At 68.8% G+C, this 55,193-nt stretch carries 55 protein-coding genes (1 of these 55 running past the window's edge); 25 read left to right on the forward strand and 30 right to left on the reverse strand.

The features are described from left to right. Positions 1-450: 450 nt before the first annotated feature. From CGZ93_RS17340 to CGZ93_RS17350, 3 genes are all read left to right on the forward strand, one after another. Positions 451-1,623, forward strand: a complete 1,173-nt coding sequence (locus CGZ93_RS17340) for an SAVED domain-containing protein (protein WP_094365413.1) — start codon at positions 451-453, stop codon at positions 1,621-1,623. Between the two features lie 179 nt (positions 1,624-1,802). Then, positions 1,803-2,189, forward strand: a complete 387-nt coding sequence (locus CGZ93_RS17345) for a sulfate permease (protein WP_094365414.1) — start codon at positions 1,803-1,805, stop codon at positions 2,187-2,189. A gap of 190 nt (positions 2,190-2,379) precedes the next feature. Further along, positions 2,380-4,944: an AAA family ATPase gene (locus CGZ93_RS17350; RefSeq protein WP_094365415.1), complete on the forward strand. Its 2,565-nt coding sequence runs from the start codon at positions 2,380-2,382 to the stop codon at positions 4,942-4,944. Between the two features lie 202 nt (positions 4,945-5,146). Here CGZ93_RS17350 and CGZ93_RS17355 read toward each other — a convergent pair whose 3' ends face one another. From CGZ93_RS17355 to CGZ93_RS17365, 3 genes are all read right to left on the reverse strand, one after another. Continuing rightward, positions 5,147-6,391, reverse strand: coding sequence for a type II toxin-antitoxin system HipA family toxin (locus tag CGZ93_RS17355; RefSeq protein ID WP_094365416.1), 1,245 nt, complete (start codon positions 6,389-6,391; stop codon positions 5,147-5,149). Beyond that, on the reverse strand, positions 6,378-6,719 hold the full coding sequence (locus CGZ93_RS17360) for a helix-turn-helix transcriptional regulator (RefSeq protein WP_094365417.1): 342 nt from the start codon (positions 6,717-6,719) through the stop codon (positions 6,378-6,380). Before CGZ93_RS17360 ends, CGZ93_RS17355 begins: the two co-directional genes overlap by 14 nt. Positions 6,720-6,906: 187 nt before the next feature. Further along, entirely contained in the window at positions 6,907-7,233 is a 327-nt protein-coding gene (locus tag CGZ93_RS17365; protein ID WP_094365418.1) for a helix-turn-helix domain-containing protein, read from the reverse strand. A gap of 148 nt (positions 7,234-7,381) precedes the next feature. Between CGZ93_RS17365 and CGZ93_RS17370 the strand changes: the two genes are divergently transcribed. Then, complete coding sequence (locus CGZ93_RS17370; protein WP_094365419.1) at positions 7,382-7,813, forward strand: FUSC family protein; 432 nt, start codon at positions 7,382-7,384, stop codon at positions 7,811-7,813. 12 nt (positions 7,814-7,825) lie between these two features. On the opposite strand, the gene CGZ93_RS17375 is transcribed toward CGZ93_RS17370, so the two are convergent. Together CGZ93_RS17375 and CGZ93_RS17380 are read right to left on the reverse strand one after the other, a co-directional pair. Continuing rightward, complete coding sequence (locus CGZ93_RS17375; RefSeq protein ID WP_094365420.1) at positions 7,826-8,206, reverse strand: DoxX family protein; 381 nt, start codon at positions 8,204-8,206, stop codon at positions 7,826-7,828. A gap of 33 nt (positions 8,207-8,239) precedes the next feature. Next, on the reverse strand, positions 8,240-8,977 hold the full coding sequence (locus CGZ93_RS17380) for an ion channel (RefSeq protein ID WP_094365421.1): 738 nt from the start codon (positions 8,975-8,977) through the stop codon (positions 8,240-8,242). A gap of 208 nt (positions 8,978-9,185) precedes the next feature. Between CGZ93_RS17380 and CGZ93_RS20200 the strand changes: the two genes are divergently transcribed. Beyond that, entirely contained in the window at positions 9,186-10,091 is a 906-nt protein-coding gene (locus tag CGZ93_RS20200) for an MFS transporter (protein WP_094365422.1), read from the forward strand. 15 nt (positions 10,092-10,106) lie between these two features. On the opposite strand, the gene CGZ93_RS19115 is transcribed toward CGZ93_RS20200, so the two are convergent. The 5 genes from CGZ93_RS19115 to CGZ93_RS17405 form a co-directional block, all read right to left on the reverse strand. Continuing rightward, on the reverse strand, positions 10,107-10,259 hold the full coding sequence (locus CGZ93_RS19115; RefSeq protein WP_176451828.1) for a hypothetical protein: 153 nt from the start codon (positions 10,257-10,259) through the stop codon (positions 10,107-10,109). A 22-nt stretch (positions 10,260-10,281) separates the two neighbouring features. Then, a complete protein-coding gene (locus tag CGZ93_RS17390; RefSeq protein WP_141211269.1) occupies positions 10,282-10,524 on the reverse strand; it encodes a hypothetical protein in 243 nt (80 codons plus the stop codon). 401 nt (positions 10,525-10,925) lie between these two features. Further along, on the reverse strand, positions 10,926-11,933 hold the full coding sequence (locus CGZ93_RS17395) for an acyl-CoA dehydrogenase family protein (protein ID WP_094365424.1): 1,008 nt from the start codon (positions 11,931-11,933) through the stop codon (positions 10,926-10,928). After that, positions 11,930-13,159 (reverse strand): acyl-CoA dehydrogenase family protein, encoded by a 1,230-nt coding sequence (locus tag CGZ93_RS17400; protein WP_094365425.1) that lies wholly within the window; start codon positions 13,157-13,159, stop codon positions 11,930-11,932. Before CGZ93_RS17400 ends, CGZ93_RS17395 begins: the two co-directional genes overlap by 4 nt. Continuing rightward, entirely contained in the window at positions 13,156-14,070 is a 915-nt protein-coding gene (locus tag CGZ93_RS17405; RefSeq protein ID WP_229117559.1) for an SDR family oxidoreductase, read from the reverse strand. The genes CGZ93_RS17400 and CGZ93_RS17405 overlap by 4 nt, the downstream gene beginning before the upstream one ends. A gap of 151 nt (positions 14,071-14,221) precedes the next feature. Here CGZ93_RS17405 and CGZ93_RS17410 point away from each other — a divergent pair, with 151 nt between their 5' ends. After that, the gene (locus tag CGZ93_RS17410) at positions 14,222-14,803 is read left to right on the forward strand and encodes a TetR/AcrR family transcriptional regulator (RefSeq protein ID WP_094365427.1); all 582 of its coding nucleotides are present in this window, start codon (positions 14,222-14,224) and stop codon (positions 14,801-14,803) included. Between the two features lie 18 nt (positions 14,804-14,821). Further along, positions 14,822-15,865: an LLM class flavin-dependent oxidoreductase gene (locus CGZ93_RS17415; protein WP_094365428.1), complete on the forward strand. Its 1,044-nt coding sequence runs from the start codon at positions 14,822-14,824 to the stop codon at positions 15,863-15,865. A gap of 7 nt (positions 15,866-15,872) precedes the next feature. On the opposite strand, the gene CGZ93_RS17420 is transcribed toward CGZ93_RS17415, so the two are convergent. From CGZ93_RS17420 to CGZ93_RS17460, 9 genes are all read right to left on the reverse strand, one after another. After that, positions 15,873-16,799, reverse strand: a complete 927-nt coding sequence (locus tag CGZ93_RS17420; protein WP_094365429.1) for an MBL fold metallo-hydrolase — start codon at positions 16,797-16,799, stop codon at positions 15,873-15,875. Further along, a complete protein-coding gene (locus CGZ93_RS17425) occupies positions 16,796-17,737 on the reverse strand; it encodes a fumarylacetoacetate hydrolase family protein (RefSeq protein ID WP_094365430.1) in 942 nt (313 codons plus the stop codon). Before CGZ93_RS17425 ends, CGZ93_RS17420 begins: the two co-directional genes overlap by 4 nt. Next, on the reverse strand, positions 17,737-18,750 hold the full coding sequence (locus CGZ93_RS17430) for an ABC transporter ATP-binding protein (RefSeq protein WP_094365431.1): 1,014 nt from the start codon (positions 18,748-18,750) through the stop codon (positions 17,737-17,739). Before CGZ93_RS17430 ends, CGZ93_RS17425 begins: the two co-directional genes overlap by 1 nt. Next, positions 18,747-19,724 (reverse strand): ABC transporter ATP-binding protein, encoded by a 978-nt coding sequence (locus tag CGZ93_RS17435; protein ID WP_094365432.1) that lies wholly within the window; start codon positions 19,722-19,724, stop codon positions 18,747-18,749. The genes CGZ93_RS17430 and CGZ93_RS17435 overlap by 4 nt, the downstream gene beginning before the upstream one ends. Next, positions 19,721-20,608 (reverse strand): ABC transporter permease, encoded by an 888-nt coding sequence (locus CGZ93_RS17440; RefSeq protein WP_094365433.1) that lies wholly within the window; start codon positions 20,606-20,608, stop codon positions 19,721-19,723. The genes CGZ93_RS17435 and CGZ93_RS17440 overlap by 4 nt, the downstream gene beginning before the upstream one ends. Continuing rightward, entirely contained in the window at positions 20,608-21,552 is a 945-nt protein-coding gene (locus tag CGZ93_RS17445) for an ABC transporter permease (RefSeq protein WP_094365434.1), read from the reverse strand. The genes CGZ93_RS17440 and CGZ93_RS17445 overlap by 1 nt, the downstream gene beginning before the upstream one ends. Positions 21,553-21,573: 21 nt before the next feature. Continuing rightward, entirely contained in the window at positions 21,574-23,103 is a 1,530-nt protein-coding gene (locus CGZ93_RS17450; protein ID WP_094365435.1) for an ABC transporter substrate-binding protein, read from the reverse strand. 101 nt (positions 23,104-23,204) lie between these two features. After that, positions 23,205-25,292: an acyl-CoA dehydrogenase gene (locus tag CGZ93_RS17455; RefSeq protein WP_094365436.1), complete on the reverse strand. Its 2,088-nt coding sequence runs from the start codon at positions 25,290-25,292 to the stop codon at positions 23,205-23,207. Next, the gene (locus CGZ93_RS17460; RefSeq protein WP_229117560.1) at positions 25,289-26,194 is read right to left on the reverse strand and encodes an SDR family NAD(P)-dependent oxidoreductase; all 906 of its coding nucleotides are present in this window, start codon (positions 26,192-26,194) and stop codon (positions 25,289-25,291) included. Before CGZ93_RS17460 ends, CGZ93_RS17455 begins: the two co-directional genes overlap by 4 nt. 88 nt (positions 26,195-26,282) lie before the next feature. Here CGZ93_RS17460 and CGZ93_RS17465 point away from each other — a divergent pair, with 88 nt between their 5' ends. Further along, positions 26,283-27,437 (forward strand): steroid 3-ketoacyl-CoA thiolase, encoded by a 1,155-nt coding sequence (locus tag CGZ93_RS17465; protein WP_094365437.1) that lies wholly within the window; start codon positions 26,283-26,285, stop codon positions 27,435-27,437. A 5-nt stretch (positions 27,438-27,442) separates the two neighbouring features. Here CGZ93_RS17465 and CGZ93_RS17470 read toward each other — a convergent pair whose 3' ends face one another. From CGZ93_RS17470 to CGZ93_RS17480, 3 genes are read right to left on the reverse strand one after another with little or no spacing between them, the layout of a single operon-like run. Beyond that, entirely contained in the window at positions 27,443-29,032 is a 1,590-nt protein-coding gene (locus CGZ93_RS17470; RefSeq protein WP_094365438.1) for a class I adenylate-forming enzyme family protein, read from the reverse strand. A gap of 3 nt (positions 29,033-29,035) precedes the next feature. Then, positions 29,036-30,490 (reverse strand): acyl-CoA carboxylase subunit beta, encoded by a 1,455-nt coding sequence (locus tag CGZ93_RS17475; protein WP_094365439.1) that lies wholly within the window; start codon positions 30,488-30,490, stop codon positions 29,036-29,038. Then, entirely contained in the window at positions 30,487-32,073 is a 1,587-nt protein-coding gene (locus CGZ93_RS17480; protein ID WP_094365440.1) for a class I adenylate-forming enzyme family protein, read from the reverse strand. The genes CGZ93_RS17475 and CGZ93_RS17480 overlap by 4 nt, the downstream gene beginning before the upstream one ends. Before the next feature lie 159 nt (positions 32,074-32,232). Between CGZ93_RS17480 and CGZ93_RS17485 the strand changes: the two genes are divergently transcribed. Genes CGZ93_RS17485 through CGZ93_RS17510 form a run of 6 tightly spaced genes read left to right on the forward strand, consistent with a single transcriptional unit; the run spans position 32,233 to position 38,779 of the window. Continuing rightward, a complete protein-coding gene (locus CGZ93_RS17485; RefSeq protein ID WP_094365441.1) occupies positions 32,233-33,885 on the forward strand; it encodes an AMP-binding protein in 1,653 nt (550 codons plus the stop codon). A 3-nt stretch (positions 33,886-33,888) separates the two neighbouring features. Then, entirely contained in the window at positions 33,889-35,109 is a 1,221-nt protein-coding gene (locus tag CGZ93_RS17490) for an acyl-CoA dehydrogenase family protein (RefSeq protein ID WP_094365442.1), read from the forward strand. Then, positions 35,106-36,071 (forward strand): bifunctional MaoC family dehydratase N-terminal/OB-fold nucleic acid binding domain-containing protein, encoded by a 966-nt coding sequence (locus CGZ93_RS17495; RefSeq protein ID WP_094365443.1) that lies wholly within the window; start codon positions 35,106-35,108, stop codon positions 36,069-36,071. Before CGZ93_RS17490 ends, CGZ93_RS17495 begins: the two co-directional genes overlap by 4 nt. Continuing rightward, positions 36,071-37,204, forward strand: a complete 1,134-nt coding sequence (locus CGZ93_RS17500; protein ID WP_094365444.1) for an acyl-CoA dehydrogenase family protein — start codon at positions 36,071-36,073, stop codon at positions 37,202-37,204. Before CGZ93_RS17495 ends, CGZ93_RS17500 begins: the two co-directional genes overlap by 1 nt. Beyond that, positions 37,191-37,598, forward strand: a complete 408-nt coding sequence (locus CGZ93_RS17505; RefSeq protein WP_094365445.1) for a hotdog family protein — start codon at positions 37,191-37,193, stop codon at positions 37,596-37,598. The genes CGZ93_RS17500 and CGZ93_RS17505 overlap by 14 nt, the downstream gene beginning before the upstream one ends. Beyond that, positions 37,595-38,779, forward strand: a complete 1,185-nt coding sequence (locus CGZ93_RS17510) for a lipid-transfer protein (protein WP_094365446.1) — start codon at positions 37,595-37,597, stop codon at positions 38,777-38,779. Before CGZ93_RS17505 ends, CGZ93_RS17510 begins: the two co-directional genes overlap by 4 nt. A 58-nt stretch (positions 38,780-38,837) precedes the next feature. On the opposite strand, the gene CGZ93_RS17515 is transcribed toward CGZ93_RS17510, so the two are convergent. Genes CGZ93_RS17515 through CGZ93_RS17545 form a run of 7 tightly spaced genes read right to left on the reverse strand, consistent with a single transcriptional unit; the run spans position 38,838 to position 43,894 of the window. Beyond that, the gene (locus CGZ93_RS17515; protein WP_094365447.1) at positions 38,838-39,590 is read right to left on the reverse strand and encodes an enoyl-CoA hydratase family protein; all 753 of its coding nucleotides are present in this window, start codon (positions 39,588-39,590) and stop codon (positions 38,838-38,840) included. Then, positions 39,587-39,988 carry a MaoC/PaaZ C-terminal domain-containing protein gene (locus CGZ93_RS17520; RefSeq protein ID WP_094365561.1) on the reverse strand — a complete coding sequence of 134 codons (402 nt, stop codon included), beginning with the start codon at positions 39,986-39,988 and terminating at the stop codon, positions 39,587-39,589. The genes CGZ93_RS17515 and CGZ93_RS17520 overlap by 4 nt, the downstream gene beginning before the upstream one ends. Further along, on the reverse strand, positions 39,988-40,443 hold the full coding sequence (locus CGZ93_RS17525) for an FAS1-like dehydratase domain-containing protein (protein WP_094365448.1): 456 nt from the start codon (positions 40,441-40,443) through the stop codon (positions 39,988-39,990). Before CGZ93_RS17525 ends, CGZ93_RS17520 begins: the two co-directional genes overlap by 1 nt. Before the next feature lie 24 nt (positions 40,444-40,467). Then, on the reverse strand, positions 40,468-41,238 hold the full coding sequence (locus CGZ93_RS17530) for an SDR family oxidoreductase (RefSeq protein ID WP_229117561.1): 771 nt from the start codon (positions 41,236-41,238) through the stop codon (positions 40,468-40,470). Next, a complete protein-coding gene (locus CGZ93_RS17535) occupies positions 41,231-42,331 on the reverse strand; it encodes an NAD(P)H-dependent flavin oxidoreductase (RefSeq protein ID WP_094365450.1) in 1,101 nt (366 codons plus the stop codon). The genes CGZ93_RS17530 and CGZ93_RS17535 overlap by 8 nt, the downstream gene beginning before the upstream one ends. Further along, positions 42,328-43,080 (reverse strand): CoA-transferase subunit beta, encoded by a 753-nt coding sequence (locus tag CGZ93_RS17540; RefSeq protein ID WP_094365562.1) that lies wholly within the window; start codon positions 43,078-43,080, stop codon positions 42,328-42,330. Before CGZ93_RS17540 ends, CGZ93_RS17535 begins: the two co-directional genes overlap by 4 nt. Beyond that, positions 43,073-43,894, reverse strand: a complete 822-nt coding sequence (locus tag CGZ93_RS17545; RefSeq protein ID WP_094365451.1) for a CoA transferase subunit A — start codon at positions 43,892-43,894, stop codon at positions 43,073-43,075. Before CGZ93_RS17545 ends, CGZ93_RS17540 begins: the two co-directional genes overlap by 8 nt. 228 nt (positions 43,895-44,122) lie before the next feature. Between CGZ93_RS17545 and CGZ93_RS17550 the strand changes: the two genes are divergently transcribed. The 7 genes from CGZ93_RS17550 to CGZ93_RS17580 all read left to right on the forward strand — a co-directional run bounded on the left by CGZ93_RS17550 (position 44,123) and on the right by CGZ93_RS17580 (position 51,509). Beyond that, positions 44,123-45,334: an ABC transporter substrate-binding protein gene (locus CGZ93_RS17550; RefSeq protein WP_094365452.1), complete on the forward strand. Its 1,212-nt coding sequence runs from the start codon at positions 44,123-44,125 to the stop codon at positions 45,332-45,334. A 93-nt stretch (positions 45,335-45,427) separates the two neighbouring features. After that, the gene (locus CGZ93_RS17555) at positions 45,428-46,303 is read left to right on the forward strand and encodes a branched-chain amino acid ABC transporter permease (protein ID WP_094365453.1); all 876 of its coding nucleotides are present in this window, start codon (positions 45,428-45,430) and stop codon (positions 46,301-46,303) included. After that, positions 46,300-47,310, forward strand: coding sequence for a branched-chain amino acid ABC transporter permease (locus CGZ93_RS17560; protein WP_094365454.1), 1,011 nt, complete (start codon positions 46,300-46,302; stop codon positions 47,308-47,310). The genes CGZ93_RS17555 and CGZ93_RS17560 overlap by 4 nt, the downstream gene beginning before the upstream one ends. After that, on the forward strand, positions 47,303-48,076 hold the full coding sequence (locus CGZ93_RS17565; RefSeq protein WP_094365455.1) for an ABC transporter ATP-binding protein: 774 nt from the start codon (positions 47,303-47,305) through the stop codon (positions 48,074-48,076). Before CGZ93_RS17560 ends, CGZ93_RS17565 begins: the two co-directional genes overlap by 8 nt. Further along, positions 48,069-48,824 (forward strand): ABC transporter ATP-binding protein, encoded by a 756-nt coding sequence (locus tag CGZ93_RS17570; RefSeq protein WP_094365456.1) that lies wholly within the window; start codon positions 48,069-48,071, stop codon positions 48,822-48,824. The genes CGZ93_RS17565 and CGZ93_RS17570 overlap by 8 nt, the downstream gene beginning before the upstream one ends. Then, positions 48,817-50,457 (forward strand): class I adenylate-forming enzyme family protein, encoded by a 1,641-nt coding sequence (locus CGZ93_RS17575; RefSeq protein WP_094365457.1) that lies wholly within the window; start codon positions 48,817-48,819, stop codon positions 50,455-50,457. Before CGZ93_RS17570 ends, CGZ93_RS17575 begins: the two co-directional genes overlap by 8 nt. Next, positions 50,454-51,509, forward strand: a complete 1,056-nt coding sequence (locus CGZ93_RS17580) for an MBL fold metallo-hydrolase (RefSeq protein ID WP_094365458.1) — start codon at positions 50,454-50,456, stop codon at positions 51,507-51,509. Before CGZ93_RS17575 ends, CGZ93_RS17580 begins: the two co-directional genes overlap by 4 nt. On the opposite strand, the gene CGZ93_RS17585 is transcribed toward CGZ93_RS17580, so the two are convergent. Further along, positions 51,495-52,385, reverse strand: coding sequence for an SDR family NAD(P)-dependent oxidoreductase (locus CGZ93_RS17585; RefSeq protein ID WP_176451829.1), 891 nt, complete (start codon positions 52,383-52,385; stop codon positions 51,495-51,497). The two genes, CGZ93_RS17580 and CGZ93_RS17585, sit on opposite strands and share 15 nt — an antisense overlap. An 86-nt stretch (positions 52,386-52,471) precedes the next feature. Between CGZ93_RS17585 and CGZ93_RS17590 the strand changes: the two genes are divergently transcribed. The 4 genes in view from CGZ93_RS17590 to CGZ93_RS17605 are tightly spaced (at most 10 nt apart) and all read left to right on the forward strand, a layout consistent with a single transcriptional unit that may run on beyond the window. Next, on the forward strand, positions 52,472-53,209 hold the full coding sequence (locus CGZ93_RS17590) for an SDR family NAD(P)-dependent oxidoreductase (RefSeq protein WP_094365460.1): 738 nt from the start codon (positions 52,472-52,474) through the stop codon (positions 53,207-53,209). Between the two features lie 9 nt (positions 53,210-53,218). Beyond that, positions 53,219-53,956, forward strand: a complete 738-nt coding sequence (locus CGZ93_RS17595) for an SDR family NAD(P)-dependent oxidoreductase (protein ID WP_094365461.1) — start codon at positions 53,219-53,221, stop codon at positions 53,954-53,956. A 10-nt stretch (positions 53,957-53,966) separates the two neighbouring features. Next, positions 53,967-54,713 carry an enoyl-CoA hydratase/isomerase family protein gene (locus CGZ93_RS17600; protein ID WP_094365563.1) on the forward strand — a complete coding sequence of 249 codons (747 nt, stop codon included), beginning with the start codon at positions 53,967-53,969 and terminating at the stop codon, positions 54,711-54,713. After that, positions 54,710-55,193: the 5' end (the start) of an FAS1-like dehydratase domain-containing protein gene (locus CGZ93_RS17605; RefSeq protein ID WP_176451830.1), read on the forward strand. Its footprint extends 500 nt past the window's final position; only the first 484 of its 984 coding nucleotides appear in the window; its start codon is at positions 54,710-54,712; its stop codon lies beyond the right edge, outside the window. Before CGZ93_RS17600 ends, CGZ93_RS17605 begins: the two co-directional genes overlap by 4 nt.

A 55,193-nucleotide genomic window follows, 5' to 3' on the forward strand; every position in this document is an offset into this window, starting at 1 on the left:
CAATCGGGCACTACCGTGGGACATGAGAACCTCCGGGTTGGCGTGGGCCTTCGACAAGCCACATCCCATTCGGAGGTTCTCGTTCGTTCAACCAGGCTCGCCGCTACCAACGTCCTGGCCGGGTACAACTAGAGCCGTTTTACGAGCTGTGGGGAGCAGAGGCCGACACTGACGAGATCATCCCTACACGAGGATGCTCTACACCGACTTTTCACGGTTCGGCTGCCGACTTGAGTGGTCTTGCGGCGAGTCTGACCAGCTTGCTCGGCTCGCACCTTGGTTCGAGCGAACCTCTGTCCGGAACACACTTAATCTCGCTGCCGCATGGTGAGGCCGGGCCACTGCGGGCATTTATAGCTGCGGGTGGCGACGGTTCGCCGGCCGCAGTACCGAATGCATCAGATGGCGGATCTAAAGGGTCGAAAAAGGACGAGATCACAGGAGAGGCAAATGGCCCCCTCTGACGCACGGGACACTGCCGTCAAGCGCGGGCACATCAAGGAGTCAGTGCGCAACGCGTTGTGGGCGCGCACTGCTGGCCGTTGTACGATTTGTAACCGTCGCCTGCTTGGGGATCAGCGAACATATATGCATTCAGTTCTGTTGGCGGAACTGGCGCACAATATCGGAGCCACCGGCGGAGACGGATCGCCTCGGAGTAAAGATGCGGAGAATGTCGATGACACTGAGGCCGAGGAGAACTTGTTGCTTTTGTGTCATGACTGCCACAAGATCATTGACAACCCCGACCACATCGACTTCTTTCCACCCGAGAAACTGCGCCAAATCAAGGAGTCCTTCGAGAGGCGCGTCGAGATGGTCACAGAGAACGGCGGCCTCACTCGTACCGCCGCGCTCCGAGTTGGTTGCTTGATTCGCGGTTCACTCGCGATGGCCTCCCAACGGGAGATCGCCGAAACCCTCCTGGCAGTCAACTATCTCGGTCTCGTCGAGACACAGCGCAGTGGCGACTTCACCTGCCGGATCAACGGGTCTGCTGGTGGCCTCGGCTTCTGGGATGCTGCCCAGCAATCGATCAACGACACAATCGCCCAGGTCCGCCAAGCGGTCGATAGTGGCGACGTTGAGCACATCTCGGTCTTCGCCATCGCACCGGTGCCTCTTCTCATCTATCTGGGATGGCATCTCGACGACAAGACGCCGACACGGCTCTTCCAGAAGCACCGCGATCAGTTCATCGGTTGGTCCTGGAGCGACCAAGGCGATCCGGTCGAGTTCGACATCGTTGCCTCCGAACAGGACACCTCGGCCGAGGACGTCGCGCTTGTTTGCGCGCTGACGAGCGAGGTAGATCGCGCAGCTCTTCCGCCCGCCGTCGATGGCACACCGATCATTGAAGTAAGGCCGGCCGGAGTCTCGCCTGGGCCGAATCTGCTTTCGCATGAGCAGTCCCTAGCGAACTTTGCCGAGCAGTGGCGAGCCGCACTAGCGATGGCTGAAGCAAGTTTCCCTAGCGCGAAGCGATGGCACCTCATCGCCTCGGCGCCGGTCACCGCCTCGATAGAGGCCGGGCGTGCCCTCGTGCGGGACATTCATCCGCCCGTCATGCTCTACGAGCGCACCGATGCTGCCTACGAAGCGGTGCTCATCACCAACAAGTAGGAGCTTGAGGTCTTCCTGCCTTGCGCGCCGCCGCGGGGTTCCGCATGTCCCGGCTCCCGCGTACAGTGGATGCCGAGGCAGGTTCTCCTCGATTGCGGGTCCTTCGGGACAGCCCAGCGCGGGCGCTCATACACGTACTGCCTCCTCGACGGAGAGACACGTGTGACGAGAGGCCCGCCATGATCAGCCTCATCTGGACGCTCAGCGCCCACACCCGCTACTACCTGCGCCGCTACATGCCGACCAATCGGCTGCTCGACGCGATGCGCCGCCGACCCAACCTGGGGTGGGGCATCCCCGCGATGCTCCTCGCCGTGCCCTACCTGCTGATCGCGAGCATCTGCACCAACGCCCTCGCCGACGGTGCCCCAGGCTGGTTGCATCTAGCCGTGTTGTGGGCGGTGTGGAACGCGATGAAGTTCATCATCATGGGACCGGTCAGCCTCATCCTCCTGCTCCGCGCCCGTATCCGAGAGGCTGGTGCACGTCGCCGGGATCGAACACGTGAGACCCTGGGCCGGATTCCGCGCCAGGAGGAACCGACTACCTACGTCGCGGCGCGGTAGCCCTCGCCGGGACAGGCCTCACTTGATCGGTGTGCGTAGTCACGCTCGCGGCGGTCCGGAGGACGGCTGCGAACCAGCACGCCCTATCGGTGCGTTGGTTGTCCCTTCACGCGCCTGCCGGTCGCTCTAGAATTGAACCTGAGTAGCACGGTCGCTCCCGACTTCGCACTCGCGGCGAGGGAGGATGACGGTGACAGACGCGACGCCACATCAACGGGTAGACTCGCGCGACCTGCTCAGCGAGTGGGCGAACACCTCCGACGAGTGGGTCCGCTACATCGTGAGGCACGTCCTCAACGGCGGCGGGCCGCTCGGAAGCGAGGAGCAATCCGGAGCGTACGTCCTGTTTCGTCAGGAGAAGGCCATCGATACCCGCGAACTCCCCACGGAGGAGCCGCTGGTCACCCTCGAACGCGAGGATGAGGCGATCGAGCCGCTGACCCTTACCTCGCTCTCCGATGTCGTTGGTGTCAACGCCTTGGTAGAGGGCGGAGTCATCGAACCGCATGCCGGCCTGACGATCTTGTTCGGAGAGAACGGCACGGGCAAGACGGGGTACTCCCGCATCTTCAAAGCCCTCGCGGCGAGCCGCACTGCCGATGTGATCCTCGGCGACATCGAAGCGGCATCGCCGCAGCCCCAATCAGCACTTGTCGGCTACACGCTCGGCACTGAGACGAAGACGTACACCTGGACCGGACAACAGGGCGTCGCGCCCTTCACCAGGATGTCCATCTTCGACAGCCCTTCTGTCAGCTTCCACGTCGATGACGACCTTGAGTACGTCTACGTGCCAGCAGCCCTGGCACTGTTCAATCACGTCATCGCAGGCATCAAGTCGGTACAAGCCCACATCGACCAGGCCGTCGAAGACCGACGATCTGGGTCCACAGGGATTCTGTCTCGCTTCCCACGCACTGCCGCGGTTTACCCGCTCATCGAGACACTGGGAGCGTCCACTGATCTGGAACACCTGAGGTCGCTCGCCGACGCCGATCCCGACGTCGAGACCCGTATCGGCGACCTGCGCCGCACGGTCGCCGCGCTAGAGGCGGACACCATCAGCACTGAGATCAAGCTGCAACAGCGAGTCGAACGCGTCTTGACGCAAGCTTCCAACGCGGCCACCGTGATGGCTGACTTCAACGTGGAGGCATACGGCCGCGAACGCGACACCCTCCACGGACTTGAAGAGGACTACCGCGCCTTCCGAGCCGCCCTGTTCGAGGCAGCCGACCTGCCGGCCGAGCCCGACGACACCTGGAGCACGTTCATCGAGGCCGGCGAGGCATACCAAGCACATATCATCGCGGTCGGAGCACACGACGCCGATCGGTGCCTGTACTGCCGGCAGCCTCTGAACGAAGCGGCGCGATCGCTGATCGGCAAGTACTCCGAGTACCTCGAAGACAAGATCACCACTGACATCGCCGCTTCAAAGGCGCGGCTCCACGCAATTACAGAACCGGTCACCTCGATCCAGGTCAACGACGTCTCTACCTTCGCCGACGAGTACGCAGATACGGAGGACAAGCCCCACTTCCACGTTGAACTCGACCGGACCCTGAGCACCATCGCGGAGCTGTCCGAGCAGCTTCTCGCCGCTTCCGCCGTGAACACAGCGCTGACCGAACACGCCGGCACAGATGCGATAGCGCTCGGCTCGGCGTTGGAGGCCGCCAAGCGGGCCCTCGGTGAACTGAGGACACAGGCAGCCACACGGGCTGACACCTTGGCCGAGAAGAAGAAGGAGCTTGTCGAGCTAGAAGCCGCAGCAGAACTGACGAAGTCGTGGACGCTCATCGAGTCACACGTACGCGACGCCAAGCAGGCTGACCGGCTCACGCTGCTCGCCAAGCCCATGCCTGGGCTCCTGCGCGCTGTAACCGGGCTGGCCAAGACCGCAAGTGACCAGATGATCAACGAGAGCTTCGATGCGCTTTTCAACGAAGAGTGCGCGGCACTTCGCGCGCCCGCGCTACACGTGGAGTTCGTGGGCCGCCAGGGGCGCGCACAACGCCGCAAGATCCTCAGCGGGAAACACAAACCGTCCAAGGTGCTCTCCGAAGGAGAGCAGAAGGTCCTCGCAATAGCGGACTTCCTCGCCGAAGCGCGCCTCGCCGGAATCACCGCGCCGGTCATTTTCGATGATCCTGTCTCAAGCCTCGACCATCGCCGCATCAACGAAGTCGCGCAGCGCGTCGCGTCGCTCGCTGACACGACACAGGTCATCGTCTTCACCCACGACATCTTCTTCGCCAGCACGCTGCTTACGCTCATGGAAGAAACCAAGCGCTGCTCCTACTTCCAGATCACCGATGAAGAGGGCAAAGGAAAGGTCACCCGAGCGACAGGACCCCGCTGGGACAGCTTGAACAACATCAAGAAGAACATCAACGAGACCATCCAGGCAGCAAAGTCACAGGACGGCGATGCGCGGGCGGCACTGGTCCGCACGGGTTACGACTGGGTGCGCGCGTGGTGTGAGGTCTTCACCGAGACGGAACTACTCCAGGGCGTCACGCAGCGCTATCAACCCAACGTGCGCATGACCAACTTGCCCAAGATCAAGTCCGAAGCGCTTCCCGCTGCGATCGATACCGTCAACCGCATCTTCGAGGAAGCATGTCGGTACATCGACGGCCACTCACAACCCCTGCCTAGCCTCGGGGTCAGCCCTACACTCGCCGGACTCGAAGCCCACTGGGCCGAGCTGACCGAAGCGCGAACCGCATACAACGCGGCGACCCCGTAGGCCGTCTCAGCGACACCCCACCGCAGTGGTCGTTGATGCCGTGATCCTTCTGGCCAACATCCTCCGTCGCATCCAACCAACGACGTAGCCCCATGCCTCGGCATCTTGAGCACCGGATCGGGCGGACGATCGTCACATGAGCGACACTGAGCTTGCGTCAGCAGTGTTCACACACGTTGGCCGTATGGCGACGGTTGGCTCGTCAGAGCGGTGCATCTTCATAGTCGAAGAAGGCTGCCCTCGGCAGAATCTGCCTCTCGCGAAGGCTCTTCTTATCTGCGACACTCAAGCGCGCGACCTCCGCAGCGTCATTCCAGTTGTCGCTGATGGCCGACACGAGATGGCCAACGATGTCCCGAGCTTGTGCAGTGCTGAGCCCGTAGGTCTCCGACTCGCGTACCAGAGCCGCAAAGTTTGACACCTTCGCGCCGTGGTCGCCTCGCCCGAAAGCCATCGCCTGCTCGAATGTGTCTCCGGACCTTTGCCCGGGCGCGAGGTCGTAGGCAGGGGTCAGCTCCAAGTGCCTCCCGTCCCAGAATGCGGCGTGATTCCGGGCGTGGTCATCGTTGTTGCTGATTGCGATGTTCATCGCGATGCGTTGAAAAAGCTCAGGCCCGGGCTGAGCCGCATCCTTCGCGTACAGACGAAGCACATCGAGGATCTGCGGATAGGACACGTACCGCGCGTACATCTCGTCGGTCTGCGCCATCGTCAGACCGGATACCACGTGGCGTCGTCCTCCTGTGGCATCTCGGTCGAACCGCCGGACAAGAAGAACCTCTTTACCAAGAGACGACACGACCTTGCTCTCAGGAACGTTGATACCTGCCCTGCGCGCAAGCTCAAGCATCGCGCCTTCGGCGTTCACCACTGAGAACACGCGATCGTCTGATGACGCGAACTTCGCGAGCCACTGACTCCCATCGTCACTGGTGAGGGTCGCCTTCGGCCGTGCGCCTCCCAGGCTTGTACCATGTATCAGCGCGGCGTCGAGGCCTGCCGATAGTTCTCCGCCCTCGTCGAGGATGATGGCTGCCTTGTGCAGCTCATCGAGGGTCGCCGAGTCATCCCGCGGAACGTAGGTCTCGCGACTGGTTTGGAAGTCCAGTGCTCCGAAGCGATTCGAGCTGGAACTCAGCATGTAGTCGATTTCGCTGAGGGAGTTCGGTGTGGCACCTCGTCGGCGTTCGATGACACCCCGCCCCCACCTGTCGGGACTCCCGTCCCTGAGGACGCCCGCGATGGTCAATCCATCTGCCGGCTCCTGGATGCCGGGGCGCAGCGGAAGCTCCGGCGCGAACAGACTGATGGCATCCGGCCTCGATCGGTACCTCAGCGCGTAGATGAAAGTGAAGAGCGGCCCAGCCTGGTCCACCCTCCCGGCCAGGACGGGCTCGGTCTGGCCTGGCAGCCACGTCCAGACATAGAGCTCCTCAGAAGTCGTCATCGATGGTTCCTGCCTTCGACCGGCGAACACGGCTTGGGAGCAGAGCGAGCATCTCCTCGCCGCGTCGACGACGGATTGCGATCTCGGAGCGGTCTTCGATACCGAAGAGGGGGACGCCGACGAGGTCGGCCAGATCCATCATCGTGCCGACGGCGGTGCCACGGTGGCCGGCCTCTGCGGAGAGCACGGTCTGCTCCGAGACGTTCGCGCGGGCCGCGAGATCCTTAGCCGTCCAGGCGCGGTCGAGCCGACCGCGCCTGATGAGCTGTCCCCACACGCTGAGGGCGTCCTGCACGTGCGGTCGCAACGGGACAGTGCGCTTCGCCATCACTGACCTCCTTAAAACATATCCAGACGCCTCTAGAGATGTTTTATCATAGCAGTGACGTCGGCTCGTGAAGTGTCTCCGCGGTGCGGACCCGGTCTGCCGGGCGCCCCTCCGACCTGAGGCCGAGGCCCCCAGGGCGCCTTCACGCACGCGTCAAGCGCTCATGCAGGAGAAGGCCTGGCGCACATCAGGTCGCCGCTTGAACACGACGACCACTCGGGCGGATCGCGACCCCCTCGGCCGCAAGCGCACGGCGCACCGTCTGCTGGCTGACACCAAAGCGCAACCCCACCTCCATGAGCGTCAAGCCTTCGGAGTACAACTCGCCCGCTTCGGCGAGGTGCTGTTCATCCAGGCCTCGCGTGCGGATCGGGACTGACCGGCGGACAAGGTGGGCGGCCGCCGTGCGACGGTGCACGCCGAACCGTTCACCCAGTTCCACCAGTGTCGCGCCCGCCTCGTAGAGGGCCGCTAGCTCGTCCACCTGCGTCGGGCTCAGAAGGGTTTGAGTCATCCCAACTGCGCGCACCATCCGCCCTCGCAAGTCCACCACGGACGGCTCCAGCGGCCTCCGATCCCGTCGGTAGACTCCCCGCGACCTGCGAGAAGCCACCGTTTTCAAGGCCGAGCAAGGGTTCTCGAACTCTCTACGGAGGTCCACCATGCATCCATTTGGTCGAAGTTCCAACCCTGCCCCCCGTGATCGGTGGGCAGGGTTGGTGGTCCTGGTGCTGTCCTACCCCGGCGCGCCGGGGACGCTGCTGATCCGCGCGCTCTCCCGCATCCTGGGCACGTTGGTCGGACTGCTGCTCTTCATCCCCTTTGCGGGAAGACACCTGGGCCCGGTCGTCTTCGTCAGCGCACTCTGTGTGCTGTTGTGGTTCGTGGCGCGCTGGACCAGTCGGAACTACCTCATTGGCTCGGTGCTGATCACGCTGCTGACGTTGTTCATGTCCCTACCGCTGATGCCTGACCAGACGCCGCTGCAGCTGGCCTGTGACCGCGGCGTCGACACCGTCATCGCGGGCGTGATCGCCGTGGCGACGCTGTGGGCGTTGCGAGGCCGCTCTGCCCGCTCGCGGCGTTATCGGTGAGTCACGGCCGGTTCAGTGGCGACCCAGATTCCCGGCGCGCAGCGCGCCGACGATCAGCGGGAGCTGCCAGGGGAGCCGGGCCCACATGATCGCCCGGTACCACCCGGGGGCGCGTCGGTCCTCGGCCTGACGGACCATCTCGACGTTGGCCGGGAAGACGATGGCGTACAGGCCAGCACTGGCCAACCCGGCGATCGGTCGGGTGTTGCGGAACAGCAGGCCAACTCCCGTCGCGAGTTCCACCACCCCGGACGCGTGGGTCCAGAACCGCTTGTCCCCGGGCACCCAGTCGGGGATCACCTTGTCGAACTCGTCGGGCTTGATGAAGTGCAGGGCGCCGAGGGTGAGGTTGATGCCGGCGAGCAACCGGGGTCCGGGAATCACAGTAGCCATTGACCCAGTCTGCCCGACCCGGCCTGAGCGGCATCAGCTCCGATCGTCGGTACGCCGCAGCTGCGATCCCAGCTCGGCCAGCTCGCGGCGGAGCTCGCGTACCTCGTCGCGCAGGTCGCTCACCCGCTCCCGGGTGATCCGCTCCCGCTCCTCGTCGTCGGCGTCATCGGTCTGGTCGACCAGCCAGGACGCCAGCGTTGCGGTGATCGCGCCGACCAGCGCCATCCCGTTTATCATCAGACCGACCGCCACCACCCGGCCCGGCCAGGTCACCGTCCAGGTGGACTCCCCCATCCCGATCACCGTGCTCAGCGCCCACCACAGCGCCAGCGGGAAGCTGGTGATCCCGGTCTCGGGGGCGCCGCGTTCCAGGTCGAGCGCGCTCAGCGCACCGATGTAGGTGATCACCCCCGCGGCCAGAATCGCGTACACCAGGAAGCGTCCGCGCAGGATGTTGCCCGCGGCCCGCTGGAGGATCGAGACCAGGCTGACCAGCCGCAACAGCTGCAGCGGGCGCAGGGCCGGCAGCACCAGGAACGCGAACTCGTGCAGGTGGGTGAGGAACCAGCGCAGCTTCCGCGGCGCCAGCCGCAGGTTCATCACGAAGTCCACCGCGAACGCCAACCAGCACAGCCACAACGCCACCTGGCTGGCCGTGCGCGCCGGGCCCTGCAGGTTGGCCAGCACCTGCAGCGAATAGACCGCGATGAAGACGAGCGCAACGACAACCAACGGCCACTGGGCGAGCTGTCGCCACCTCTGCTGAGTCACGGGGGATCAGTCTAGGCGCTGCACCGTGGCGGTTACTGATCCGGACCCCGGCACGAGCTCCGGACGGAACGCCGGGATTTCGTAGCGTTTCTCCGTAGCCGACCCGAGGGGGACCCGTGACCACCCAGACAGCCTCACGCACGATCCTGGTCCAGGATCTGATCGATGCCGCCCCGATGACGGGCCGCCGTTGGGCGGTGATCGGGTTGTGTTCCTGATCGGCCTGGGCATGGGCGGGGCCACGCCGTCCCTGCTGGCGCTGACTGCTGAATACAGCCCCAACAACCGGCGTGGCACGTACATGACGCTGGTGCTGCTCGGCCTGCCCGGTGGTGCGCTGATCGGTGGCCTGGTGGCGGCCGCCTGGCTGCCGCTGGTCGGCTGGCGGGGAATCTTCCTGATCGGTGGCCTGCTGCCGGTGCTGCTGATTGTTGCGGCGTTCGAACTGCTTCCCGAGTCGCCAGGATTCCTTGCCAGCAAGGACCGAACCGGTGAGCAGACGGCGGCCCGCCGGGTGCTGCGGCGCGCCGCCGGGATCGAGGTTACCGACGGCGTACGCCTTGGCGTCGAGTCAAGTGAGGCGAACAACGGATCGGTGGCCAGCCTGTTCTCCCCGCGCTATCGGCTGGTGACCGTCGCCGTCTGGGCGGTGTACCTGTTCAACTGGATCGCCTGGTTCCTGCTGCTGCAGTGGATGCCGACCGCCATCGGACTCGGCTTCGCCGGATCCTCATGGGGGTTGGTTTTCGTACTGCTGGCCCCTGACCGGTTTCGGTTTCGGCGGACAGCAGCTGGTGCTCAACTACCTGATCGCAAACGCCTACCCGACCCAACTGCGGGCCACCGCGACCGGGTGGAGCATCGGGATCGGTCGGCTGGGTTCGATCATCGGTTCCGCCCTCGGCGGCTGGCTGCTGGCCAGCTTCGCCCCGCGTGGCTACTTCATCGCCCTGGCGGTGCCGCTGGTGGTCGCCGCGCTGGCCACCCTGCTGGTGCAGGCTCGGCGTACCGAACCGACGACCGGCGCAAACTGATCCAGACCTTCGCGCTCAGAAGCCGCGCTTCTTGTGCTCGGCGACGATCCGGATGTAGGGGGTCGCCCCGGGTTCCGTGAGGGTGGCGCCGATCCCTAGAGCTCGAGGATCCCCGGGCGGTTCCTTCCACCCACCCGTACGCTCGGCCATCGCTCGTCGCGGACCAGGGGGCGTACGCCGTCGGCGGTGACCAGGCAGATGTCCTCCACGTTGCCGCCATCGCCCGAGGGGTTCAAGGCGACCACCATGCCGGGCACCAGCTCGGTTGGATCATCCTTCCAGGCCGGGAACTCCCGCGGCTTCCAGCCGCTCAGCCGCCCTGGTGATGGCGTCGCCACTCATCGGGGCGAACCGGTTCCGGGCGTACTCCTCAGCGCCTGCGGTGACCACGTGGCCGAGCCGGGCACCGGGGACCGAGGCGTCCACGAACTCCCGCTCCACCTCAAGCAGCGCCGGATGCCGCGGCGCCGCCGGGTGCCGGCCGAACGACACCATCCGACTCACCGACGCCACCAGGGCATCCCGGCGCGCAGCACACCAGCAGGAACCTCTCGGTGCGCACCCGCCGAGTTACGGTGGTGACCATGACGTCATGGTCTTAACATCTAGTCGGCTCAAGCCGTTCGGGGTGGCCACCCACCTCGGCCCCGGCCTCGATCCGCCCGATTCCATGAGCATTGACCGGTGTGGCCCGGAAACCCGCTGCTTCTCGTCGGCACCCCACAACTGGAGGAGGATCAGGCGGTTGCGACCCGGGGCCGGGCCAGATGCCATGCACAGCGGGTCCCCTCCACCCCTCTCGCTCAGCCCCGCCCACCCGGACCTCCCACCTATATCACCCGACCCTCCGGGCAACCCGCGCATGGGGTACGCGGGACAGTTGACCCATAAGCGGGAGCAGCACGGGAAGCGGATCAGGCCAATCCCGCTGACACCCGCAGTCGGTCCCGCAGTTCGGCCTGCGTACGACACAGCAGCTGAGTCGACTTGGCCCGCTTGAGATAGAGCTGGATGTCGTGCTCCCAGGTGATCCCGATGCCACCGTGCAACTGAATGGCCTCGGCCGCCACCTCGAACAGTGTGTCCGCGGCGACCAGCCGGGCCAGGGTGGCGGCCGTCTGCAACTCGGACGCGTTTCCTTCCGACACCAGCACGACGGCGCGCTCCGCCGTGGCGTACGCCCCCCGGATCGCCACCACGAGATCGGCGCACCGGTGCTTGAGTGCCTGGAACGATCCGAGCGGTCGACCGAATTGCTCGCGTACGCTCAGGTGGGCGACTGTCAGTTCCAGGGCACGGACGGCGGCACCGGCCGCCTCAACCGCCTGCGCGACCAGTCGTACCGAATCCAGCCGCTGCGCCAGTTCCGCATCACCGAGGCGGTGCGTCCCGCCCCCACTCAGGTCAATCTCGGCCAACTGGCGGGTGGGGTCGAGGGCCGCCGTCGGCCGCGCCCGGACGTCCTCGATCAGCATCACCTCGTCCGCGTTCACCGCCAGGACCAGATCCACCGCGTCCCCGTGCGGCACGAAGCGCAACCGGTCGGACCCCGGTTCCTGGCGGGCGAGCGCACAGGTCGCTCCCTCGCCCAGCCGGGACAGCACCTCCTCCGCATCGGCATCGCCCAGCACCAGACCTGCCACCAGGGTGTCCCCGACCGGGCCCGGGACCAGACGGCGGCCCAGTTCGTGCCACACCACCGCACACTCGGTCGCCCCCAGTTCCAATCCACCCGCGGATTCCGGGAGGGCCAGGGCGGTGAACCCGAGTTCGGCGAGCTCACCGGTCAGCTTCTGGTCGAACCCCATGGTCGAGTCGATCGCCCGGCGTACGGCGCCTGGGTCGGCCCGCTTGTCCAACAGCGACACCAGCGTGCTGCGGATGTCGGCGCATTCCCCGCTGTCGTTCAGATCGATGATCATCGCGGCTCCCTCGGCAGGCCGAGCAGCCGCTCGGCGAGGATGTTGCGCTGGATCTCGTCCGAGCCGCCATAGATGGTGTCGGCCCGGGTGAACAGGAAGAGCCGTTGCGCGTCGGTCAACCGCACGTCATGATCTTCCTGCTCGGTGTCCGGCGATGCGTCAGGGGGTGCGCCCTGTTCGGCGAGCAGTGCCGATTCTCCCTGGACGTCGACGGCCAGTTCACCGAGGTCGCGGTGCCAACCGGACCACTGCAGCTTGGAAACCGACGCCTCCAGGCCGGGTGCCTGGTCACGGGACAGCTCACCCACCGCGGTCGCCCGCATCACTTGGAGCCCGACCCAGGCGTCGAGCAGCCGCTCACGCAGCCGGGAGTCCTCGATCCGTCGGGTGCTGCGGGCGGTGTCGATCACCTCCTCGAGCTCCCGGGCGAAACCGATCTGCTGCCCCAGGGTGGCCACCCCGCGCTCGAACCCGAGCGTGCCCATCGCGACGCGCCAGCCGTCACCCTCCTCGCCGACCCGGTCCTTGACCGACGCCTCGGCGTCGTCGAAGAAGACCTCGTTGAACTCGCTGGTGCCGGTCAGCTGACGGATCGGCCGCACGTCGACGCCGGGCTGCTGCATCGGGACCAACAGGTAGCTCAATCCCTTGTGTCGTTTGGATTCCGGATCGGTCCGCGCCACCAGGAAGCACCAATGCGCCAAGTGGGCCAGCGAGGTCCAGATCTTCTGGCCGGTGATCCGATAGCGATCGCCCTCGCGGCGGGCCCGTGTCTGCACCCCGGCCAGGTCCGATCCGGCTCCGGGCTCCGAATAGCCCTGACACCACAGTGTTTCCCCCGACAGTATGCCCGGAAGAAAGCGCTCCTGCTGCTCGGGGGTGCCGTAGGCGAGCAGGGTCGGACCGACGAGCTTCTCGGCCATGTGGTTGAGCCGTCCCGGCGCGTTGGCCCGGGCGTACTCCTCGTGGAAGATCACCTGCTGGGACGCCGTCGCCCCGCGTCCGCCGGACTGCACGGGCCAGCCGATCCCGACCCAACCCCCGGCCCCGAGTTCGCGTTCCCAGGCGAGCCGTTCGGTGACCAGTTCATGTTCGCTGCCCGGACCACCGACGCCGATCAGTCGGGAGTTGTCACCGGTCAGGTGCTCGGCCAGCCACTCGCGGATCTCGGTGCGGAACTCCTCATCGGTGCCGGACACCGGCCGCCCGGGGGTCAGGCCGCTCATCCGGCGCTGCCATAGACCGGTGTCGGGGGTTCGGCGGAGGCGACCAGGCGGCCAACGACCTCGTCCAGCTCGGCCGGCTCGAACCGACGACCCAGGTCGATCGCCTGCCCGTGCCGCCAGCCGTCGGCGATGGAGAGGCGCCCACCCTCGGCCTCGAACATCAGCCCGGTGACGGTGGCGCGCTCACTGGCCAACCAGGCCACCACCGGCGAGACGTTAGCGGGGTCCATCGCGTCGAATCCGGATTCGGGCCGGGCCATCATCTCCGCGAACACCTGCTCGGTCATCGGCGTGCGGGCCGACGGCGCGATCGAGTTCACCAGGACGCCGTACCGTCCCCACTCAGTGCCGGCCACGATCCCGAGTGCCGCGATTGCGGCCTTGGCGGCCGCATAGTTGCCCTGCCCCACGCTGCCCATCAGCCCTGCTCCCGACGACGTGTTCACCACCCGCGCGGCCCGCGGCCGGCCGGCCTTGGCCTCTGCGCGCCAGTAGTCGATGGCGTGCCGCATCGGCACGAAGTGCCCCTTGAGGTTGACCCGGAGCACGTCGTCCCATTCTCGTTCGGACATCGTGGCCAGCATCCGGTCCCGGTTGATGCCCGCGTTGTTCACCACGGCGTCAAGAGCGCCGAAGGTCTGCACCGCGGTCCGCACCAGTTCTGCCCCGAACTCCCAGTCGGAGACGTCACCTGGGCAAGCGACCGCCTCACCACCCGCGGCGCGGATCTGGGACACCGTCTCGGCGGCGCTGCCCCCCATGTCGTTGACCACGACCCGGCTGCCCTGGCGGGCGAGTTCCAAGGCGTGGGCACGGCCCAACCCCTGACCCGCTCCGGTCACCACGGTGACCCGACCCGCACAGATCGGCACCCCTGCGTCTCCCGCTGATTCCACGGCAACTGTGTTCACGGCAACAGGGAACCACAGCGACAGTTGACAAGCAAGCATTTGCTTGGGATCCTTTTCGGCACCGGCGCCGACTGCACTGGTACTGCGGCGAGGTGCCGACCAAGTGTTAGGTTGGCCGGACCCCAGCGAGATCCAGAAGGGTGGGGCAGGCATGAAGAAGGACCGACGCGGAGAGATCCTCGACATCGCGGCCGAGTTGTTCGCGGTTCGCGGAGTGGCGGGCACCACCGTGCGCGAGATCGCTGACCGGGTGGGGATTCTCTCGGGAAGTCTCTATCACCACTTCGATTCCAAGGACGCCATCGTCCAGGAGATCGTGCTCGACTACCTCGCCGACATTGAGCAGCGCTACCACGCCGCCGCCGCCGCCGCCGACGACTCGGCAACCGAGCTGGCGCTGCTCATCCAGGCCTCCCTCGAGGCCTCGGTGGCCCGCCCGCACGCCACCGAGCTGTACCAGAACAACCACGCCTACTTCGCCTCGCTGCCCAAGGCGTCCGAGATCCAGGCGGCCGCCGCCCGGGTGCAGAAGGTGTGGCTGGACACCATCAACGCCGGGGTCGCCGCCGGGGTGTTCCGCGACGACATCCCGCCGGCCGTGTTCTACCGGATGATCCGGGATGCGGTCTGGCTCTCCGTCCGCTGGTACAACCCCAAGGGCCGGTTCAGCACCCGTCAGATGGCCGATGCCTGCACCAAGTTGTTCCTCGAGGGATTCCTCAACCGGGCCTGAGGCCCTTCCGCTCCGATCATGGAGGTCTGCGTCACCCTGCCACCGCGATTGGAGCTTGCCGAGGTTCCGGCGTACGCCAGGTGGCTGGAGTCGCTGGGCGTACCCATCCTGCACGTCGCGGAAACCATCCACGACTCGTTCCTGGTCGCCCTGCTGGCCCTGCAGGCCACCACGCGCTCGATCGTCCGAACCTCCATGACGGTGGCGTTTCCGCGCAGTCCGATGGTGGTGGCGTACGCTGCCCGCGACCTCCTCGCCCTTGCTCCGGGCCGGTTCCAATTGGGGTTGGCAAGTCAGGTGCGGGGCAATGTGGTGGACCGCTTCTCGGCTGCCTGGGATCGGCCGGTGCCGCAGTTGGAGGACTATCTCGCGGCGGTGCGTGCGGCCTTCGCCGCCTTTGCCGGCGCCCCCCTGCAACATCACGGCACGCACTACCGGCTGACCCGGATGCAGCCCTATTTCCGACCCGATCCCGTCGAAACGCCACCGCTGTGGACCGGGGCGGTGGGTGCGAGGATGTGCCGTCTGGCCGGTCGCGCCGCCGACGGGTTGGTGGTGCACCCGACCGCCTCCCACCCGCTGCTGTTGCGCCAGCGGGTCTGGCCCGCGGTACGCCGCGGAGCCGAGGAGAGGACGGTGCCGGGCACCCGTCCGCGGATCATCGCCAACCCCTTCCTGGTCACGGGTTCCGGGGATCTGCATGATCGCGCCGAGGAGGTGCGCCGCGAGCTCGGCTTCCTGCTCAGCACCCCTGCGTATCGCGGTGTGCTGGACGTCCTCGACGAGGGCGAACGGGCCGATCAACTGGCCGCCGCCGCAGCGGATCGGGACTGGGATCGGGTGCACGGTCTGCTGGATCGCGAACTGCTTGCCCGGATCGTCCCGATCGCGCCTCTGGAGGAACTGCCGGGGCTGCTCGGCGAAGGCTACGGACGCCTGGTGGACGGACTGATCATGCCGCCGCCGGAACCAAGCGATGAGGCTCGATTCTCCACTCTGATGGACAATCTCGGCGCTCTGGACCTCTCCCCCGGCGACGATCCGGGCCAGCCGCTCGGCTGAACCCGATTCAGAGGCAGACTTCGATCCTGCGCCCACCCCGCAGCTGCACCATCTCGCGGATGATCGCACCGTAGTCCAGCGGTTCCCCGGCGGGCAGCCCGTCCGCCTCAGCGTACGCCCGGTGCAGGTTGCCGACGATCCGTTCAGTGTCGGTCCAGCCGGCGAAACGGCCCAGGTCGGCGGAACGGGCGGTCTCCAACGGGGAGAGGCCACGCCGGCGACCGTCGGCGGCAAGTCGCTGCAGCCAGCGAAGGTGTTCCAGGACATCCTCGATCAACTCGGGACCACCAACCGGTCCGTGCCCCGGGACCAGGACCGAAGCACCGAGGGGCCGCAATTGCTCGACGAGGCAGCGTTCCAACCCGGACAGGGATCCCATCAACACGAAGGGCGTCCCACCGGAGAAGATCAGGTCACCGGTGATCAGCACCCCCTCATCGGCCAAGTGCACGTAGCTGTCGTCGGCGGTGTGCGCGACCTCACCCACGCTGTTCACCTGGCAGGGGACCTCGCCTGCCCACACGGTGAGCTCGTCGGTGAAGCAGATCGTCGGCGGGGACAACTCGATCTCGCCGAAATCGAACGGGGTGTAGGACGGGCGACCCTCCGGCCCCGGTGGCTCGCCGGCGGCAAGAATCCCGCGCCGGGTGCGGTGCTGACCGACGATCGCCGCCTCGGGGAAGAGAAAGTTGCCGTAGCTGTGATCACCGTGATGGTGGGTGGTGATGATCGTGCGGACCTGGTGCCCGAACTTCTCCTCGATCGCGGCACGGTAGCGGCGCGTACGCGGGACACTGGCCAGGGTGTCCACCGCAACAAGCTGCGCTCCGTCGGCCACGATGGCGGCATTGTTGACGAACCAGCTCCCATCGGGTTGGATCCAAGCCCAGCAGTGCTCGGAAACCCTGTTCCAGTAGGGTTCGGCGGCAGTCATCGAAGCTCCGACGGCAGTCGGACCGGATCGGTGCCAGCGACGATGCGGTTCCGTGTCGCGCCCAGCACCCCGCCCTCCAGCTCGACCACGTCACCGGGCTGCAACCAGCGTTCGAAGCGTGGGCCGGTGTGCCGCTCCCCCAGCCGATCAAGCTCCAGCAGGCAACCGGTCGGCACCGTGCCGGTGGCGATCACGTCTCCGTGCTGGAGTTCCACCCCACGGGAGCAGTAGGCGATCACCTCACCCACGGTGAAGTCCTGATCCGCGAGATTGCCGCCCCCCATCACCACGCCGTTCAGGGAGACCGAGACCGGCAGGTCCCATCCCACCCGGGTACGCCGGTCGGCCAGTTCGTCGACTGTGAGCAGCCACGGGCCCAAGGTGGTGGCCCCGTCCTTGCCCTTGCCCGGACCGAGACCGGCGGGCATCATCTCCAGCTGCAGGTCGCGGGCACTCCAGTCGCAGAACAGCAGCACTCCTGCGACGTGATCGATCGCCCGCTCCGGATGCAGGTCCCGACCGGGACGCCCGATCACCACGGCGACCTCGAGCTCATAGTCGAACTGGCCGCACCCCGGCGACACCTGCACGTCCTCGCTCGCCCCCGTCACACTGGCCGGGGCCCCGAAATAGAACTGCGGCACCCGACCCCAGATCTCGGGCACCTCGCCGCCGAGCCGGGCCCGACAGTTGGCGATGTGCCCCAGGTGCCCGACGCAGTCCCGCAGCGACGGCGGCACCAGCGGGGCGAGGGGGCGAAGCTCGGACCAGGGCAGCGCGTGCTCCTCCGAATCGGCCAGCCGGTCCCCGGTCGCCGCCAACTCACCGGTGGCCAGGAGCTCGACCAGGGTCGTCGGGCCCTCCAACAGGTGCGCCCGATCCCCGATCAGCACGCCGGTTCGCGGACCGGCGTCGGTCGCGCAGCGAATCCACCGCATCAGGGGGTGCCTTCGAGAGGATGCACCAGGTGGCAGGCCACGGCTCCGCTGCCGTCACTCCGGGGCAGTGTCTGGGGCAGCCGCTGCGAACAGACCGGCATCGCATCTGGGCAGCGGGTCACAAAGGGGCACCCCGGCGGCGGGTTGGTGGGATCGGGCAAATCACCGCTGAGGCGTACCCGACGTCGTTGCGCCTGGCGCCGAGGGTTGGCCACGAGGGCCGCCGACAGCAGGGCGCGGGTGTAGGGGTGCTGCGGGTCCTCGAACAACTGGGCGGTGGGTGCCTGCTCCACGATGCGCCCGAGGTACATCACCGCGACCCGATCGGCGATGTGGCGCACCACCCCCAGATCGTGGGAGATGAACAGCAGGCTGATCTCGTGTTCGACCGAGAGCCGCTCCAGCAGCCTCAGCACCTGGTTCTGACTGGACACATCGAGCGCCGATACCGGCTCATCGGCCACCACGAGCTCGGGTCGGACCGCGATCGCCCGGGCGATGGCGATCCGCTGCCGCTGCCCACCGGAGAACTCGTGCGGATAGCGTTCGGCGTGCTCGGCCCGCAGGCCCACCTCCTCAAGCAATTGCGCGGCCCTGGCCTGCTGCTCCCTGCGGCCGATCCGGTCGTGAACCTGGAGCGGTTCGACGATCGACTCCCACACCTGCTGGGCGGGGTTGAGTGAGGAATAGGGATCCTGGAACACCATCTGCGCGCCGCGGCGGGCAAGGCGCAGGTCCCGCCCGCGCAGGGTCATTAGCTCTTGCCCGGCCAGGCGTACGCTCCCACTCGCCTGCGGGAGCAGCCGGAGCAGGGCTCGCGCCGTGGTCGACTTGCCCGATCCGGATTCGCCGACGATGGCCAGCGTCTCGCCACGGGCGATCTCGAGGTTCAGCTCACGCACCGCGTGCAGTCGTCGACCGCGCGACAGGCGGAAGGTGACCGAGAGATCCCGTACCTGCAACAGCGGTTCGCCCGACGGGCCGGGCCCCGCGGTGGTGGCCTGGGCAGTCATTCGCAACCCTCCAACAACAACTCGCCCAGCCGGGCGCAGCGGCTGGGGTGCTCGCTCGGCCCGCGCAACTGCACCGGTTCGGCGCACACCTCGGCGGCATAGCCGCAGCGCGGCTGGAACCGGCACCCGGCCGGCATCGCCCCGGGTGCCGGCGGGGTCCCGGGGATCACGTGCAGCTCGGTGCGGTCGGTGATGCTCGGCCGCGAGCGCATCAGCCCCTCGGTATAGGGGTGACGCGGGGACTCAAACAGCTCGAGGGTGCTGGCCCGCTCAACGACCTGCCCGGCGTACATCACCACGACTCGCTCGCAGATGTCGGCGACCACGCCCAGGTCGTGGGTGACGAACAGCACCGCCAGTCCCAGCTCGTCGGACAGCTCGCGGATCAGGTCGAGCACCTGCGCCTGGATAGTCACATCGAGCGCCGTCGTCGGCTCGTCGGCGATCAGCAGTTTCGGGTCACCGGCCAGCGCCATCGCCAGCATCACCCGCTGCCGCATCCCGCCGGAGAACTGGTGCGGATAGTCCCCGACCCGCTCCCGCGGGCGCGGAATCCCCACCAGATCAAGCAATTCGACTGCGCGGTCGCGGGCCTGCCGCCGCGGCACCCGCGCGTGGTTGCGGATCGCCTCGCCGATCTGGTCCCCGATGCTGAACGCCGGGTTCAGGCTGGTCATCGGCTCCTGGAAGACCATCCCGATGTCGCCGCCGCGCACCGCGCGGAGCTGATCCCCCGAGAGGGACAGCAGGTTCTGCCCGTCCAGTCTGATCTCGCCGGCGGCCACGCGGGTGGAGCGGCGGGGCAGCAGCTGCAGCACCGACTGACAGGTCACCGTCTTTCCCGACCCGGACTCGCCGACGAGACCGACCCGTTCCCCGCGATCCACGTCCAGGCTGACATCCTGGACCACCGGCACCCAGCCGTGAGCCGTCGCCACCTCGACCGTCAGCCGGTCGATCTCGAGCAGGCTCATCGGGCACCTCCGCCGCGTTCCTCACGACCGAGCGAGTCCCGCGTACCATCGCCCAGCAGGTTGCACACGAGCACGCTGAGGATGATCGTGACCGCGGGCAGCAGCACCGGCCAGGTGGTGTAGAACCACGACGCGCGGCCGTCGTTCAGCATCCGCCCCCAGCTGGGCGCCGGCGGGCGTACGCCGAGACCGAGGTAGCTGAGGGACGCCTCGGCAAGGATCGCGAACCCGGTGGCCAGCGAAATCTGCACGATGATGGGTGACAGCACATTGGGCAGCACGTGTCGACGCAGGATCTGAACCGTCGGGGTCCCGATGCTGTGGGCCGCCTCGATGTAGGTCGCCTCCCGGACCGACAGCACCGATGCCCGCACGATGCGGAAGAAGCGCGGGGCGAAGACGAGTCCGATGGCACCCATCGCGTTGCGCAGGTTGGGCCCCATCACACCCACGATCGCCATCGCCAGCAGCAGGGGTGGGAAGGTGAGCAGCGCGTCCGCCAGCCGGGAGAGGATCGAATCCAACCAGCCACCGACATAGCCGGAGAGCAGTCCGGTCGGTACGCCGAGCACGATTCCCACCCCCACGGCGATTCCCGCCGCCTGCACTGCCACCCTGGCACCGTGCAGCAGCTGGGACAGCAGATCCCGCCCGAGGTGGTCGGTACCCAGCAGGTGACCGGGGCTGAACGGGCCGAGGCGGCGCGCGTTGATGTCCTGCAGCAGCGGATCCGCGGGCGCGATCCACGGGCCGATGATGCCGATCACCAGCAGCAGGAGGACGCCCGCGGCCGCGACCACGTTGATCGGATGGGCGCGGAATCTGCGCCAGAAGCGCGACAGCGGCGATTCGTGGCGATGGGCCCGTTGTTCCTGAACCGCCATCACGACCTCCTGATCCGGGGGTCCAGCCATCCGTAGGAGAGGTCGACCAACAGGCTGCAGAGCAACGTGATGACCGCGGTGAACACCACCATGGCCTGGATGGTCGGGACGTCGCGACCGAGCACCGCATTCACCGCCAGGTCGCCGAGTCCCTTGATTCCGAACACCGACTCCACCACGGCCGAGCCCCCCAGCAGGTAACCCACCTGGAGCCCCATCAGGGTCACCACCGGCAGCATTGCGTTCTTCAACGCGTGCTTCCAGGTGACGACGTGCCGGTTAGACCCCTTCGCGACGGCGGTCCGGATGTAGTCCTGTTTGAACGCATCCTCCAGTCCGGCCCGCAGCTGTCGGGCGATCTCCGCACCCGAGATGACCGCCAGGGCCAGTCCGGGCAGCAGCAGATGCTGCAACCAGGGCAGGAAACCCTGAGCCAGCGGCGCATAACCGGTGGCGGGGAAGATCCGCATCCGCATGGCCAGGAAACCGACCAGCAGCAGGCCCAGCACGAAGTTCGGGGTGGCGAGCCCAAGAGTGGACAGCACCGTCGCCACCCGGTCGGGCAACCGCCCGGCGTACCGGCCGGCGATGATGCCCAACGGGACACCGATCAGCGCCGCCAGGGCGAGCGCCATCAGCGTCAGCGACAGGGTGACCGGCAGCCGCTCCACCAGCAACCTGGCGACCGGAACGTTGAAGGTGAAGCTGTTGCCGAGATCCCCGGTCAGCAGTCCCGACACGAACTGGCCGTACTGGACGTACCACGGCTGGTCCAGTCCCAGCTCGGCCGCGATCTGGGCCACCCGTTCGGGGGTGGCCTGATCCCCGGCGATGGTCGAGGCCGGGTCACCGGGGATCAGGAAGATCAGCGCGAACGCGGCGAGCGTGGTCAGCAAGAGCAACGGGATCAGCGCCAGCAGCCGCTTCCCGATCATCCACCACATGTCGCCCCGCTCCTCAGCACGTCAGCGAGTGACGCCGACGTCACGCCACTCGTCCCCCACCAGGAACGGCTCGTACCCCGCCACCTTGTTGGAGTAGACGCTGCCCAGGTTGTACTGGGCCAGCGGCACGATCAGCGCGTTCTCCATCACCAGCTTGGACGCCTTGCCGATCAGCGCGGTGCGCTGGGCGTTGTCGGTGGTGGAGTTGGCCTGGTCGATCGCCTCCCGCAGGCCCGCCGGCTCGCTCTTCGAGGGGTTGGTCGGGGACTCCTTGGCGAACCAGGCCTCGAGGGTCTGGGTCGGGTCGGGACGTCCCACGTGGGCGGTGACGATGGCGTCCGCCTCGCCGCGGAAGAAGGCCGGCGACACCTCGGTACCCGACAGCGGACGGAGGTTCATGGTGACGCCGATCTTCGCCAGCCGGGCCTTGATGATCTCGGCCTGGGTCATGTAGACGGGCTGGTTCAGCACGACCGCCTCGAAGGTGAACCCGTTCGGCACCCCGCCCTTGGCGAGCAGTTCCTTGGCCTTGTCGAGGTTGGGCTCGTACATCTCCTTCAGCGACGGGTCGTGACCGAAGTAGCCCTTCGGGAACATCTGGCTGCCGGCCTCACCCTGACCCTCGAGGGCGCCCTTCACGATCTCGTTACGGTCGATGGCATAGAAGATCGCCTGCCGCACCTCCAGCTTGCCGAACTCACTGCGCCTCTGGTTGAAGTTCATGATGTAGGTGTTCAGCGACGGCCGCACCTTCACCTGCAGCCCCTGCTGCTTGGCCGGTTCGATGATGTTGGTGGCCGTGATCCCGACGTCCAACTGGCTGGACTGGATCGCGTTGAGCCGGGTCTGCGGGTCGACCATGATGTCCCAGGTCATCTTCTTGACCTTCGGGGTGCCCTTCTTCCAGTAGCCCGCGTTGGCCTCGAGCTCGTATTTCGCGCCCGGCTGCTGGGAGACGAGCTTGAACGGACCGGCCCCGACCGGGGTGGTCTTCAGGCTCTCCGGGTTGGCCATCGCCTTGGGGCTGACCAGCATCCCCGGCAGGTCGGACAACACCAGCGGCAGCGCCCCACCGGGACGGTTCAGTTGCAGCTCCACGGTGCTCTCATCCGGTGTGTTGACCGCCGTCACCAACGCGAGCAGATTGGCGGTGATCGAGTCCTTTTCCTTGGCTCGTTCGAGATTCTTCTTCGCCGCCGCCGCGTTGACGGGCTCGCCGTCGGTGAAGGTGGCCCCGCTGCGCAGTTTCAGAGTGAGCTTCTTCGTGTCCTGGCTGAGCTGCCACGACTCGGCCAGACCGGGGATCGCCTTGCCCTCGGCGTCGCGACGCACCAGCGGCTCGTAGACGTTGTTGAGCAGGATCACATCGGAGGTGACCTTGGTCTTGTGCGGATCCCAGCTGCTCGTCCCGTAGGTGGTCGAGTAGCGCAGGGTGGCATTCGGGTCGATATCGGCCGGGTTGGCCGGACTGGACTGCCCCCCACCACCGCCACACGCGGTGACGGCGATCGCCAGCACTGCCGCCAGCCCGATGAGCTTGGTGCGAACCATTGGACACGCTCCTTGAAGTACGTCGTTGAACTTCCCTGCGAACCGGTGGGGCCGGCCGGTCGCGCACAGTGCGACGAACGTACGACACCCCACCCGAACAATCAAGTGCTTGCTTGGTTTTGGCTTCGATTCGTTGCCTTACCGACGGACGGTGTACGCCCGGGGCGCGGCAGCCCGAGCACCCGCTCGGCCAGCACGTTCAACAGCACCTGGGTGGTGCCGCCGGCAATGCTCAGGGCGCGCGAGGAGAGGAAACCGCGGATCTCGGCCTCCGCGGTGCACCCGCGTACGCCCCGGGCGTCCAGGCACGCCTCGCGCAGCTCCTGGTCCAGGCGTACGCCGATCAGTTTCTGCACCGTTGCCAACCCGGCCACGGGAGCATCCGACATCAGCGCACCGGCCAGGCGCCGTTCGCCGGCCGCCTTGACCAGACTGGCCGCCACTAGGCCACCGAGCCGGGCGACGGAGACCTCGCCCGGGTCGGCGAGCAATTCCTCCAATCGCTGCGACAGCGCGGGACGACTGCCCATCGCGATCCGCTCCCCGGCCAGGGTGGCGGTGGCGACGCGCCAGCCATCACCGGGACTGCCGACCACTCGCTCGTCGGGCACGGGGGCACCGTCCAGGAACACCTCGTTGAACAGCGCCTCTCCGGTCGCCTCGCGCAGCGGACGCACCTCGACACCCGGCCCCTGCATGTCGATCACCAGCACACTCAGCCCGCGGTGCCGCGCCGCCGTCGGGTCGGTGCGGACCAGGGCCAGCCCCCAGCGCGCCTCGCGGGCCAGGGAGGTCCACACCTTCTGCCCGCTGACCAGCCAGCCATCCTCGGTGCGTTCGGCGCGGGTGCGGACCGAGGCGAGGTCGGACCCGGCCCCCGGTTCACTGAACAACTGGCACCACGTCTCCTCACCCCGCAGGCCCGGTGGTATCAGCCGACGTTGCAGTTCCGGCGTCCCGTGCTCGGCCACCACGCCGAGGGTCCAACCGGCGATGACCAGGTCGGGCAGCTCGACTCCCCGTTCGGCCAACCGGGCCGCGACTGTGGCGGCCGTCACCGGGTCCGCCGACCGCCCCCAAGGAGCGGGCCACTCCGGGCGCAGCAGTCCCTCGCGCACCAGGGATTCGCGTTGCTCGGACGGCGCCACCTCGGCGACCCGGGTGACCGCCGCAGCAAGCTCATCGGGGAGGTGACCGACCACGGTCGGCGGCACTCGCCGCTCGCCCGCCCGGCTGCTGTCCGCGAGTTGTCGCACCAATCGCTCACCCGGGTCGAGCAGCAACTGCCACGCCTTGGTCCGACGCAGGGCCAGGTGGGCCGGGTGCTCAAAGGTGTAACCGATCCCGCCGAGCGCCTGGATCAGGTCCTTGGTCACCCGCACGGCGGCGGGCAGCCCGACCGCGGCCGCCGCGGCCACCGCCAATCGGGCCTGGTCTGCGCCGGCGGCCAACCCGTCCAACGCCTCGTACGCCGCAGAGGTCACCTCCTCGGTCGTCAGGTACATGCCCGCGACCAGGTGGGAAACCCCTTGGAAGGTGCCGATCGGGGCACCGAACTGTTCCCTGGTGCGGGCGTGCGCGGAGGCGGTGTCGGTGGCCCAGCGACACACCCCGGCCAGGTCGGCCAGGGCCAGGGTGATACCGAGCTGGCGTACCCGCTCGGGGTCGAGTGCCACGCGCTGGGCGGCATCGGTTCCTGGCGCCTCGCCCCAGTGTCCGGCCAACTCCAGCGCCGACACAGCCGCACCCGGGCCGGGGCACAGACCGGTCTGCGCCCCGTCGAGGACCAGCAGCAGGTCGGCACCGGCGACCCCGGGCGCACAGCCGCCCGCGCTCACCACGGCCCCGCGCACCGTGCCCTCGGCGAGCCCGGCCAGCTCCTCCACGCGGCCTGCGTCGAGCAGCGCCGCGATGCACCACAGGTGGGCCAGCCAGGCGGTCGGGGCCAACTGCTCGCCGAGCGCGGCGACCACCGCGGCGACGTCGACGAGGCCTCCCCCGGTGCCACCCTGCGGCTCGGGCACGCCCACCCCGAACACCCCGAGCCCGGCCAGCTCGCGCCAACGATCGGTTCCGGTCCCCGGGGATTGGATGGCCGCCACCTGCTCGGCGACCAAGTCACGGTCGCGGGCCCACTCAACCACCAGGGCCACGAGTTCGCGCTGGTCCGCGGTCCGGGCGAGGGTCATCCCCGCACCTCAAACGCGGCCTCGATGGCGTCCTTGGCCGAGAAGGTGGGGCGAGGCTCGGCGTACCAGTCCATCGCGGAGGCGACCGCGGAGACGTCCCAGCCACGCTCGGGGGCGGCGAAGGTGGCGGCGACCGGCGGCGGGGCCATCACCGCGATCCGTCCGGAGTGCACCACGAACACCTGGCCGGTGACCGCGTCACTGTCGGGCCGTGCCAACCAGGCCACCAGCGGGGTGACCTGCTCGGTCCCGAACGGGTCGGCATGCCCGGAGTCCGGTGCGGCGAACATGCCGTCGGTCATCGGCGTGCGGGCCCGGGGACAGATCGCGTTGGCCCGGACGCCGTAGCGCTCACACCCGCGGGCGGTGGACACGGTCAATCCGATGATGCCCGCCTTCGCGGCAACGTAGTTCGGCTGTCCGGCGGCCCCCATCAACCCGGCCTCGGAGGCGGTGTTGATGATGCGGGCCTGCGGCGTGCCGCCCTGCTTGGCCAGGTTGCGCCAGTGTTCGGTGGCCAACCGGGTGAGCACGAAGGTGCCTCGCAGGTGCACCCGGATCACCGAGTCCCATTCGGCCTCCGACATCGCGAACACCATCCGGTCACGCAGGATGCCGGCGTTGTTGACCAGCACGTCGAGTTGTCCGAGCCCGTCGCGGGCGGCCTCGAGCAGGCGTACGCCCGTCTCCCACTCCGCCACGTCCCCGGCCACGGCCAGCGCCCGGCCGCCGACGGCCTCGACCTGGGAAACCGTTTCCTGCAAGAGATCCTCGGACAGGTCGTTGACCACCACGGCCACCCCGTCGCGGGCGAGCTCGATCGCCTCCGCCCGTCCGAGACCGTCACCGGCCCCCGTGATGATCGCCACCCGATCCGACTCCGCCATCTCTGCCTCCGCCATCGAAATACCAACCAAGCGCTCGCTTGTTTGCCACTTGAAGATGTTCTACGGTGGTGCTGCTGTCAACCCCCCAACGCCGGGAGCATCGATGGAACCAGTGATCGTGGACGCCGCACGCACCCCTTTCGGTCGACGCCGCGGTTGGCTGTCGCACGTGCACCCGGCGGAGCTGCTCGGTCTCGCCCAGCGCGGACTGCTGGATCGCAACGAGCTGCCCGCCGATCGGGTCGAGCAACTGATCGGCGGGTGTGTCACCCAGGCCGGGGAACAGGCCGGGAACGTGACCCGGAACGCCTGGCTGCACGCCGGCCTGCCCTCGCCCGTGGGGTGCACCACCATCGACGCGCAGTGCTCCTCGGCCCAGCAGTCGATGCACCTGATCGCGGGCCTGATCCACGCGGACGCGATCGAGGTCGGCCTGGCCTGCGGGGTGGAGTCGATGAGCCGGCTGCCACTGCAGTCGAACATGCCGGGCCCGACCGGGCGGCCGAAGCCGGAGGGCTGGTCGATCGACCTGCCCAACCAGTTCGAGGGGGCGGACCGGATCGCCCGCGAGAAGGGCATCACCCGCGCCGCCCTGGACGAGTTCGGACTCCGTTCCCAGCGGCTCGCGGCCGAGGCGTGGCGAGCCGGGCACCTGACCCGCCAGGTGATCCCGGTCCAACCGGGTGAGTTCGGCACCCCGGTGGAGGGCACCCCCGAGCAGGTCTGCACCGATCAGGGGCTTCGCGACACGGACCTGGAACGATTGGCCGCCCTGGATCCGGTGCTGACCGACGGACTGCACACCGCCGGCACCTCCTCCCAGATCTCCGACGGAGCCTCCGCAGCGCTGCTCACCTCAAAAGCCGCGGCGCAGCGGCTCGGTCTGCGGCCGCGGGCACGGATTGTCAGCCAGGCGCTGGTCGGCGGTGATCCGCACTTCCACCTGGACGGACCGATCCAGGCGACCGAGCGGGTCCTCAAACGCTCCGGAATGAGCCTCTCCGACATCGACCTGGTCGAGGTGAACGAGGCCTTCGCCGCGGTGCCGCTGTCCCTGCAGCGCCACTTCGAGCTGCCGTTGGACAAGCTGAACACCCTGGGGGGTGCGATCGCGGTGGGACACCCGGTGGGCGCGACCGGGCTGCGGCTGGTGGCCACGGTCCTGGACGAGCTCGAGCGGCGGGACCTGCAGCGCGGGTTGGTGGCGATCTGCGCCGGGGGTGCGATGGCCTCGGCCACCATCCTGGAACGGATCTGAACCGCTCAACCGGCGGCGCCCGCGGCCCGCGATTCCTCCTCGGCGAGGGCGTTCGCGCGCTGCCGCAGCACCGACTTGGCCACCTTGCCCAGGGTCAGGCTGGGCAACTCGTCGGTGAGGTAGACCCGTCGCGGTCGCTTGAAATCAGCCAAGGTCGCGGTCACCGCCTCGTCCACCCGTCGGGTCATCTCCTCGGCGTCGGCCACGACAGCCGGGCACAGCACCGCGAAGAGCACAGGCACCTCGCCCAGCATCGGGTGTGGTTGCGCGACCACCGCGGCCTGCCAGATGAACTCCGGCAGCGCCTTCAGCACGGTCTCCTCGACCTGGCGGGCGGACACGTTCTCCCCACCACACTTGATCTGATCGGCGTTCCGGTCGCCGAACCACAGCCACCCCTGTTCCCCAACCCGGGCGGTGTCCCCGGTCCGCAGCCACCCGTCCTCGGTGAAGGAGACCTCGTCGTGCTCGCGGTCCAGATAGCGCAGCAACAGTTGTACGCCGCGTTCCCCACGGACATGGAGATCGCCGTTGACCCCCGGTGCGCTGGGTCGACCGGTCTCCGGGTCGACGATCGCCAACTCATACCCCGGTGACACCATGCCGATGCTGAGCTCGGGAGAGTCCAGTCCGAGATCGGAACGGGTGGCGTGGGTGACCGTCTCGGTCATCCCCCAGGTGCAGAAGGTGGTCACGCCGAAGCGCTGCTCGATCCCGTGCAGCCGCGCGCCGGTAGTCCACACCCGGTAGTGGTGTTCGGGGATCGGTTGGTCGCCGATCGCCTTGACGCAGAAGGGAATCATCTGGGCGAGGGTGCAGTGATGGCGCAGGGAAAGCTCCCAGAACCGGCTCGCGCTGAACCTGGGTTGGAGCACCATCGACGCCCCCGCCCACAGCACCGCCATCATGCACCAGGAGATCGCGTTGATGTGGAACAACGGCAGAAAGACCAGATAGCGATCGTCGGAGGTCATGGCCAGGTTCTGTGCCGAGCACTGCCCTCCCCAGAGCAGGTTCGCGTGGCTCAGCACCACCCCCTTGGGGCGTGAGGTCGTGCCCGAGGTGAATTGGACCACTGCCTCGCGCATCGGTTCGACCGGCAGCCGTGGCGCCCGTTCGGTCCCGACCGGGTCGCGGTCGGCGGGTGCCCAGTCCTCGAGCACCAGTTGCCAGCGGCCGCGCACGTGCTCGGTGCACAGATCGACGTGTTCGCGGTCGGTGATCACCCCACACACTTCGGCCCGGTCGGCCTGGTCGGCGACCTCCGGTCCGGTCAACCTGGTGTTCGTGGTGATCGAGGTCGCACCGATGAGCACGCACGCCCACCAGGCGACCAGATAGTGCGGTGAGTTGCCCGCGTGCACCAGCACCCGATCACCCGGGCGTACGCCCCGGTGGTCCAGCTCGGATGCGGCCGCCTCCGCGACGGCGGCGAATCGGGCGAGACTCCACTCCTGCTCCGCCCCCTCGTGGGGAGCCCAGATCAGGAAGGTGCGATCCCCATGGGTGGCTGCCCGCAGGCGCAGCAACCAGCCCAGATCCTTTCCGGTGAAGGGATTGACGCGTTCACGGTCGAGGTCGAGAGCAGGCAGCACGGGTCACTCCTCCGGTCGGGTGGTCCAGCGCCGGTTAGTCACCGGCAGGTCGCGGATCCCGGTGAGCAGCGCCGTGCGCAGCTCCGCGGGGTCGATCACGTCATCGAAACCGCCGCTGGCGGCCTGTCGCCAGGGCCCGGTGGCCTCACCGCTGGTGAGCTGCCGGGTGAGTTCGGCGTCGGCCCCAGAGGTCTGCGCCCCCAGCCTGGCCGGTATCCCGCCCAGCGTGGCGGTCGGGAGAGCCAGGTTGAGCCATTGCCCATCGCACGGGTTGACCGCCATCACCGAGCTGCCGAAGCCGTAGGCCTTGCGCAGGGTCACTTGGAGCTTGCCGGTGTCGAGGCGGCGCTGGGCGGCGTACATCCGGGCGGCGGCACGAAGGATGCCGGCCCGCTCGGAGGCGCTGCCGGCTAGCACCCCCGGGTTGTCGGTCAGGAAGAGCACCGGGAGTCCGAGCATCCGGCAGGTGTCGAGGAAGCGTGCGCCCTTGTCCGCGGCGGAGACGTCGATGGTGCCGGCCCTGACCTTCGGCTGATTCGCCACCAGCCCGATGGCGCGGCCGGCCAGTCGAGCGAGGCCGGTGACCAGGCTGGTGCCGAACTCGGGCTGCTGTTCGAACCAGCTGTCCCGGTCCACTAGTTCGTCGATCACCCGAATCACGTCATAGGGGCGCCGCGGATCGGTCGGGATCACCTCGGTCAGGTGGCAGGGGCGAGGACCGTCCGCGCCGGGCTGTACCGGCCAGAAGGCGTACCGGAGCCAGCGCCGCACCAGAGCGAACCCGGTCGACTCATCGCCGGCGCGCTGGTGCGCGACCCCGGAGACCCGACAGTGCACCTCGGCCCCGCCCAGCTCGAGCTTGTCCACGTCCTCCCCGGTGCTGGCACGGACCACCGGGGGCCCGGCGGTGAACAGGGCCGCCTCGGGGCCGGCCATCACCACCAGGTCGCTGAAGGGCGCGGCCAGGGCGCCGTGTCCCGCACTCGGGCCGGCCACCACGCTGATCAGCGGCACCGTGCCGACCAGGTCGGCGAGCAGTTGCAGGTCGTTGGGAGCCGGCCGATGCGGTTGCAGCAGGTTGGTGGCGCGGTGCCCGGCTCCGTCCAGGACCAGGATCAGGGGCGCGCCCGTGCGGCCGGCCAACTCGGCCAACCGGACCCGTTTGGAGGCGCCGGCGACTCCGATCGAACCGCCCTGATAGGTCCAGTCCTCCGCCCCGATGAGCACCGGTCGACGGTGCACCAGGGCCCGCCCGGCCACGAAACCGTCGGCATCGCCCTCCCCGGCGAGGAGGCCGATCTCGGCGAAGCTGTCGGGATCGACCAGGCCGGCGATCCGCTCACGCACGGTCATCCGGTCGGAGCGGCGCTGTGCGCGACGCTCCTCGATCTGGTCCGTGGCCCGATCCCTGCGGTCGGCGAGAGCCTTGCGCAGCGGTGCCCAGTCCGGCGCGGTCACACCCGCACCTGATTGCGGACCAGTTTGCCCGAGGGGGTCCGCGGCAGGGCCACTCCACCGAGCACCCAACGACTGGGGATCTTGAAGTAGGCCAGCCGGGGACGCAGGTGCTCGATCAGGTCGGCCGCGGTCAGCTCCGAGCCCGGCGCGAGCACCACATGGGCGGCCACCTCCTGCCCCAGGTCGGCGTGCGGAACACCCACCACGGCCGCCTCCAGCACCTGCGGATGGGCAACCAGGGCGGCCTCGATCTCTGCCGGATAGACGTTCTCCCCGCCCCGCAGGATCAGGTCGGTACGCCGGGCGCTCAGGTGCAGCAGTCCGTCGCGGAGGCTGCCGAGGTCTCCGGTGGCGAGCCAGCCGGCAGGATCGATCGCGGCCGCGGTGGCCTCCGGGTTGCGCCAGTAACCAGGCATCACCATGGCTCCGCGGATGTGCACCAGCCCCTCCTCCCCGGGCGGGAGCACCCGCCCCTCGGGGTCCCGCACCTCGAGCTGCACGGTCGGATAGACCCGCCCCGCGGTCGTCGGGTGGGCCCGCAGGTCGGCGTCCCCGCAGCCGGTGGCCAGGCCCGCACACTCGGTCAGTCCATAGCCGAAGGACAATCCGGCGTTCGGGAAGGCGACCCGCAACCGCTCCTGCAGCGCTGGGGGCATCGGCGCCCCACCCCCGGTCACCCGGGTGATCGAGGTCAGATCGAAGCGTCCCGGATCGGCCTCCACGAACTGGACCATCCGGGCGGCGGTGGTCGGCACCACCGACACCTTGGTGCAGCGCTCCGCCTCGATCGTCGCCAGCACGCGCTCCGCGTCGAAGCGACCGGTGACGAAGACCGAGGTGTCCCCGCGCACCGTGGGACAGAGCAGCGACCCGAAGAGCCCGGAGACGTGGAAGAACGGATAGCTGGAGCAGCCGATGTCCACCGGGGATGCCGGGTCGGCGAGTCGCTCCCGGACCAGGGCCATGGTCTGCAGCATCACCATGGCGATCGCGTTGCGATGGGTGTTCACCGCTCCCTTGGAGCGTCCAGTGGTTCCCGAGGTGTAGAGGATCACCACCGGGTCGTCCTCGGCGATCGGATCCTCCGGAAGCCCGGGATCTGGCCCGGCGGTGCTGAGCCGGTCGACCTCCTCCATCGCCAGCACCGGTACCTCGAATGGCCCGAGTCGCTTGGCCATCCGTTCGGAGACCACCAGCAGCCGTGGTTCCGCATCGCTGAGGTAGTGCGCGGTCTCCTCCGCGCTCCACCAGCTGTTCACACCGACCGCGATCGCGCCGAGGCAGGCGGTCGCCCAGAAGGTGAGCAGCCACTCCAGTCGGTTCTCCGCGCAGATCGCCACGCGCTCGCCGTGGCGTACGCCGTGTCCGTCCCGCAGGGCCGCGGCGAGACGGGCCACCCGCTCGCGCACCTGGCGGTAGTCGAGGCGGTGTTGATCGATGATCAGGTAGGGGACGTCGTCAAATCGGTCGGTCGCCGCGAGCATCTCCCGAAGCGTTCGCGGCCGGTGGGTGAACACCGGCAGGTCACGCCCGAGCACCCACTCGGTGTGCACCGCGAACGGATCGCTGGGCTGATCTGACATCGGTCACACTCCTTCGTGCTGGCCCGATGAGCGTACGCATCCACGTCGGCAGAAGGCAAGCAAGCGCTTGGTTAATTTTCGGACTCGGGGGCATTGCCCGTTGCGCGCCCTGTTGCTATCGTCCAAGCAAACGCTTGGTTGACTGGTCAAGGAGGAACGGTGCCGGCGACGTTCGCAGAATGCATCGCGGCCCGCCGCGACCACACCGGCGGTGGTCTGCGCTTCGAGGGCGCCCGGTGGACCTGGGCCGAGGTGGTCGCCGAGGCCGACCGGCGCCGGGGGCTGCTGCGGACGATGCCCAGACAGCCGAAGGAGCACGACACCGGGCAACTGCACCTGGGGTTGCTGCTCGAGAACACCCCGGAGTTCGTCTTCTGGCTGTTCGCGGCCGCCCTCGAGGGGGCGGTGGTGGTCGGTCTGAACACCACCCGGCGCGGTGCCGAACTCGCCGCCGACATCACCCACGCCGACTGTGACCTAGTGCTCGTCGAGCAGCGCACAGCGCCACTGCTGGAGGGTCTGTCGCTGCCGGTGCCGGTGCACGACGCCGCCGACCTGCAGCTGATCGACGACCGACCGATCACCGGCTTCCCGGCCGCGGTCGGCCCGGAAACCCTGCTGCTGCTGTTGTTCTCGTCCGGGTCGACGGGCCGCCCCAAGGCCGTGGCGTGCAGTCAGGGCCGTTTGGCGACCCTGGCGCGCACCCTGAGCGAGCGGGTCGAGTTGCATCCGGGCTCGGTCACCTATCTGTGCGCGCCGCTGTTCCACGGCAACGCGCTGATGCTCAACCTCGCTCCCGCCCTGTGGAAGGGTGCCACCGTGGTGCTGGCCCGCCGCTTCTCGGCGACCGCCTTCACCGAGGCGATCGCCGAGCACGGCATCACCTTCGTCAACTACGTGGGCCGGATCCTCGCCTACGTGCTGGCCCGCCCGGCCCTGCCCGGGGATGCCGACTCGACCCTCGAACTGGCCTACGGGACGGAGGCCTCGGCCGCGGACGTGAGTCGGTTCGGTGAGCGCTACGGGTGCCGGGTCCAGGAGGGGTACGGGCTCAGCGAGGGAGTGGTGCGGATCAACCGCGTCCCGGGCACCCCGGCCGACGCCCTCGGCCAACCGGTCTGCCCCTATCCGGTCCAGGTGCGCAACTCCGACACCGGTCTCGAGTGCCCACCCGCCGAACGCGACGAGCACGGGCGGGTGACGAACCCCGATCAGGCCATCGGTGAGATCGTGGCCGTGGGGGGCGCCGCGGCCTTCGAGGGCTACTACCGCAACCCGGGGGCGAGCGTCGAACGGATCCGCGGGGATGACTTCTGGACCGGCGACCTGGCGTACCGGGACGAGGACGGCTGGTTCTACTTCGCCGGCCGCGCCAACGACTGGTTGCGCATCGACGGGGAGAACCTGGCGGCCGGTCCGATCGAGCGGATCCTCGAACGCCACCCGGCGGTCGCCGTGGCGGCGGTCTATTCCGTACCGGATCCGCGCACCGGCGACCAGCTGATGTGCACCCTGCAGGCCGACTGTTTCGAGCCGCAGGAGTTCGCCGATTTCCTGTCCGCACAGGGAGATCTGGGAGCGAAATCGGTGCCTCGGTTCATCCGGGTCACCGACCGGATGCCCACCACCGGCAGCAACAAGACCAGCAAATCGCCCCTGCGGCGCAGCGCGTGGCGAACCCGCGACCGGGTGTGGTGGCGGCCCGGGCGCGAGCTCAGCTTCGCCCCCTTCGGCCCCGCCGAACGGGCCGAGTGGGAGCGCGAATTCGATGAGCACGGACGATCCGGTCTGCTGCCCGAGAGTGGGAAGTGAGCGATGTTCCTGGACTACACCGATGAACAGCGGGAGCTGCGCGCCGAGCTGCGCGACTACTTCACCCGGCTGCTGACCCCGGAGGTCCGGGAGGCCATCGGCGGTGCCAACGAGGACCGCCCGGCCGGCCGCGAGGTGATCCGCCAGCTGGGCGCCGACGGTTGGCTCGGACTGGGGTGGCCCACCGAGTGGGGCGGCCAGGGCCGCGGCCCCGTGGAGCAGTTCATCCTGTTCGACGAGGTCTACCGGGCGGGGGCGCCGTTCCCCTTCGTCACCGTGAACACCGTCGGCCCGACCCTGCTCGCCCACGGCACCGAGGAACAGAAGCGGCGCTATCTGCCTGGGATCGTGCGCGGCGAGACCCTGTTCGCGATCGGCTATTCCGAGCCCGAGGCGGGCACCGACCTGGCCTCGCTGCGCACCCGGGCCGTCCGTGATGGCGACGGCTGGAAGATCAACGGCAACAAGATCTTCACCAGCGGCGCGGGGCAGGCCGACCACATCTGGCTGGCCTGCCGGACCGATCCCGAGGCACCCAAGCATCGCGGCATCACGCTGTTCATCGTGCCCACCAGCGATCCCGGATTCACCAGCACCCCGATCCAGACCACCGGACTGGTCTGGACCAACGCGACCTACTACGACGACGTGCGCGCCACCGACGCCGACATCGTCGGCGGGCTCCACAACGGCTGGCGGGTGATGACCTCCCAGTTGGGCCACGAGCGGATCGGGCTGGCCGCCATGGGCGGGCGCACCGAGCAGTTGTATGCCGACGTGCTGGCCTGGGCGCGCACGGCGGAATCCGGATCGCTGCTGTCCAACGGATCCACCGGGCTCCGGCTGGCCGAGTGCCACGCCCGGTTGGCGGCGATGCGACTGTTGAATTGGCGTGCGCTGGCAGGAAACGGCGGCGATCCCGCCCCGGCGGATTCGTCCATGGCCAAGGTGTTCGGCACCGAGGTGCACGACGAGGTGTGTCATCAACTGATGTCCGTCGTCGGGCCGCGGGCCGCGGTTCGGGCGTACGGCACAGACCAGCAGGAACAGAGCCCGGTGGACGGCCGGGTGGAGGCACTGACCCGCGGCTCCTACATCAACACCTTCGGCGGAGGCACCAACGAGGTGCTGCGCGACATGATCGCCACCCAGGGCCTGGGTCTGCCCCGGGCACCCCGGCCCGGTCAGGTAGCACGATCCACCACCGGCAAGGAGAACCGATGAGTGACTTCGAAGCGCGGTTGCAGTCGTTCGTCGGACGCCCGGCCGGCCCGCCGCGGATCTCCCGCGACCCGGTCGAGCGTTCCATGATCCGGCATTTCGTCGAGGCGGTCGACGACCACAACCCGATCTACGTCGACGACGAGGCCGCCCGGGCCACGGGCCGGGCCGGCGTGGTGGCCCCACCGGCCATGTTGTCGACGTGGGTGATGCGCGGTTACCGCGCCCACCACCGCACCCCCGCGCCCACGGAGGTGTCCGCCTCACCGTTGGACGAGTTGCTGGAACTCCTGGGCGAGCGGGGGTTCACCGGTGTCGTCGCCACCGACTCCGAGCAGGTGTATCAACGCGAACTGGTCCCCGGGGACCGGATCCGCTCCGAACTGGTGATCTCGGCGGTGTCGGCGGAGAAGCAGACCGGGCTGGGTGCCGGGCACTTCATCACCACCACGCGCACCTACCGCGATGCCGAGGACGCGGTGGTGGCCACCGAGACCTTCCGCATCCTGCGCTTCGATCCCACCAGGGCCCGCGGCAAGGCGACCGATCGGCCCGCGGCGGCCGATCCCGCGGATCGCCCCCGCCCGTTCCTGCTGCGGGACAACGAGTTCTGGTTCGCCGCCGCCCGCGAGCGACGGTTGCTGATCCAGCGCTGCGCCGACTGCGCGACGCTGCGGCATCCACCCGGCCCGATGTGTCCGCAGTGCCACAGCTTCGACTGGGACACCGTCACCGCGGCGGGTACCGGCACCGTGCACAGTTTCGTGATCAGTCACCATCCGCGGGCGGCCGGCTTCGACTACCCGCTGCCGATCGTGCTGGTCGACCTGACCGAGGGCACCCGGCTCGTGGCGGATTATCGGGGACCGATCGAGGAGTTGGAGATCGGTCTGCCGGTGCGGGTCGGCTGGACCGAGCTGGACTCCGAGACGACCCTTCCCCACTTCGAGAAGGCGGAGGCGTGATGGACTTCGACCCTGGCGAGGAACGGCGCGAGACGATCGAGCTGGTGCACGGGTTGCTGCAGCGGGTCGATCCCGGGCAGGTGGAACGGGCCGAGGAGGCTGGTTTCGACGCGCCCCTGTGGTCCGAGCTGGGCGACGCCGGAGTGCTCGGCCTGTGCGCACCGGAGGAGTACGGCGGCACCGAACTGGGCTGGGAATGCCTCCTCGACGTGCTCGTCGAGCACGGTCGGCGTCCCTCCCCGGTGCCGCTGTGGGAGACCCTGGTGCTCGGCGCGCTGCCGCTTCAGTGGTACGCCCCCCAGGCGGCCCAGCAGTGGTTGCCGGAGGTGGTCGCCGGTCGATGCCTGCTCAGCGCCGGCTGGGCGGACCACGTGGCCGGACGCAGCGACTGCCGAGCCACGACCGGTGACGACGGGTGGGTGCTGAGCGGTCGCTGCTCCGCCGTGCCCGCCGGGGACCGCGCGGATGCGGTGCTGATCCCGGCCGACACCGACGCCGGGCCCGCCCTGTTCCTGGTGCCCACCGAACACCTGGAGCGTACCGAGCTGCGGCTGACCAATCGGGGCACCGCAGCCGATCTGGTGTTCACCGAGGCGGCCGCGACACTGGTCACCGACCGGGCCGAGGCGATCGAACGCTGCCTGCAGGTCGCCTGGTTGGGTCTGGCCGCGCTCCAGGTCGGGCTGTCCAGCGAATCCGTCCGGCTCACCGCCGCACACGTGAGCGAGCGACAGCAGTTCGGGGTGCCACTGGGCACCTTCCAGGCAGTGGCGCACCAGTTGGCCGATGCGGCGATCGCCACCGAGGCGATGCGGCTCACCCTCGGCGAGGCCTCGTGGCGTCTGAGCACCGATCGACCGGAAGCCGGCACGGTGCAGGTTGCTCGCTGGTGGGCCGCCGAGCACGGGCCGCGCGTCGCCCGCACCTGCCAGCACCTGCACGGCGGTCTGGGCGCGGACACCACCTCGACCATCAGCCGCTACTTCCTCTGGTCGCTCACCCTCGCCCACACGTTCGGTTCCGCCGATCAGCACGCCGCCCGGATCGCGGACGCGCTCCGAGCGGGCACCGCCCACGATCCCGCGCAGGTCGTGCCAGCCAACTCAGTGGAGGCCGAACATGTCACGATTTGAGCCGGGACAGGAATTCCCTCCCCTAGAGATCGAGGTGACCCGCACCGTGATCGTCGCCGGTGCGATGGCGACCCAGGACTTCGAGGATGTCCACCACGACCCCGATCTGGCGATCACCCGCGGCACGGCGGACACCTACCTCAGCATCAACACCACCAATGGATTCCTCTGCCGCTATGTCACCGACCAGCTCGGGCCGACCGCACGCGTGCACAGGCTGCGCACCCGGCTCGGCGTACCCCACCTGGCCGGGATGACGCTGACCCTCACCGGCCGGGTCGAGGACGTGACCGGCGAGCGGATCACGATCGCGGTGCAGGGCCGGAACCCCTCCGGCGTCCACGCCTCGGCCACCCTCGAGGTGGAACTGACCGATCCAGGAGCTGACCGATGAATCGATTCCCCAGCAGGGAAGCCGCCATCGTGGGCATCGGTGCCACCGAGTTCTCCAAGGACTCCGGGCGCAGCGAGCTGACCCTGGCGCTGGAGTGCATCCTGAGCGCGCTGCACGATGCCGGCCTGACGGCCTCCGACGTCGACGGGCTGTCCACCTTCACCATGGACACGAACTCCGAGGAGGTGATCGCACGCAACCTCGGACTGCCCGGGCTGAACTTCTTCAGCCGGATCCACTTCGGTGGAGGTGCGGCCGCCGCCCCGTTCCAGCAGGCGATCCTCGCGGTCACCAGCGGGGTGGCGGAGTGCGTGGTCGTCTACCGGGCCTTCAACGAACGCTCCGGGGTCCGCTTCGGTCAGGGTCCGCCGCCGGGCAAGGCCCGGGCGACCACCGAGAACGAATACCGCAGCTGGGTGAACCCGTACGGTCTGCTCACCCCGGCCCAGCACGTGGCGATGGCTGCCCGGCGCTATCTGCACGCCTCCGGCGCGACCAGTGAGGACTTCGGTCGGGTGGCGGTGCTGGCCCGCAAGCATGCCGCGACCAATCCGCGGGCGTGGTTCCACGGGCGTCCATTGACCCTGGCCGAGCACCAGGAGTCGCGGTGGATCGTCGAACCCCTGCACCTCTACGACTGCTGCCAGGAGACCGACGGTGGTCAGGCGCTGGTGGTGGTGAGCGCCGAGCGGGCCCGGGATCTGCCCAATCCGCCGGCCTACCTGGCGGCCGCGGCCCAGTCGATCGGCCCGGACCAGCACAACATGACCAGTTACTACCGCGAGGACCTGGCCCGGGTGCCGGAGTTGGCTCGTTGCGCCGAGCAGCTCTGGCGCCAATCCGGGCTCGGACCCGACGCCATGGACGCGGCCGTGCTCTACGACCACTTCACCCCCTATGTGCTGAACCAGTTGGAGGAGTACGGCTTCTGCGAGCCGGGAGAGGCCCGTCACTTCGTTGCCGATGGGCACCTGGAGGTCGACGGGAGACTCCCCACCAACACCCACGGCGGTCAGATCGGCGAGGGCTATCTGCACGGCGTCAACGGTGTCGCCGAGGGTGTACGCCTGATCCGCGGCAGTTCGGTGAACCAGCCCGCCAAACAGATCCGGCATGCACTGGTCACCGGCGGCGTCGGGGTGCCGACGAGCGCGCTGGTGCTCGCCGCCGATCCCGGCTGACCGGGTCGATCGGCTGACTGGGTGGGATCGGGTGGGTTGATCCGGGCCTCCGGCTCGGTCAGCCCTTTCCGAAGGTGTCGCGCACCTCGTCGGCCGCGCCGCTGAGGTTCAGCTCGAAGGTAAATCCCTGCTCGAAACGGTAGGACCGGTTCACGTCCCAGGGGTCGATCCCGTTCAGAGATTCCTTGGCCGCGCGGATCACGCGGGGGTCCTTGGCGGCGATCTTCGCGGCCAGCGCCAGCGCCTCCTCGCGGAGCCGCTCCGGCGGCACCACGGCCAGCACCGAGCCATGCCGATGCAGTTCCTCGGCGGTGACCGTGCGCGAGGTATAGACCATCGCCCGGGCCAGGTGCTGCGGCACCAGCCGGGAGAGGTGCGTGGCCGCCCCCAGTGCGCCGCGGTCGACCTCAGGCAGTCCGAAGGTGGCGGTCTCGTCGGCGATGATCACATCGGAGTTGCCGACCAGACCGATCCCCCCGCCCAGGCAGAAGCCATTTACCGCGCTGATCACCGGCACCGGGCACTCGTAGACGGCCTTGAAGGCCGCGTAGCAGCCGGCGTTGGCACCGAGCAGCTTCTCGAAGCCCTGCTGGCGTTGAATCTCCTTGATGTCCACACCGGCGTTGAAGCCGCGCCCCTCGGCGCGAAGCACAACCACCCGGGCGTCCGCGGCCGCCGCGGTAACCTGTTCGGCGACAGCGAACCAGTCGGCCACGGTGAGGGCGTTCACCGGCGGCGCGTTCGTGATCACCTCGGCGATCCCGTCGGTGTGCTCGGTGCGGACCGCCGCCTGCTCTGACGGCGTACTCATGCGGACACCTCCTCGGTGGCGAAGCGGGCCCAGGCCCGGACCGCCACCCCGCCGCCGATCCTGGTGCAGGTCAGGGCGACCTCGACCAGCTCGGTTCCATCCTCGGCCGAGGACTCGCCCAGCTCGGCGGTCAGCTCGAGCTCATCACCGGGCCAGATCTGTTCTGCGAAACGGATTCGGAAGGATCGGATGTTCTCCGGCCCGAGCCAGTCGGTGGCATAGCTGGCGAGCAGCCCGGCCGGCCACATGCCGACGGCGAACGGGCTGTCGAATCCGGCACGCCGGGCGAATTCGGTGTCGTGGTGGATCGGGTTCATGTCGCCCGAGGCGCCCTGGTAGCGCACGAAGTCGGTGACGGTGACCGGGCCGATACGGCGTGGTTCGGGGATCTGCATCATCACTGCTCCTTCGTGGACGCTGCCGGCGGGCGTCCGGTCTCGACTCCGGTGAGCCGCGATTCGGCGACCAGGTGCCCATCGTGGTCACGGAACTCGGTGACCATGACCGCGAAGGTCAGTTCACCGCCCCGCTTTCCCTGCTTGGTATAGATCTGATCGATCCGCGAGGTGGCGCTCAACCGGACCCCGGCACGGGGCGGCGGGCCGTGGAAGATGAACTCCTGCTCGGCGTGCAGGCCGCGTTGCTGGTCCATCTCGACAGCCTCCCAGACCCGATTCTGATCCCCGGCCCAGAAGATCTGCGTGGTCAGGAAGGTGGGCGGGATGGGCGGGTTCTCGGCCAGGTACGCCGGATGCTGCGACCCGGTGGCCGCCGCGAACTCGCGGATCTTGCCGCGCTCGATGTCCATCTCGAAGGTTTCGCCGGTGGTGCCGGCGGCGTTCGGGTTCACCATCTGTGACTCCTCCTCGGTGCGGGGTCAGGCCCGCTGGCTGGAGACCGACACCACTTCGCCGGTCAGGTAGGTGGAATAGTCCGAGGCGAGGAAGACCATCACGTTGGCGACCTCCCACGGTTCGGCGGCGCGGCCGAAGGCCTCCTGAGAACTCAACCGAGTCAGCAAATCGTCGCTGGTCACCTTGGCCAGGAAGGGATGCATGGCGATGCTGGGTGCCACCGCGTTCACCCTGATTCCGTGCTCTGCCACGTCGAGAGCGCTGCACCGGGTGAGTGCCATCACCCCGGCCTTGGCCGCGGCATAGTGGGCCTGCCCGCGCTGGGCCCGCCACCCGATCACCGATGAGTTGTTGACGATCACGCCCCGCCCGGCCGGGATCATGTGCCGCAGGACCGACCTCGTGGCGCGGAAGGTGCTGGTCAACGTCACGTCGAGGACCTGGTGCCACTGCTCGTCGGTCATCTCCTGGACCGGCACCTCCCCGCCAAGACCGGCGTTGTTGATCAGCACGTCGATCCGGCCCAGCTCGGCCACGGCGCCGTCCATCAGCCCGTCGATCTGCGCCTGATCGGTCACGTCACAGGCGATCGCCAGCGGCCGCTGACCAAGCTCCTGCTCCAACCGGTCGGCCGCCCCGGCGAGGCGGCGTTCGTGTCGGTCACTGATCACCAACCGGGCCCCCTCCTGCCCGCAGCGCAGCGCCGCCGCATATCCGATGCCGGTCCCGGCGGCCGCCGTCACCACCACGGTGCGGTCGGCCAGCAGGTCGTGCGACGGCGGCGCCTCAGTCACGATCCGTCCTCTGTTCCAAGCTGGTCAGGGTTTGCGCGGCCTCATCAGCGATTCGCTCCAGCAGCTCGGCCACACTGGGGAGGTCGTCGATCAGGCCGACCACCTGGCCGGTGGCCATCACCCCGGTCTCGGGATCACCATCCAGCAGCGCCGTCCGATAGAGCATCGGCGCGTTCGCGGCCATCACCACCTGACTCCACCCGAGCCCGTGATTGCGCCGCATGGCCAGCCCTTCGCGGACGATGTCGGGCCAGGGCGTACCGGACATCCGCTGAAAGGCCACGGCGTTGCGCGCCGCCCGGACCAATCGGGTGGCCGGATTGCTGCGTTCGAGCTGTGCCACCGGGCCGGTGTTGAGCACCCGCTGGGGCACTCCGTCCACCTCTCGGGTGACCACGGTGTCATTCACCGACTTGGTCAGATAGACATCCTTCACTCGTTGGGCGACCGGCGATTCCTTGGTGAGCAGGAATCGGGTACCCATCGCGATCCCCTCGGCACCGTAGGCCAGGGCGGCGACCAGGCCGCGTCCATCGAAGAAGCCACCGGCGGCGATCACTGGGATGTCGACGGCGTCGACGACTTGGGGCAGCAGCAGCGTGGTGGGCACGGCACCGGTGTGGCCACCGCCCTCTCCGCCCTGCACGATCAGCGCGTCGGCCCCCCAGGCGGCCACCTTCTCGGCGTGCCGGCGCGCACCGATGGAGGGCACCACGACCAGACCCAGCTCCTTGCAGCGCTCGATCAACGGTTGCCGGGGAGCCAGCGCGAAGGAAGCGACCTTGACTCCGGTCCGGGCCATCAGCTCGATGCGCTGTTCCACGTCGGGCTGGTCGGCCCGCACGTTCACCCCGAAGGGGGCATCGGTGCGGGCGCGCACGTCGTCGATCGCCCGGGCGAGCTCGTCGAAGGAGAGCAACCCGGAGGACAGGATGCCCAGGCCGCCGGCAGCCGAGGTGGCCGCAGTGAGCCCGGCGTCGGAGACGAACCCCATCCCGGTCTGCACCAAGGGGTGGCGTACGCCGAACAGGCGGGTCGCGCGGGTCTGCAGTACCGGGCTGGTCAGCCCGTGGGGGCCTGCCGTGCTGGTCATGCCGGCACCTCCTTGTCCCTGCTGGCGCGAGGGTCGATCTGTTGGCGGATCAACTGCAGTTCCTGCTCGGTGGGCAACCGGGTCTCGGGCACCTCCTCGGCACCGAGGTCGAAGCCGGTGGCCTCGCGCAGTTCCTCCATGGTGACACCCGGATGCCTCGACACCAGCCGCATCCGCCCCTGCTCGCCGCCGAAGTCGAAGACGGCCAGGTTGGTGACGACCCGTCGCAGGTCGTGGTGGCGGGCTGCCCCGCTGCCAGCCCGACGGGCGGCATCGTTGCCCACCCCGGCCACCATGTCGACCTGCTCCACGAAAACGCGCCGCGAGTGCTTGGGCACCCAGTAGCTGCACGGATGGTTGACCGTGTTGCCGGGCAGCCCACGGACGCCGATCAGCTGCACCTTGGGCCGACGATAGTCGCCGATCACGGCGGTGTTGGCGTTTCCGAAGGCGTCGATCTGGGTCGGGATCATCATCGCGTGCCGCTTGCCACCCCAGACGAGATCGAAGATCTGCCGGAACGGGGTCCATCCCTCCACGGTGCCCCCGGGGGAACCGAGCGGCTCCACCCCGGCGATCAGGTGTGCCTCACCGTCGCTCATCGCAAGGTCGGGGCTGAACGTGGCGCGGGCCAACCGGGCCCCGATCGCCGGCGCGATCCCGAAGGCGCTGACCAGGATCTCGCCGTCGTCACGGAACACCTCCGCGCACGCCACGGCACACACTTCGGCGCGGGTCGGGTCACTCATGGCCACCTCCGAGGTAGTCGCTGCTCCAACGGCTGAAGGAATCCTCGTCGACGGCGGAGTCGGCGTACGCCCGCACCGCACCCCGGTCGAGGTCGTAGTCGGGGACGCAGGAGGTGAACCCCGCCCCAGCGGGCGCCTCGACCACGCCGGTCACGTCGAGCCGGCGCACGACCAGGCTCGAGGACGGCTGACCCTGCGCCAACTCCTCGGTGGGCACGATCCGCTCGCAGCTGACGAACGCCTGGTCCGCGGCCCGGCAGTAGAGGTCGTCGAAGTAGGGGTCGGGGCCCAGGCACTGCCCGTTGCCCGCCGCGTCGGCCCGGTTCAGGTGCACGATCGCCGCGTCCAGGTGCAGGGCGGGCATCGCCACCAGTTCGTCACCGGAGCCGTAGGGGTCGGCGACGGTACGCAGGTGTGGGTTGTGGGTGAGCACGTCCGAACCGAGCCCGGCGCGGGTCGGCAGGAAGGGCAACCGCAGGGCCGCGGCGTACAACCCCCACTGCAGCATCCCTTCGTCGTACTCCTCCACCTCGACCGCACCCGCCTGACGGACGGCGCGGAAGTGCGGGTCGAGCGGAATGGCGTCCAACGAGACGAATCCGAACTTGAGCCGCCGGACCTTGCCCAGCCGGCACAGCAGGCCGACCTCGGGACCCCCGTAGGTGACCAGGGTGAGATCGGTGAGCGAGCTGCGCGCGATGGCGCGGACCAGCTCCATGGGCTTGCGACGCACCGCCCAGCCGCCGATTCCGATGGTCATCCCCGACCGCAATCGGGAGACCACCTCCTCGGCCGTCATCCGCTTGTCAGCCATCACGCTCCCTTTCAAGTCAACCAAGCGCTTGCTTGTCTACTCGTTCAGGGGCGCCGCCGTCAAGCCCCGGAGCCGTGCCGTGAACCCGTTCCGTCGACAGCTCTTCCGGCCGCGCGACCCACGTCGGACTCGACCCCGTAACATCCGCGAGCGGACCGTTGACGAGCGTCCCGCGAGGGCGTACCTTTCCAACCAAGCATTTGCTTGTTTTTCTAGGAGGCGGGGTCAATGAAGTCCATCCGAATCTTGAGCGTGGCCGCGGCGGCCGTGCTCGCGCTCAGCGCCTGCGGCGGAGCCGACAAGCCGACCGCCACTCGCACCACACCGGCATTGACCGGTGAGCCGATCATCTTCGGCGTCCAGCAGGACAGCCACGGGCCCGCTGCGGCGTACAGCCCGATCGCCGCCAAGACGATCAAGCACGCGGCCGATCAGATCAACGAGCAGGGCGGGTTGCTGGGCCGGCCGGTCAAGGTGATCGTCGAGGAGGACGAGTCCGACCCCACCAAGGCCCCCTCGGTTGCCCGGAAGCTGATCGACGGAGGTGCACACGTATTGTTCACCACCACCTCCTCGGCCGCCATCGTGCAGACCAAGGCGGTCGCCCAGCAGGCCAAGAAGCCCAACATGGCCGCTCTCGCGCTCACCCCGTCGCTGGTCAGCCCGCCCGATCACGACTACATGTACACGCTGGCCAATCCGCTGGCCGACTGGACCCAGGTCTATTGCGGGGCGTTCAAGGCCAAGGGCTACCAGAAGCTGGCAGTGCTCTCCGACGCCTCGGTCACCATCCAGGGCCTGCAGAAGGTGCTGATGCCCGAGTTCGCGAAGTGCATCAACGTCGTGGCCAACGAGTCCGCCCCGGTCGACACCGCGGACCTGAACGCTCAGGTGGCCAAGATCAAGGCCGCCGATCCGGATGTGGTGCTGGTCGACTCGGTGGGCGGCAACTTCGAGGTGCTGGCCCAGACCACCTTGTCGCAGCAGCTGCCGAAGGTGCAGCGGTTCTCGGTCGCCTCGATCGGCAACCAGCCCGACACCTGGAAGCTGGCCCAGCCGGGAGCCTTCAAGGGGATGGTGTTCATGGGTTCGTTGGACACGGCGAACAACGACCGGACCAAGCAGTTGCAGAAGTTCCTGGCCGAGCGCAATGGCGAGAAGTATCAGATGACCGCCTATGACGCGCAGGCCTGGGACTCGGTGCAGATGGTCAAGCGCGCCATCCAGAAGTCGAACTCCACCGACGGCGAGAAGATCAACCAGGCGCTGCAGAGCGGTGAACCATTGCCGTCCTCCTTCGGCGGAGCGAACTTCCAGCTCACCTTCACCAGCAGCAAGCACCTGGGATCGAACGGGCTGTGCGGGCTGGTGCTCACCGAGTTCGGCAGCAACAACAAGCCCGAAGGCCCCTGGGCCGGTTATCAGCCGCCCTGCAAGTGACCGCGTCCGGGCGGCGGCGCACCCCGCCGCCCGGGCGTACCGTCGACCCAACCGACCCGGACTGACCCCACCGACCCACGAAGGAGTGAGTGGATGACCGATCCACAGCTGTGGTTCTCCGCAATCGAGATCGGTTGCTTCTTCGGGCTGATGGCGCTGGCGTTCCTGCTGATCCTGGTCGGCTCGGGGTTCTTCAACTTCGCGCTGGGCCCGTTGGCCATGGTGGGGGGGCTCGGCACCTCGTGGCTCAGCCTGCAGTTGGAGCTGCCGTTGCCGGTCGCGGTGCTGATCTCGCTGGGGGTCGTGGTGCTCCTTTCCGCGGCCATGGAGGTGCTCGTGGTGCGGCCGATCCAGCAGCGATCAGGCAGCGGCGAGCTGCCGGCGCTGGTCGCCGTGGCCGCGTTGATCTTCGCCGTGCAGCAGGGTGCCGGACTCGTCTTCGGCCGCTCTCCCCTGCCGGGTCAGCGATTCAGCGATGCCGACCCGCTCGAGATCGGCGAGGCCATCCTCCCGGTGAGCGCCATCATCCTGGTCGTGACCACGTTCGTCCTCTTCGCGGCGGTCACCGCGTGGATGCGGTTCACCAGCACCGGTCGGCTGCTGCGGGCCGTCGGCGACAACAAGGACGCCGCCGCCGTTCTGGGCCTGCCGGTACGCCGGATCCGGCTGATCGCCTTCATCCTGGGCGGACTGATCGCCGGGGTCGCGGGCCTGCTCTATTCGAGCAAGTCCGGGGTCAGCTTCGGGATGGGCCTGTCCTGGACGCTGACCGGGTTCCTGGCCCTGGTGATTGGCGGCACCGGTCGGATGTGGGCACCGCTGGTGGGGGGGTTGATCCTCGGGGTGGTGCAGGTGTTCACCCCGTTCTATCTCTCCCTGATCGGGCCGCAGACAGTGATCCTGGTGCTGGGGTTGATCTTCTTCGCCTTCAAGCCCGAAGGACTGTTCACGAGGAAGGTTCGCGCATGAGCACCGCCACGACCAGCACGGCGGGTGGGCGCACCGGGTGGCGCCCCAACCGCGCCGCGGACATCTGGCCCCCACTGGTGGGCGCGGCCGTGATCGTGGCCCTGATGGTGTGGACCGGCGGCTCCAGCTATCGCCAGGATCTGATCCAGTTGGCCTGCACCTACGCGCTGATCGCCCTGGGGATGTACGTGCCGATCCTGGCCGGATCGCTGTCCATGGCCTATTCCGCCTTCGCCGCGATCGGTGGCTTCGCCGTGGCCTTGGTCTCGCGGCACACCGGAATCGGACTCTGGCTGGGATGGATCGCCGGTGCGGCCATCTCCGCGGTGATCGCGGTCATCCTGGCGTTGGCTACCCGCCGACTCTCCGGATTCTTTCTGGCCGCGGTGACGCTGCTGTTCGGTACCGCCTTCGAGTACTGGCTGGGTGTGGCCGAGCCGATCACCGGTGGGGCCATGGGCATCGGCGGGATCCGGGAACTCACCGCCTTCGGCACCCCGGTGCCCCGATCGGTCCAACTGCTGCTGGCGATGATCTTCGTCTGGGCACTGACGGTGCTGATCGACCGGCTCCGGCGCAGCTCCTGGGGAGTTGCGGTGCGGGCAATCGACCACCAGCCGCTCTCGGTCGAGGCCTCCGGCGTACGCACCGCCGATCTGACCACCGTGGCGCTGGCCTTCGGGGCCGCGGTTTCCAGCTTCGGCGGGGCCCTGTTCGCGTCCTTCGTGCGCGGCATCACCCCCGAGACGTTCACCTTGCACGTGGTCTTCCTGGCGCTGTTCATGCCGCTGCTCGGTGGCCGGGGCACCGCTTGGGGTGCGGTCCTCGGGGCGCTGTTGGTGGTGGAGATCACCGTGAACTTTGACGCGATCAAGGCCAGCGGCTCCCTGCTGCTCGCGCTGGCCGTGCTCGTGGTGATGCTGGTCGCCCCCTCCGGCATCCTCGGCTGGCTGAACGGCCTGCGGCTGCGGCTGACCGGCGGCCGGAAGGAGGCCCCGGATGAGTGAGTCCGAACCCCTGCTGGTGGGCCGCGGCCTGACCAAGCACTACGGCGGCGTGGTCGCCCTCAGCGAGGTCGACCTGCATGTGGACGCCGGGGAGATCCTGGGCCTGGTCGGCCCCAACGGTGCCGGCAAGACGACCCTGGTCGACCTGGTCACCGGTGCCCAACCCGCCACCGCGGGAAGTCTCACCCTGCAGGGCAGACCGCTGTCCGGTGGTGCCGCCCGCCGAGCCCGGGCCGGGCTCGCCCGAACCTTTCAGCACCCGCTGGTTCCCGACGAGCTGACGGTGGTCGAGGCGATCACCGCCGGGGTGTCGGCACGCCGGCTGCACACGCCGTGGTCGATGGTGCTCGAGTTGCTGCGCGGCATGGTGACAGGCCCGGACCGCGACTTCCAGCGCGCCGCGGCGCTTGCCGCGGAAACCGGAATCACCGGCCTGGACCGGCACTGCTCCGATCTCAGCCTCGGCGAACAGCGGCTGCTGGAGGTGGTCCGGGCGCTGGCCCAGGACCCGCAGGTGATGCTGCTCGACGAACCGTTCGCGGGGGCCGACCCGGGCGGGATCGCCGGCATCATCGACGCCATCCGGCAGGTGCAGCAGCGCGGCCACGGGGTGATCCTGGTCGATCACAACGTGGACCTGATCGCCGATCTGGCGGATCGGGTGATGCTGCTCAGCGAGGGCCGGGTCGTGTTCGACGGCAGCCCCGCCGCCTGCCTGTCGAGCGCGGAGATGAAGCGCGTCTATTTCGGGGGCGATGATGACTGAGGGCACGGGCGGACTGACCGTCTCCGGCCTGGGGGTCCGCTACGGGCGGGCGACGGCACTCGCCTCGGTGGATCTGGTGGCCCCCGCGGGCGCGGTGACCGCCGTCATCGGGCCGAACGGGGCCGGGAAGTCGAGTCTGGCGCTGGGTCTCTACGGGTCGATCCCGGCCAGTGGCACCGTGACCCTGGGGGGCCGGGAGTTGTCCGGACGCCCGGCCCTGGCCCGCGCCCGGGCCGGGATGGCGCTGGTCCCACAGGGCCGCCAGCTCTTCCCCAGGATGACCGTGCGGGAGAACATCGAGGTGATGGCGAGCCTGCTCAAGATCCCCCGGGCCGAGGTCGACAGCGCACTGGACCGCTTCCCCATCCTCCGCGAGCGCATCTCCTCCTATGCCGGCGTGCTGTCCGGCGGTGAACAGCAGATGCTGGTGGTCACCCGGGCGTTGATGGCTCGCCCGCGCGCCATCGTGCTCGACGAGATGATGACCGGCCTGGCACCGCGGATCGTTGCCGAGTTGCGCCAGACGGTAGCCGGACTGGCCGCCGATGGCGTGGCGGTCCTGGTCACCGACCCGTCCCTGGCCGGACTGCGTGCAGTGGTGGACCGCGGATACGTCCTGGTCCGCGGTCGCGTGGTCGCCGAGGCCGAGGACGCTGAGACCCTGGATCGGGCGTACCAACGGGCGATGGGCGTCATTGTCGATGAGATCGAGCACGGCATCGAGGAGGAGGATTCCCAGCATGGTTGAGGATCCACTAGCAGACCTGCCCGTGGTCGATCCCGCGACCGCTGCGGAATACCACCGAGCCGGCTGGTGGGGTGACCGGTCGCTGCCCGAACTGGTGGCCGACCGGGCCCGCAGCATTCCCGAGGAAACGGCGGTCGCGGGTGACGGCATCCGGTGGACCTGGGCCGACCTGGACCGGCAGACCGACGCGATGACAGTACGCCTGGCCGGCCTAGGACTTCCGGCCGGTGCCCGGGTCGCCGTGCTGCTGCCCGATGGCCCCACCGTGCACGCCGCGCTGCTCGGTTGCGCCCGCGCCGGGTTGGTCGCCGTCGGCATCGGGGCGCGCAGCGGCGACGCCGAGATCGCCCACCTGGCCAGGCACACCCGGGCACGGGCCCTGCTCACCCAGACCAGCCATCGCGGTCGCCGGGCCGAAGAGCTGTTATCCGCCCTGACCGAGCGGGGCGTACCGGCGCTGCCGCTGCTGCTGGCCGATCAGGTGACACCCTCGGACACCGTCTCGACCACCACCAATCCGCCGCGCGGGGTGGACGAGGTGTCCATCCTCAACTCCACCTCCGGAACCACCGGACTGCCGAAGTGCGTGACCCAGTTCGACAACCGCTGGCTGCACTTCTGTGATCTGGCGATCGCCGCGGGACGGCTCAACTCCCAGGATCGGGTGCTGGCGGCCGTGCCGACGCCCTACGGGTTCGGGTTGTGGACCTCGCACTACCTGGGTCCCCGACTGGGGGTGCCCACCCACCGGATGGCCCGATTCGACGCCACCGAGGCGCTCCGCCTGATCGAGCGCGAACGGATCACCGTGCTGGCCTGCGTGACCACCCAGTTCCGGATGATGCTGGCCAGTCCAGAGCTGGCGGCGGTGGACCTGAGCAGCCTGCGGGTGATGTTCACCGGTGGTGAGGCGATTCCGTTCGAGCGTGCCCGGGAGTTCGAGGAGCGCACCGGCTCGGCCCTGCTGCAGTTCTTCGGCTCCAACGAGACCGGTGCGCTGGCGTACTCGAGCGTCGACGACCCACCCGAGGTCCGACTGCGCACGGGCGGGCGGTTGATCCCGCACATGCGACCACGCCTCTATGACCCCGACACCGGGGAACAGACGACCGAGCAGGGGCAACCGGGATGCCGCGGTCCCCTCACCTCGCTGGGCTACTTCGCCGATCAGGCAGCGAATTCCGAGCTCTTCACCCGCGACGGCTGGATGCTGATGGGTGACCTGGTCGAGTTCGCCCCCGCCCCCGGTGGCGCGGACACGCTGCGCCTGATCGGGCGGACCAGCGACATCATCATCCGCGGCGGCAAGAACATCTCCGCGGCCGAGGTGGAGGCCAAGGTGGAGACCCATCCCGAGGTGGTGCTCGCCGCCGTGGTGCCGGTGCCCGACGACGTGTTCGGGGAGCGGGTCTGCGCCGTGCTCACCACCACCGGTCGAGAGCTCGGCGTCGACGACGTCGCCGCCCACCTCACCCGGCGTGGGGTCAGCCGCGAATGGTTCCCCGAGCGGGTGCTGGTGGTGGCTGAGTTGCCGCGCAACGCCGGCGGCAAGATCGCCAAGGGCGAGGTCCGCCGAATCGCCCGGGAGTTCTTTGCCGAGCAGCAATCCCCGGCCGCTGCGGACCCGCGATGAGCAACCGGGGCGGAGAGTCGGTCTCCGCACTGTTCCCGGTCCAGGGCGAGGCCTGGTCCCGCCGCGAGGCGCCCCCGGTAACGGAGGTGGCCGATCGGATCTGGGCCGCCCCGATCCCCGTGCCGGGGCAGGGAATTCGCTTCGTCTACAGCTATCTGATCGCCGACGGCTCCGGCGGGATGACCGTGGTCGACCCGGGCTGGAACTCCACCGAGGCACGAGCCGCGCTCGGCGCCGCGGTGGCCCGCACCGGCCACCGGATCGACGACGTGGACACGTTGCTGGTCACCCACGCCCACCCCGACCATCTCGGGATGGCCGGTGACCTGGCCCGTGAGACCGGCGCGCAGGTATTCCTGCACGACGCCGACTGCCTGCTGCTGCCGGAGGTCCGTGGCGACCTCGATTACGTGTCCCTCGACCGCTGGCTGCGTGAGCACGGTCAACCGCTCGACCCGGACCCCGGAACCGCCATGGACGGTGTCGTCTTCGCGGACATGGAGCGACCGAGCCACCGCCTGCACGACGGACAGGAGTTCCGGGTCGGCGACCGGCGACTGCGCGTGCTGCACACCCCGGGACACACCCCCGGGCACGCCTGCTTCGTCGTCGAGGACGAACACCTGGTGCTGACCGGAGACCACCTGCTGCCGCGGATCAGCCCGAACGTGTCCGGCTTTCCCCGGTCCGGACCCGATCCCCTAGGCCGATTTCTGGACTCGCTGGGTCTGATCGCTCGGCTCGACCCGGCGGTCGCCCTGCCCTCGCACGAGTACGCCTTCGCCGACCTGGGTGAACGGGTGGCCCAGGTCGAGCGCCATCACACGGCCCGGTTGGCCGAGATCTGTGACCGGTTGGCGGACACCCCGGGGATGAACGCCGACGAGTTGAGCCAGCGGTTGACCTGGTCCAGGCCGTGGTCAGAGATCAGGCCGGCCATGCGTCGAGCCGCGCTGGCGGAGACCCTGGCGCACCTGCTGCGACTGGTCGAGCTCGGTCAGGTGCGGGCCTGGACCCGCCGCGAGGTGCGGGTCTGGTCACTGGCCCGCTGACCTGGGTCCGTCGACGAAGCGGGGCGGCTCGATCAGGCGTACGCCGCCGGGTTGCAGCAGCCCGAGCAGCCGCTCGTCGAAGGCGCGTTGCACCTTGTCCACGTCCCAGCCCCCCTCGGTCTGTGCCCCCTCGGCGATGACCGCGGGATGGGCACACACCGACAGCGTCTCCGCGTCGCAGCGCAGCACCTGACCGGTCACGCGAGCGGACCGATCGGAGAGCAACCAGACCACGAGCGGCGCGTTGTTGGCCGGATCCTTGCCGCGGTTCTGCCCGACGAAACCGCCGCCCACAAAGGATTCATAGACCTCGGCCATTCGGGTGTGCGCCATCGGTGAGACGGCGTTGACCCGCACCCCCGACTCCCGGAGATCGGTGGCCCAGGAATAGGTGAGGGCCGCCGTACCGGCCTTCGTGGCACCGTAGACGGCCATCGAACGATCGCCCATCTGCTGACCAGAGGTGACGTTCACGACGCTGCCGCGACCCCGCGGCACCATCTCGGCGAAGGCCGCGGTCGCGCAGGCGATGCTGCCCATCAGGTTGACCTCGATCAACCGGCGGGCGTCCCGTTCGTCCTGCTCGTGCGGGTGGGCCAGCGCGAGCAGGCCGGCGTTATTGACCAGCCCGTCAATGGTTCCGAACTCCGTGACGCAGGTGCGCACCAGGTCGCGGGCCTGGTCCCAGTCGGTGATGTCGTGACCACTCGGCACCGCCTGCCCGCCCAACCCCTCGGCGACCTCAACGGCCCGGTCATGAGCGATGTCGTTGACCACCACCCGGCCGCCGGCGGCGACGATCGCCTCGGCGTACGCCCGTCCGATCCCCCCGCCCGCTCCGGTCACCACGACGGCCCGATCCTGCAGGACGCTCATCGGTGGGCTCCTTCCCCTTGTCAGCCTCGGTTGTTCGGACCTAAGATAACAAGCAAGCATTTGGTTGGTTACAGGTCGGGAGGAATATGGTCGCCGTCGTCACCGGGGCCACCGGGGGGATCGGTCGCGCCGTCTGCGAGCGCCTGGCCGCGGGCGGGCACGATCTCGTGCTGACCTGGCGCAGCGATCAGCAGCGGGCCGAGCAGTTGGCGGCGGGGTTGCGGTCGCACGGTGCGGAGGTCCGGCTGGTCCGATGCGACCTGGAGGTCGAGGACCAGGTGCGGACGCTCGCCGAGGCGGTGGGCGATCGGCTCGAGGTGCTGGTGCACGCCGCCGGGCCGCACGTCCCGATGATCCACCTGTCCCGGGTCTCCGGGGAGCAGTTGCGTCGGCAGCTGCTCGGCGATGCGATGAGCTTCTTCACCCTGACCCAGGCCCTGCTGCCCGCGCTGCGCCGGGCCGGTGGCTCGGTGGTGCTGGTCAGCACCGCGGCCACCGATCGTTATCCGGTCCGCGACGGGCTCTCCGCGGTGCCCAAGGGCAGTGCCGAGCAGCTGGCCCGGGCGTACGCCGCCGAGGAGGGTCGCTATGGGGTGCGGGTGAACATCGTCGGCCCCGGGATGCTGACCGAGGGCATGGCCGAGCGGTTGATCAGCTCCGGGGAGCTCGACGAACGGGCCCTGGCGATCACCCGGAACAACATCCCGTTGCGGCGCTTCGGCCGGGCCGACGATGTGGCCGCCGCGGTCGACTTCCTGGCCGGCCCGGACGCGGGTTTCATCAGCGGCCAGAAGATCAACGTCGACGGTGGCTACACCGTCTGAGGGGGAGCGGTGGATCTCGGATTCGAGCAGGGACAGCTGCTGCTGGTGACCGGCGCCGGCAGCGGAATCGGTCGCACCGTCGCGCTGCGTGCTGCCGAGGTAGGTCTCTCCGTGGCCGCCTGGGACCGGGACCCCGACTCGCTCGCCCAAACGGTGCAGATGATCACCGCCGCCGGCGCGGTGGCCCGCGGTTGGCGGGTCGACGTGGGCGAGCCCGACGACATCCAACAGGCAATGGCCCAGCTCGGCGAGCTCGGACGACCGCATTTCCTGGTGAACAATGCCGGACCGCCATCCTCGGCGGAGCTGGACTTCGACGAGGCGGTCACCCTGTGCCTGGGCAGCATGCGTCGCGTCCTGCACGCGTGGCTGGAGCACACCTCGCCCGAGGCCGGGCTGCCCGCGGTGGTGAATCTCGCCTCGGTGGCCGGCAACCGCGTCGGCACCGCCTCGGACTGGTACTCGGCGGCGAAGGCCGGAATCTCCGGCTGGACACGACATCTGGCGGCGTACCGCAGTGACGAGGTGCGAGCGAACGCGGTCGCCCCCGGCATGGTGGACACGCCCCGGCTGGCCGGCTTCGCCAGCAGTGCCATGGGTCGGCAGGTCCTGCAGCGGATTCCGCTGGGGCGAATGGCCAGCCCCGACGACATCGCCTGGACCGTGCTCTTCCTGCTGTCCCCGTTGGGGAGCTACATCAACGGCCAGACGGTGGTCGTCGACGGCGGTTGGACGGTCACCCAGTGAGGCCTCGTCGATGACGGTACACAGCGAACACCGCGACGGGGTGACGATCCTGACCATCGATCGGCCCGAACGACGCAACGCCCTCGATCCTCCGACCATGCGCGAGCTCACCGCGGGGTTGCGTGCCGCGGCCGCCGACCGCACCGTGCGCTGCGTGGTGCTCACCGGGAAGGCGCCGGCATTCTGTGCCGGGCTTGATCTTGCGGCCGCTGCCGCGGGTGAGCTGCCCGATCCCGCCGACAACCCGCAGCGGCTGCTGGGCCCCGAATTCCCGGTTCCGGTGGTGGCCGCGGTCGACGGCCCGGCCGTCGGCGGAGGGTTCGAGTTGGCGCTGGCCTGTGAGCTGCGGGTCGCCTCGCCGCGGGCCTGGTTCGGCCTGCCGGAGGTGACTCGGGGTCTGGTGCCCACCGACACCGGGGTCGAGCTGACCCGGGTGCTGCCCGGAGCGGTGGCCTTCGAGGTCGCGTTGGCCGGTGGACGCCTCAGCGCCGAGCGGGCGTACGCCCTCGGCCTGGTCAGCCAGCTCGTCGCCGATCCGGTGGCGGCCGCGGGCGAGCTCGGTCAGCGGATCGCCGAGGGGGCGCCGCGGGCGATGGCGCACTGTCGCGACCTGCTGCACCGTTCACCGTTCGAGCGGGGAACCGCATGGGAGCAGGAGAAGCGGGATCTGGCCGCACAGTTGCTGAGCGGTCCCGAGGCCGCCGAGGGGACGGCGGCCTTCGGCGCACGGCGACCACCCCGCTGGGGGTCACGATGATGGGGGACGAACTGCCCGGCCCGCTGGCCTCGTGCCTGGGGCTTTCGGGGTGGGGCCGACGCGCCAAGGGGCCGGTATCGGCCACCTCGATCCGGATCTGGTGCGAGGCCGTCGGGTCGTGGAACCCGGCGCACCTCGATCCCGACTGGGCCGCGGCCAATCTGGGCGGACTCATCGCACCGGCGACGTCGCTGAACATGTGGACCCTGCACGGAAACCGGCGCAACTTCACCGGCCGGGAACCGTTGGACGAAGTGACGGACCGCCTGGCAGAGCTGGGTTGCACCTCGGTCGCCGCGGTGCAGAGCGAGCTGGACTTCACCCGCCCCCTGCGCCCCGGGGACCACCTGCGTCTGCACCAGTCGATCCCGGCGATCTCACCGCGCAAGCAGACCGCGCTGGGCGAGGGCCACTTCATCGATGTCCTGCACGACTACTGGACCGATGAGGACGAACGGGTGGGGTCGGTGCTGCTGCGGA

The sequence above is a fragment of the Enemella dayhoffiae genome (genome assembly GCF_002250625.1).
In the GTDB taxonomy this organism is placed as follows: domain Bacteria; phylum Actinomycetota; class Actinomycetes; order Propionibacteriales; family Propionibacteriaceae; genus Enemella; species Enemella dayhoffiae.

Excerpts from the sequence above, each read along its gene's own strand:
- CGZ93_RS17340 (WP_094365413.1), top strand. The coding sequence starts at position 451 with ATGGCCCCCTCTGACGCACGGGACACTGCCGTCAAGCGCGGGCACATC.
- CGZ93_RS17345 (WP_094365414.1), top strand. The coding sequence starts at position 1,803 with ATGATCAGCCTCATCTGGACGCTCAGCGCCCACACCCGCTACTACCTG.
- CGZ93_RS17355 (WP_094365416.1), bottom strand. The coding sequence starts at position 6,391 with ATGACGACTTCTGAGGAGCTCTATGTCTGGACGTGGCTGCCAGGCCAG.
- CGZ93_RS17360 (WP_094365417.1), bottom strand. The coding sequence starts at position 6,719 with ATGGCGAAGCGCACTGTCCCGTTGCGACCGCACGTGCAGGACGCCCTC.
- CGZ93_RS17365 (WP_094365418.1), bottom strand. The coding sequence starts at position 7,233 with ATGACTCAAACCCTTCTGAGCCCGACGCAGGTGGACGAGCTAGCGGCC.
- CGZ93_RS17370 (WP_094365419.1), top strand. The coding sequence starts at position 7,382 with ATGCATCCATTTGGTCGAAGTTCCAACCCTGCCCCCCGTGATCGGTGG.
- CGZ93_RS17375 (WP_094365420.1), bottom strand. The coding sequence starts at position 8,206 with ATGGCTACTGTGATTCCCGGACCCCGGTTGCTCGCCGGCATCAACCTC.
- CGZ93_RS19115 (WP_176451828.1), bottom strand. The coding sequence starts at position 10,259 with ATGGTGGTCGCCTTGAACCCCTCGGGCGATGGCGGCAACGTGGAGGAC.
- CGZ93_RS17395 (WP_094365424.1), bottom strand. The coding sequence starts at position 11,933 with ATGATCATCGATCTGAACGACAGCGGGGAATGCGCCGACATCCGCAGC.
- CGZ93_RS17400 (WP_094365425.1), bottom strand. The coding sequence starts at position 13,159 with ATGAGCGGCCTGACCCCCGGGCGGCCGGTGTCCGGCACCGATGAGGAG.
- CGZ93_RS17410 (WP_094365427.1), top strand. The coding sequence starts at position 14,222 with ATGAAGAAGGACCGACGCGGAGAGATCCTCGACATCGCGGCCGAGTTG.
- CGZ93_RS17415 (WP_094365428.1), top strand. The coding sequence starts at position 14,822 with ATGGAGGTCTGCGTCACCCTGCCACCGCGATTGGAGCTTGCCGAGGTT.
- CGZ93_RS17420 (WP_094365429.1), bottom strand. The coding sequence starts at position 16,799 with ATGACTGCCGCCGAACCCTACTGGAACAGGGTTTCCGAGCACTGCTGG.
- CGZ93_RS17425 (WP_094365430.1), bottom strand. The coding sequence starts at position 17,737 with ATGCGGTGGATTCGCTGCGCGACCGACGCCGGTCCGCGAACCGGCGTG.
- CGZ93_RS17430 (WP_094365431.1), bottom strand. The coding sequence starts at position 18,750 with ATGACTGCCCAGGCCACCACCGCGGGGCCCGGCCCGTCGGGCGAACCG.
- CGZ93_RS17435 (WP_094365432.1), bottom strand. The coding sequence starts at position 19,724 with ATGAGCCTGCTCGAGATCGACCGGCTGACGGTCGAGGTGGCGACGGCT.
- CGZ93_RS17440 (WP_094365433.1), bottom strand. The coding sequence starts at position 20,608 with ATGGCGGTTCAGGAACAACGGGCCCATCGCCACGAATCGCCGCTGTCG.
- CGZ93_RS17445 (WP_094365434.1), bottom strand. The coding sequence starts at position 21,552 with ATGTGGTGGATGATCGGGAAGCGGCTGCTGGCGCTGATCCCGTTGCTC.
- CGZ93_RS17450 (WP_094365435.1), bottom strand. The coding sequence starts at position 23,103 with ATGGTTCGCACCAAGCTCATCGGGCTGGCGGCAGTGCTGGCGATCGCC.
- CGZ93_RS17455 (WP_094365436.1), bottom strand. The coding sequence starts at position 25,292 with ATGACCCTCGCCCGGACCGCGGACCAGCGCGAACTCGTGGCCCTGGTG.
- CGZ93_RS17460 (WP_229117560.1), bottom strand. The coding sequence starts at position 26,194 with ATGGCGGAGGCAGAGATGGCGGAGTCGGATCGGGTGGCGATCATCACG.
- CGZ93_RS17465 (WP_094365437.1), top strand. The coding sequence starts at position 26,283 with ATGGAACCAGTGATCGTGGACGCCGCACGCACCCCTTTCGGTCGACGC.
- CGZ93_RS17480 (WP_094365440.1), bottom strand. The coding sequence starts at position 32,073 with ATGTCAGATCAGCCCAGCGATCCGTTCGCGGTGCACACCGAGTGGGTG.
- CGZ93_RS17490 (WP_094365442.1), top strand. The coding sequence starts at position 33,889 with ATGTTCCTGGACTACACCGATGAACAGCGGGAGCTGCGCGCCGAGCTG.
- CGZ93_RS17495 (WP_094365443.1), top strand. The coding sequence starts at position 35,106 with ATGAGTGACTTCGAAGCGCGGTTGCAGTCGTTCGTCGGACGCCCGGCC.
- CGZ93_RS17500 (WP_094365444.1), top strand. The coding sequence starts at position 36,071 with ATGGACTTCGACCCTGGCGAGGAACGGCGCGAGACGATCGAGCTGGTG.
- CGZ93_RS17505 (WP_094365445.1), top strand. The coding sequence starts at position 37,191 with ATGTCACGATTTGAGCCGGGACAGGAATTCCCTCCCCTAGAGATCGAG.
- CGZ93_RS17510 (WP_094365446.1), top strand. The coding sequence starts at position 37,595 with ATGAATCGATTCCCCAGCAGGGAAGCCGCCATCGTGGGCATCGGTGCC.
- CGZ93_RS17515 (WP_094365447.1), bottom strand. The coding sequence starts at position 39,590 with ATGAGTACGCCGTCAGAGCAGGCGGCGGTCCGCACCGAGCACACCGAC.
- CGZ93_RS17520 (WP_094365561.1), bottom strand. The coding sequence starts at position 39,988 with ATGATGCAGATCCCCGAACCACGCCGTATCGGCCCGGTCACCGTCACC.
- CGZ93_RS17525 (WP_094365448.1), bottom strand. The coding sequence starts at position 40,443 with ATGGTGAACCCGAACGCCGCCGGCACCACCGGCGAAACCTTCGAGATG.
- CGZ93_RS17535 (WP_094365450.1), bottom strand. The coding sequence starts at position 42,331 with ATGACCAGCACGGCAGGCCCCCACGGGCTGACCAGCCCGGTACTGCAG.
- CGZ93_RS17540 (WP_094365562.1), bottom strand. The coding sequence starts at position 43,080 with ATGAGTGACCCGACCCGCGCCGAAGTGTGTGCCGTGGCGTGCGCGGAG.
- CGZ93_RS17545 (WP_094365451.1), bottom strand. The coding sequence starts at position 43,894 with ATGGCTGACAAGCGGATGACGGCCGAGGAGGTGGTCTCCCGATTGCGG.
- CGZ93_RS17550 (WP_094365452.1), top strand. The coding sequence starts at position 44,123 with ATGAAGTCCATCCGAATCTTGAGCGTGGCCGCGGCGGCCGTGCTCGCG.
- CGZ93_RS17555 (WP_094365453.1), top strand. The coding sequence starts at position 45,428 with ATGACCGATCCACAGCTGTGGTTCTCCGCAATCGAGATCGGTTGCTTC.
- CGZ93_RS17560 (WP_094365454.1), top strand. The coding sequence starts at position 46,300 with ATGAGCACCGCCACGACCAGCACGGCGGGTGGGCGCACCGGGTGGCGC.
- CGZ93_RS17565 (WP_094365455.1), top strand. The coding sequence starts at position 47,303 with ATGAGTGAGTCCGAACCCCTGCTGGTGGGCCGCGGCCTGACCAAGCAC.
- CGZ93_RS17570 (WP_094365456.1), top strand. The coding sequence starts at position 48,069 with ATGACTGAGGGCACGGGCGGACTGACCGTCTCCGGCCTGGGGGTCCGC.
- CGZ93_RS17575 (WP_094365457.1), top strand. The coding sequence starts at position 48,817 with ATGGTTGAGGATCCACTAGCAGACCTGCCCGTGGTCGATCCCGCGACC.
- CGZ93_RS17580 (WP_094365458.1), top strand. The coding sequence starts at position 50,454 with ATGAGCAACCGGGGCGGAGAGTCGGTCTCCGCACTGTTCCCGGTCCAG.
- CGZ93_RS17585 (WP_176451829.1), bottom strand. The coding sequence starts at position 52,385 with ATGAGCGTCCTGCAGGATCGGGCCGTCGTGGTGACCGGAGCGGGCGGG.
- CGZ93_RS17590 (WP_094365460.1), top strand. The coding sequence starts at position 52,472 with ATGGTCGCCGTCGTCACCGGGGCCACCGGGGGGATCGGTCGCGCCGTC.
- CGZ93_RS17600 (WP_094365563.1), top strand. The coding sequence starts at position 53,967 with ATGACGGTACACAGCGAACACCGCGACGGGGTGACGATCCTGACCATC.